The following is a 56,203-nucleotide window of genomic DNA, read 5'->3' as shown; positions in this document are numbered from 1 at the left end:
CACAAGCTGCTCGGCGGTTTCCACCGACTCCTGATCGAGGCACGCGGGCACCATCTGGGCAAGCAGCTGCTTATTTACGATGTGATACATCTCATAGAGCTGCATATTAGAGCTCGTCGGTGCGAGCACTGCCTCCTCGGCACATTGCTTTACGACCTCCGCATCGATCGGCTGGTCGGAATAGTGGCGCACTGCTCTTCTAAATTCTAATATTTCCTTTAAACTGTTCATCTTTTTATTAGTGGTTAGGGGTTAGTTGTTAGTTGTTAGAGAATTGCGTGCCGACAGCGGGGAACTATACATTATTTATTGTGCATTATACATTATACATTATGAACTATGCACTTAAATCCGTTTGTATAGTTTCTCACTTGGAATACGAACTCTCTCACCATAAAGCCCCCGTTCGGAACGGATACCACAACTTATCACCATATTGATTTCGGCACTATAAGGGAGTTTCAATAGCCTTTTTACCCGCAAACTGTCAATTCCTGTCATCGGACAGGTGTCGTAACCCTTTTCCGCCATCGAGAGCATAAAGGTCTCGGCTGCCAAAGCACAGTTCTTATGTACATCAATACGCATATCGTTTTCCGTCATCTGTCGATAGGTGGGTTTAAACAAGCCCGATACGGAACTTAGGAGATAACGGAAGGCTCCCATCAACCCAAAGAAGCGCATATAAAGGAGCGGAACAATCTTTTTGTAAACTTCTTCGTGGTATTTGATGTGACTTGCCTGTTTTTCAGCAGGACTATTACGCTTTACATTCTCCACTTGCTGTTTAAGAAGATACGCTGCACGCTCTTTGTAGAGATCTTGTCTTGTTACGAAAACCACAAACTGCTGAGCGGTAGTCGCAGAGGACTGATCAAGGCACGCGTGAGCCATTTTCTTTAAAAGGTCTTTATTAGTAATGTGATACATCTCATAAAGCTGTACCCCATAGGCTGTTGGGGCGAGCATTGCCTCCTCGGCGCATTGCTTTACGACCTCCGCATCAATCGGCTGGTCGGAAAACGAGCGCACTGCTCTTCTAAATTCTAATATTTCCTTTAAACTGTTCATCTTTTTATTAATGATTAGGGGTTAGTGGTTAGCGATTAGGGGTTAGTGGTTAATGATGAATGAACTGCGTACCGCCAGCGGGGTATCTCGCTCCCTCTGCTGGGGACTGCACCTGAAAGCTGCCATAAAATAGAAAGTCAGGAGCTCCTATTGTGTAGAAGTCTCCTGACTTCCTGCTATAAACCCTAAAACCTCTACTCTTCTAAGCGTACGTCCAAGCCCAATCCCTTGAGCTCGTGCAAGAGGACGTTGAACGACTCTGGCAATCCTGGTTCGGGCATTGCCTCACCTTTTACGATGGCTTCATACGTCTTCGCCCTACCGATTACGTCGTCGGACTTCACCGTTAAGATCTCGCGCAAGGTGCTCGATGCGCCGTAGGCTTCCAGAGCCCACACTTCCATCTCACCAAAACGCTGACCCCCGAACTGCGCCTTACCACCGAGCGGTTGCTGCGTGATGAGCGAGTACGGACCAATGGAACGCGCGTGCATCTTGTCGTCGATCATATGTCCGAGCTTGATCATATAGATCACCCCAACGGTAGCCTTCTGGTCAAAACGCTCGCCTGTGCCTCCATCGTAGAGGTAGGTGTGACCAAAACGCGGTACGCCCGCCTTATCGGTGAGCTCGTTGATTTGCTCAAGGCTCGCCCCGTCGAAAATAGGCGTTGCGTACTTCTGTCCGAGCTTTTGTCCTGCCCATCCGAGGACGGTCTCGTAGATCTGCCCAATGTTCATACGCGATGGCACCCCGAGCGGGTTCAGCACGATGTCCACAGGGGTTCCATCTTCGAGGAATGGCATATCCTCATCACGAACGATACGCGCTACGATACCTTTGTTACCGTGGCGACCCGCCATCTTGTCCCCTACCTTGAGTTTACGCTTCTTAGCGATGTATATCTTCGCCAGCTTCAAGATACCCGCAGGCAGCTCGTCCCCAACGGAGATGGTAAACTTCTCGCGGCGCATTGCCCCTTGCAGGTCGTTGAACTTAATCTTGTAGTTGTGAATCAAATCGTCGATAAGGTCGTTGCAATGCTTGTCGTCCGTCCAACCACCAGAGAGGAGGTGAGAGAAATCCTCGATGCTCTCCAATGTTTTGCGGCTGTACGAAGCTCCTTTGGCAACAATCTCCTCACCCAAGTCGTTGAAGACGCCCTCTGAGGTCTTGTCTTCCACCAAACTGTAAAGTTTGAAGAACAGACGCTCCTTGAGCTCCTCAAAACGCGCGTTGTAGTTTGCCTCCAACGCAGCGATGTCCTCCTTATCCTTGTTGCGTTTGCGTTTATCCTTCACTGCACGTGAGAAGAGTTTCTTATCGATCACTACCCCATAGAGTGACGGCGATGCTTTCAGCGATGCATCCTTTACATCGCCCGCTTTATCTCCAAAGATCGCGCGTAACAGCTTTTCTTCAGGCGTTGGATCTGATTCGCCCTTCGGTGTAATCTTACCTATTAATATATCCCCTGGTCGCACTTCTGCCCCGATGCGTATCATACCCTGTGCATCGAGTTCCTTAGTGGCTTCTTCCGATACGTTAGGGATGTCGTTAGTCAATTCTTCCGCGCCGAGCTTGGTGTCGCGCACTTCCAGCGCATACTCATCAATGTGAATCGATGTGAAAATATCTTCCCGCACTACGCGCTCAGAGATCACGATCGCATCCTCAAAGTTATATCCCTTCCAAGGCATAAACGCCACTTTCATATTGCGTCCAAGAGCGAGTTCCCCTTGCTCGGTAGCGTATCCTTCGCAGAGCACCTGTCCTTTTACCACGCGGTCGCCTTTTTCAACGATGGGCTTCAAGTTAATACAAGTGCCTTGGTTTGTTTTCTGGAATTTGATGAGTTTATACTCAGTATCGTCGGGTTCAAAACTCACGAGCTTCTCTTCCTCAGTTCTATCGTAAGTGATGATGATGCGCTCGGCATCTACGTATTGCACCACCCCGTCTCTTTCGGCATTCATAAGTACCCTCGAGTCGGACGCTACCCTTTGCTCCAATCCCGTACCTACGATAGGCGCTTCCGGCTTGAGCAATGGCACTGCCTGACGCATCATATTCGAGCCCATCAAGGCGCGGTTCGCGTCATCGTGCTCCAAGAACGGAATCAGTGATGCCGAAATAGAAGCTATCTGGTTCGGAGCCACGTCGATGTATTGCACTTGGCTTGGCTCGATCACAGGGAAGTCGCCATCTTCCTTCACTACTACGCGCTCTTCGGTGATTTTGCCATTCGCATCCAATGCGATGTTCGCCATACCGATCTTTAAGCCTTCCTCGTCTTCTGCGGTGAGGTACGTCATATCCTTGAGGTCTACCTTGCCTTTGGTTACCTTGTGATAAGGGGTCTCGATAAAGCCCATTCCGTTCACCTTTGAGAACACCGCCAATGAAGAGATAAGCCCGATGTTCGGACCTTCAGGCGTTTCAATCGGACAGAGGCGACCGTAGTGTGTATAGTGTACGTCGCGCACCTCAAAGCCCGCACGGTCGCGCGACAGACCTCCTGGACCTAATGCCGAAAGACGCCTCTTGTGGGTAATCTCTGCCAGTGGGTTCGTCTGGTCCATAAACTGCGAGAGCTGGTTGGTACCAAAGAACGAATTGATCACCGACGAGAGTGTTTTGGCGTTGATAAGGTCGATAGGCGTAAACACCTCATTGTCGCGGACGTTCATACGCTCGCGGATAGTGCGCGCCATACGCGATAGCCCTACCCCGAACTGCGCCGAGAGTTGCTCCCCAACGGTACGCACGCGGCGGTTGGAAAGGTGGTCAATATCGTCTACCTCCGCCTTGGAGTTGATCAACTCAATGAGGTGCTTCACAATGGTGATGATGTCCTCCTTGGTCAATACCTGTTTCTCCATAGGCGTATCCAAGCCCAACTTCTTATTGATGCGGTAACGCCCTACATCGCCGAGGTTGTAGCGTTGGTCTGAGAAGAACAACTTGTCGATAATGCCGCGTGCCGTTTCCTCATCGGGTGGTTCAGCATTACGCAACTGACGATAGATGTGCTCTACCGCTTCCTTCTCAGAGTTGGTAGGGTCTTTTTGTAAAGTATTATGGATAATCGTGTAGTCGGTAGTGTTGCTGTCTTCCTTGTGCAGGAGGATAGTCTTCACATCCGCTTCGATGATTTCTTCGATGTTGTCTTTGTCTAAAACCGTGTCGCGGTCGAGGATAATCTCGTTACGCTCAATAGATACTACTTCTCCTGTGTCCTCATCTACGAAGTCCTCGTGCCAAGTGTTGAGCACACGCGCTGCCAAACGGCGACCGATGTATTTCTTTAAGCCCGTTTTAGAGACTTTGATTTCCTCAGCGAGGTCAAAGATCTCCAAGATGTCCTTATCGCGCTCGAAACCGATCGCACGGAAAAGCGTGGTTACAGGGAGCTTCTTCTTACGGTCGATATAAGCGTACATCACGTTGTTGATGTCGGTAGCAAACTCAATCCACGAGCCCTTGAATGGGATAATACGCGCCGAGTAGAGCTTCGTACCATTCGCGTGGAACGATTGCCCAAAGAATACCCCTGGTGAGCGGTGCAACTGCGACACGATCACGCGCTCTGCCCCGTTGATCACGAACGTACCGCTGGAGGTCATATACGGGATAGTACCGAGGTAAACGTCTTGCACGATCGTCTCGAAATCCTCGTGCTCTGGGTCGGTGCAATAGAGTTTCAACCTTGCTTTGAGTGGCACGCTATACGTGAGTCCGCGCTCTATACACTCCGCGATGGAGTAACGAGGCGAATCAACGAAATAGTCAAGAAACTCAAGTACAAACTGGTTGCGTGTATCAGTTATCGGGAAGTTCTCCTTGAAGGTATTGTACAACCCTTCATTGCCCCTTTCATCCGACTTCGTCTCAATCTGAAAGAAGTCCTGAAATGACTTGATCTGAATATCCAAAAAGTCAGGATACTCAGGCGTGTGTTTCACGGAAGCAAAATTGACTCTTGCGGTTTGATTCATAAGTTATTTTATATTAATTATATTGCCAAAAGGCTTGGCGTATTTTAGTATATCGTAAGTTGTTTTCTTGTTGTTTTATGCTGCTCATACCTCACACCTTAAAAAAGGATATAATACACAAAATGGTATAGGTCTATTTCCGCTAAGAAAAGACCTATACCTTATGAGGTTTGCCTTAGTAAAATTACTTCAACTCTACTTCAGCACCAGCTCCTTCTAAAGATTTCTTCAAGCCTTCAGCTTCGTCCTTAGATACACCTTCTTTCACTTTTGAAGGAGCACCGTCTACTAATTCCTTAGCTTCTTTAAGTCCAAGACCTGTAAGTTCTTTTACTAACTTAACCACTGCCAACTTGTTAGCACCTGCTGACTTCAAGAATACGTCAAACTCGCTCTTTTCAGCTGCTGCCTCGCCAGCACCACCTGCTGCAGGTCCTGCTGCTACTGCTACTGCTGCCGCTGCTGGCTCAATGCCGTACTCATCTTTCAAAATCTGAGCAAGCTCATTTACTTCCTTAACGGTTAAGTTTACTAATTGTTCTGCGAAATTTTTTAAATCTGCCATTTTTTCTATCGTTTTTTAATTGTTTATTAATAAAATAAGTGTGTTTCTACTATTGCTTTTCTGATAAAGTCTTGATGATACCTGCCAGCTTGCCACCACCCGATTTGAGGGCTGAAATAACATTCTTCGCAGGCGATTGCAACAAGGTAATGATTTCGCCAATAACCTCGTCTTTCGACTTGATAGCAGAAAGCGCGTCCAATTGGTTATCACCGATAAATACCGCTGCATCGATATAAGCCCCTTTCAGTACAGGCTTTTCTGACTTCTTGCGGAACTCCTTGATGAGCTTTGCAGGCGCATTGCCTACCTCTGCATACATCAGCGAAGTATTGCCTTTCAGTACGTTTGGCAACTCGCCAAAATCTTTATCTGAAGCCTCCATTGCTTTGGCAAGCAAGGTGTTCTTCACAACTGCCAACTTGATATTTGCCTTAAAGCAAGCACGACGCAAAGCCGATGTTTGCTCAGCATTCAGTCCAGTTAGATCTGTTAAGTAAATAACATTGTTCTCAGCTAACTGTGCAGTTAAATTTTCTATTACTAATGATTTTTCTTCCTTTGTCATAATGTCTGTTTTTAACTACAAATTAAACTGCTTTTGGATCCACTGGCACACTTGGGCTCATCGTAGTCGAAAGGAATATCGACTTCATATATACCCCCTTAGCAGCCGTTGGCTTCATCTTTATTAAGGTCTGTATCAGCTCGCTGGCGTTGTCTACAATCTGCTCTGCGGTGAAAGAAATCTTTCCGATAGAAGCGTGTACAATACCCGTCTTATCTACGCGGAAGTCAATCTTACCCGATTTCACTTCTTGCACTGCCTTGCCGATTTCCATCGTTACGGTACCTGTCTTAGGGTTAGGCATCAACCCACGAGGACCTAATACGCGCCCAAGCGGACCAAGCTTACCCATTACCGCTGGCATCGTTACGATAACGTCTACATCTGTCCAGCCGTCTTTAATCTTCTGTAAGTACTCGTCCAGGCCTACGTAGTCCGCACCTGCTGCCTTAGCCTCAGCCTCCTTATCAGGAGTTACCAGCGCGAGCACACGCACGTCCTTACCCGTACCGTGAGGCAATGTTACCACCCCACGCACCATCTGGTTTGCCTTACGTGGGTCTACCCCCAAGCGCACTGCAATATCCACTGAAGCATCAAACTTAGTGTAAGTGATGTCCTTCAATAATGCCGAAGCCTCTTTCAAGTTGTATAACTTATTGTAATCAACCTTTGATAAAGCCTCTTTGTGTTTCTTTGTCAATTTTGCCATAATGCTTTACGATTAAAAAGGTTTCTCACCCGTTACTGTTATACCCATTGAGCGAGCTGTCCCCGCAATTATTGTCATTGCAGCCTCCAAAGTGAATGCACTGAGATCGGGCATTTTGTCTTCTGCAATTGCTTTTACTTGATCCCAAGTAACGCTACCTACTTTCTTACGGTTTGGCTCTCCTGAACCTCCTTTAATCTTTGCCATTTCCAACAGCTGAACAGCAGCAGGCGCTGATTTGACTACAAAGTCAAACGACTTGTCTTTGTAAACTGTGATAACCACAGGAAGAACCTTCCCTTGTTTGTCCTGCGTACGCGCGTTGAACTGCTTGCAGAACTCCATAATGTTAACACCGGCAGCACCTAATGCGGGTCCAATTGGTGGCGAAGGATTCGCTTGACCTCCCCGAGCTTGTACTTTAACTACTTTGCTAATTTCTTTTGCCATTGTTTGTTATTAATTAATTTCTATCTATATAATATAAGTACTATATATTCTCTACATTTTCTCTACCTGAGTGTAGCTCAGCTCCAGCGGCGTCTTCCTACCAAAGATCTTCACCATCACTTCCAGTTTGCGCTTCTCTTCATTCACGCGCTCTATCACACCATTAAAGCCATTGAACGCCCCATCGATGAGCTTCACAGTCTCACCCACTTCAAACGGAATCGCGATGGTTTCTATCGTTTCAGTAAGCTCATCCACCTGTCCGAGCATACGGCTCACATCGCTCTTGCGCATCGGCACAGGGTCGCCCCCTTTGGTCTCACTCAAAAAGCCTACGACGCCTGGAATAGATTTGATGATGTGCACTACCTCACCCGCCAAGTGTGCCTTCACCATTACGTAACCTGGCATATGCACCTTCTCTTTGATGGTCTTCTTATTATTGCGGATCTGCACTACCTTCTCAGTGGGCACAAGCACTTCCTCCATATAGTCAGCATACCCCAAGCGCGAGGTTTCGTTGTCTATATAGTTCTTAATCTTGTTCTCTTGTCCTGTAACGACCTTTACTACGTACCACTTCTTCTCTAATATTCCTGACATAGTGTAGGTTTTTATTTCATAAAGTTAAAATATGCAGCGATAAGCCATTCGAAGAACTTATCCATACCAAATATCACCAGCGAAAAGATAATAGAAAATATCACCACTATCACCATTTCGCGCTGTGCTTCAGCAATCGTTGGCCACGTTACGTGGTTGCGCAACTCGCTATAAGATTCCTTAATATACTGAATCATACTCTGTTTTAGTTTTATAAGTCAAGACTGTGCTCAACTCTCATTTGGGGCGCAAAAGTAGAAATAATATTTCAAACAGAAAAACTTTTTTGATATTATTTTTTTTACAAATACACTTCCTATCTGTAATTGAGCAAGTTAAAAGTTCATTCAAATTATAAAAACGTCACTTGACAAACAAAAAACTACCCCCTACTCACCACTACACTAATCGCATTACCTCCAAATCCTACCGCATTGATAAGCACATTATGAATCTTGCGCGGCTCCCACCTCTCACCATTGAGATAAGGCACTGCATAAAACTGCCCTTCACACAAACTGTGGATAGCCATTTCCAAATTCAATGCACCACTTGCCCCATAAGTATGCCCTATTTTCCACTTATTATTCGTAAGCAAAGGCATATCTGTCCCGAAAACCGCCCTTATCGCAGCCAATTCCGCCCTATCACCCTTCACTGTCCCCGTACAATGCGTAATAATCATATCAATTTCAGGATAAGAAGCGCTCTCAAGCGCCCTGCGCATCGATTCCTGCAAACAAAAACCCTCCTTCGAAAGTGAAACGCTATGTGTCAGCCTCTCAGTGGCAAAACCCAAACCCGTAATATAAGCCAAAGCCCCCGAACGCTCGCCGCGCTCCAAGCAGAACACCGCTGCCCCCTCACCCAGCACCATACTGTTCTGCCGCTTATCCTCATCCATCGCCCTACAAGGATAAGGCATTGGCAAAGTGCTGTATATCTTAAGCGCCTTCACCTGCGCAATCGTAAAAGGTGTCAGCGGCGCCTCACTACCGCCTACCACAAAGTGCTCTTCCATACCGCTCTTAAGCCACGCAACAGCATTCGCTACCCCGTGCAGAGCCGTCGAACAAGTGATTGAATGTGAGAGCTCAAAGCCCCCCGCACCCAAATCCTGAGCCACCCAAGTAGCAATATTACCCAACGTAGTGGTAGGAGAAGCCTGTGTCAAACAACTCCCCTCACTGAGAAAATGCTGATAATGAGCCTCAAAAAGCGACGTCGCCCCACGCGACGAACCGATATTCACCCCAAAACGCACCCCTTGCCAACCCGCCTGCCTTACCGCTTGGCGCGCCGCAAACATCGCATACAACACCGAAGGGTCTAACGGCGTAAAAAGAGGGTTCTCAGCCCGTAGTGCCGCTATGCACTCCTTGTCCACCTCAGCGATAACTCCCTGAGGCACATCGCCTACCATCCGCAATGCCGAAGCGTCATTCGCATACGCCTCCCCCACGGATGTATAACCACTCCCCAACGCCGAAACCGATCCCATCCCCGTAATAGCAATTTTCTCCATACTCAAATCTGTATATTAACTCAACTTGCTAATTCCTATATCTCAGTCCTGATTGACACTCTCTGAGGGCATTGGAGGCGTGGCTGAGATAGTCAAGCGAGGGCACACAGCTTGAGTATGTCACATAGGAACGAGCGTCGAAAATCTCTACTGTCTGAGCGACCGCAGGGAGCGAGTTTAGAGATTTTCAGCGAGAGACGTTGATTTTCTCGCCTAAGCATCCACAGCCTTGAATTTTTGGTTCTTTTGTTTCAAGACAAAAGAACAAAGAAATGACTAAATATAGGGTTAATTAATGTTATGAAACTAACTAGCAAATTGAGTTATATTAATAGGTATATCCCCTTTGAAAATGCAAAAGTACAAAAAAACCATATCCCACACAAACCCTACCCCAACCCCAACATCTGTGCTACCCGTACGATTCCTCTCACCACCACCCTCACCTACCGTCAGTAGCCCAAACGGAGCAACAACGGATCAACATCGAAGAAACCCTACATCCAAAAACCACGTTCACAAGTATCAAAATAGATTTTTAACAGAAAAACTATGAGAATATATTACCCTTGCTTTCAATCACTTACAAAATAAATGAGAAAAAAGTAGATATAAAGTATTGTTATTTAAAAAAAAAGTTATACCTTTGGGCTGAATTTTGTATGTGAAAGAAGTAATTTATGTTTAACAAAGAAAAAGATAATAAGAAAGTTATGGCAGAAAACACATCAGGCAGCAGCAACCGTATCGTTGCAGAAACAAAGTTTAAAGGTGAAATCAGCTCAAAATCTGACTTCAGAATCGACGGAGAAGTAGAAGGAAACTTCCAAACCTTAGGCAAGCTCGTGGTAGGCCGTACAGGGGTTATCAAGGGAACCGTAATCTGTGAGAACGCCGACATCGAAGGTAAAATCACAGGCACCCTTAGAGTTAGCAACATCCTGAGTCTTAAATCAACTGCTACGGTTGAAGGCGAAGTATACGTCGATAAACTCTCCATCGAACCAGGGGCTGTGTTCAACGTATCCTGCTCAATGAAAGGGGCTAAGGCACCCACTACCAACACCTTCGTAAATGAAAGACCTCAACCAGAGCAAAAACCAGCTAAATAAATGGGTTGAGTTCACACAAGTAGGGCTACAAATGGCTGTCACCATAGTCATTTGTAGCTATGCGGGTGTGTGGTTAGACGGCAAGTTTCCCAATCAGTACAGCCTATGCACTGTAATCTGCTCACTCTTCGGCGTTTTTGTCGCAATGTACACCGTGATCAAAAAAGCCCAAAAAATAGGAAATAACTCGTAAGTATGAAACTATTCACCCGTTATTTTCTGCTGCTTTGTGTCCTTATCGCAGCCATATACCTCACCTGCAAACATTATGCTCACTCCTACCCTCCTGAGTTTTACACTCTCGAGCAGTTGTGCAACTTCCATTTGGGGCTCTCAACGCTCCTCTTAACGGTCATAGCCATTGTAAACCAAAAGCGCCCCAAATACACAGGTTTTGCCTTTTTGGCAACTGCCATCCTGCGTTTTATAGGCGTAGGAGCATTCACCCTGCCCCTACGGTGGCACGAGCCTACTCCTCCCCTCAGTGATGCACTCTACATACTCCTACCCCTCCCTTTGCTGATCTTACTTGAAGCACTCTACACCCTACACCTTATTCGAAATGAGAATCATCGCCATTGATTACGGCACCAAACGCACAGGTATTGCAGTTACCGACCCTCTGCAACTTATCGCTTCGGGGCTCTGCACCGTGCCCACCGCTGAGTTAATTCCTTTTCTAAAGAAATACATCGCCAGCGAGCCCGTTGAGGCTTTCGTTATCGGGCAGCCTAAGCGTATGAATAATGAAGACTCTGAGGTAGAGGCTAACATACAGCAATGTATCAGATCCTTACAAAAAGAATTCCCTACTATTGCCATTCACCGTCAGGATGAGCGTTTTACCTCCAAGCTAGCCTTTCAGTCAATGCTTGAAGGTGGACTCAAAAAAAAGCAACGCCAGAACAAAGCCCTCATCGACGAAATCAGTGCAACGCTTATCCTACAAAGCTTTCTCGAATATCGGTAATCTAATCTCACTTACCTCTTTTAGCTATCTTCTATTTTTACAACTTTTTACTTGTTTACTTCAAATATTTGTCGTAACTTTGCAGCGCTATAAGAAATTATGCATTGTGCATTATTCATTAAAAAAGTACTACCTTTGCCCAAAAATAGAACCGTATGAATAAACTCCGTGCCTTTGGCGTACGGCATCTCTCGCCCAGTGCGGCGTACCACCTCTTGCAGTTCCTCGAGGAGCACAACCCTAAGTGTATCCTCATTGAGGGTCCTACCGATGCCACGCCGCTTATCAAAGAGATCGCCCATAAGGGGGTGCAGCCGCCTATTGCAATGTTGGGCTATACCACTGAGCTGCCCATAGAGACGGTGCTCTACCCCTTAGCGTCTTACTCCCCCGAGTATCAGGCGATCTGCTGGGGCGTACAGCACAAGCGTGAGGTGCGCTTTATCGACCTACCTTCCGACCGTATGCTCAAGTTGCGCCAAGAGCGCGGCGAACTCAGCGAGGAGGCAAAGGAGTTTTACGACTATCACAATGGGCTTTATAAGCAACTTGCTGAGCAGTGGGGCGAATCCGATTACGAGAACTATTGGGAGCGCACCTTTGAGCACAACCTCAGCAAAGATATGTTCCGCGAGGGGCTTAGTGTGCAGTCGAGGCAGATGCGCGAGCTGGTCATCGGGGCGGAATACGAGGCTGTGCCCGCCGACTTCTCCTACAACCTTATCCGTGAGAGCTTTATGAAGCGACAGATCGCCGAAGCCCTTAAGCAGTACCGCGAGGAGGAGATAGTCGTCATCGTAGGGGCGTACCACCTCTTGGGTATCCAAAGCGACCTGCCCCCAATGAGCGATGCCGACCTCAAGCTGTTGCCCCGCGCTGAGAGTCAGCTCACCCTGATGCCTTACTCCTACCTGCGCCTGAGCAGTCGCACGGGCTATGGCGCAGGCAACAAGGCTCCTTATTACTTCGAACTGATGTGGCAAGCGATGCAGGAGAACACGGAGGGCACAGGTATGGATAAGCTCGCCACCATTTACCTCACCAAAGTAGCGCAAATACTCCGTAGCGAGGGGCAAAACGCCTCCTCTGCCAGCGTAATCGAGGCAGTGCGCCTTGCCAATACGCTCTCAGCAATGAAAGGCGGTGCTTACCCTGTGCTCGAAGACCTTCACGATGCGGTGGTTACTTGCTTTGGCGGCGGCGGTCTCTCCGCAGTGGCTGAGGCAATCAACAAGGTGGACATCGGCACGGCGATAGGCACACTGCCCGAAGGCGTGAGTCAGACCCCCGTGCAGCAGGATATGTATGAGCAGTTGCGCCAACTGAAGCTCACCCAGTACAAGAGTGCCGTAGCCCAAGACCTCAGCTTAGACCTGCGCGAGAACCTCAAGGTAAAGAGCAAAGAGGCGGCTTTTATCGACCTCAACCGCTCTACCTTTCTACACCGCTTGCAGGTGCTGGGTATTCACTTTGCCGAAAAGCAGCACGTCAGTCAAGATGCCGCCTCGTGGGCAGAGCGTTGGGTGCTCAAATGGACGCCTGAGGTGGAAATAGAAATTGTAGAGGCAAACCTCAAAGGCGAGACCTTAGAGATTGCGGCGGCTTTTGTGCTGAAAGAGCGACTCGGTGAGTGCACCGACATAGCCCCTGTGGCGAAGATCATCCGCGAGGCGTGCGAGTGCAGTCTCACCAGTATGTTCGACAACGCCCTGAGCACCCTGCAACGCCTCTTGGTGGACTCCAATAGCTTTAACGAAGCCGCAGGGGCTGCCCACGAGCTATCGACCTTGATACAATACGGCAACCTCCGTCAGTTCAATTTAGAGCCGCTAAAGCCCATACTGCAACAGCTTTTCCTAAGGGCTGCCCTCTTGCTCACCGATGCTGCTACCTGCGATGACAAAGCCGCCACGGCAGTGATGCAGTCGATGAGCCTAATGGAGCTAATGGCAGAGCAGCATTACGACCTCTTAGACGTGGAGACCTGGCAGCGCGAACTCACCCACGTAGCTTGGCGAGACGACCTCAATACCAAGCTCTCAGGCACCGCCTTTGCTATCCTCTTAGAGCACAACTTAGCCACCGAAGAGGAGTGCGGGCGCGAGGTCTCGCGAAGGCTCTCAGCAGGCGTCCCCGCCGACTTAGGGGCGAGTTGGTTTGAAGGCTTTTCGGGGCGCAATCGCTACGCATTGCTCTCGCGCACGGTGATATGGCGCGAGCTCGATGCCTATGTACAGAGCTTAGACCAGGAGCAGTTTATGAGGGCAGTGGTGTTCTTGCGCCGCGCCTTCTCCACCTTTGAGCCGAACCAGAAGAATAGCATTGCCGAGCTCCTTGGCGACCTCTGGGGCAAAGATAGCGGCATCGTTGCCGAACTCCTACAAGAGGAACTCAGCAAGGCAGAGACCGAAAAGCTCGATGAACTCAACGACTTTGATTTTGATTTTTAACCCGTACGACAGGGGCGAGTTAGTGAATAGGGAATAAGGATTAAAAAAGGAGATAGATGGAAGATAATTGTTTGTATGGTAGGATTACCCAACTTGAAGGCAAAAAGGAAAATGCTCCTATGGTGATTACTTTAGAAAATAGTAGAGAGCTCCCTACACATTGGCAATTGAGTTTTGATGTGGACTTAGGCGATGAAGTGGAAGTGTCTATGGTATTGGGGCTTCCATTAGCACAAAAGGAGATAGAAAGTGGAACTTATAAATATAGACTAAAAGCAGTAGTTAATAAAAAGAAAGTGATTGATAACAAGTGGTATATCACACTTGATTTAGGCAATGAAGTGCTGTTTAGAACTTCTTTTCTACGAGAAGATAAACACATAAATAACTTAGAAATTGGGAAGGAGTATATATTTCAATATAAGATAGGGAGTATATTCAGAGTATAGCAATGTCTACTTATATGACGGGGCAAAATCAAAGTACGAAACATACCCTTTGGTAATAGATGTGTTATAAATACACAAGTAAAATTATTCATTGTAAATTATCCATTATCCATTAAAAAGTAGTACCTTTGCATTAAAATTCAATAACAATAACAATGATAACCAAAGAAGTTTTCACCTTGTACCGCAAGCTACGGGAGCGACAACTCTTGTTGCTCGATAGCTTTACCCCTGAGCAGTTGGCTGCTATTCCCAAGGGGTTTAAGAACAATATCCTGTGGAATATCGCCCACTGCATAGTAACTCAGCAGGCGTATTGTTATGGCAATAGCGATTTGCCGCTCTATATCAGTGAGGCGTTTCGGGCTGCCTATTGCAAAGGTTCTGTCCCCGATGGGCATATCCCCACAACGGCTGAGATAGAGGAGCTTCGAGGCTTAATGCTATCCACAGTTGATCGGCTTGAAGAGGACTATCACAAGGGCATTTTCACCCACTACAATCACTATGTTACGGGGATTGGCTACGAGCTGGATAGCATTGATGAGGCGATCTACTTTAACATCTCGCACGAAGGGGTACATCTGGGCAGCGTGCTGGCATTGAAAAACGCTATTAATCATTAAAAAAAGTGCTATGAAGAGATATATTTTAACTTTTACAGTATTGCTTGCGAGTATTGCACTTATGCAGGCACAGGACGTATTGCGCCCATCGGGCAAGAGAAGCGTGCGCACAGTGGAGGTGCCGCGTTATGAAAAACTGTTGTTGGACGATAGCAGTATCAAGATAGTGCTGGTAGACGGCACAAACAACAAGATTACCGTAGATGCCGACGATGCGATGCACCCCATCATAAAAACACAAGTGAAGGACGGTGTGCTCCGCGTATTCCTCGATGATGGCAGAGCCGTGAGTATGATAGAAACGGGCGGTATCAAGGTAAAAATACCAATGCGCAACGTTGAAGAGGTAGCCACGAAAGGGTTTATCACTCTGAGCTCTGAGGGCGTACTGCGATTGGATAATTGCAAGCTCTTGCTCGATAACACTTCCTCAACGAACTTAGACCTCGACGGCGAGGATTTGACACTGAAATACACTGTCGCAAAGGGTAAAGTGAATGTGCGTTGCCATCGTCTTACGTTGGAAATGACCATAGCAAGGGATTTTCAAATCAGTGGTCGCACAGATGAGTTGACACTTAAAACAGGCTCCGACCTCAAGGCTTATGACCTTCGCGTTGAAAAGGCGACCCTCGATGCCAGCGGTATTGGTAAGATTTACCTTAACGTAGAGGACGAAATCAAAGGCAAGGTAAGTGGCATTATGGAGGTGCACCTCAGGGGTGAGGCAACAAATCTGCTACAAACCGATGGTTCAAAAGCAGTAGTAATTAGAGAAAAATAAATAACAGAGAATGATGAAGTATATGTACACATTGATCGCATTGCTGCTATGCGTAGGCATAGGGCAGGCACAGACGAAGACCACTAAAACTACGAAGACCACCACTAAGGCTACAAAGGCGACAAACACACGCGAGAAGCGCACCGTGGAAGTAGCTCATTACACTAAGATAGTGCTCGATGACGCCAGCCTCAATGCAGTGCTCACGGGTGAGCCGCAGGGCAGAATAACCTTAGAAGCCGACAGCGAGGCATTGTCCTCAGTGAAGACCGAAGTGAGTGGCGGGGTGTTGCGCATCTACTTAGAGAATAAGAAAGGCGTGAGCTTCGTGCCCACAGGAGGCGTACAGGTGAGGCTGCCGATGCAGGGCGTGGAAAGCGTAGAGGTAAAGACCTTTGTAAAGCTCAGCAATGAGGGTACCTTGCAGCTGGGGCAATGTGCCATTACCACAAAAGGGGTATCGGAGTTCGACCTGAATATCCGTGCCGAGAAGCTCGCCCTGCGCTTGGGGGTTACCAATGGCAAACTGCGCGTAGATTGCAAGGACTTAGACTTAGAAGTGCGCTCGGTGATGAACCTAAAACTCAGTGGGGCAGTTGAAAATCTCAATTTCAGTACTAAGGGCGTGGCAAAACTCAAGGCGTACGACCTCATTGTACAAAATGCAGTGGTCAATGCAGGAGGCGTGGGCAGTCTGCACCTTACAGTTGAAAAAAGCCTCAAAGGCACTGCCAAAGGTGTTTTCGAACTGCACTACAAGGGCAACGCTACCGATGATTTTGAGCGCAATGGTTTGGTAAAAGTGGTAAAAGAGCCGTAGGACGGCAGCCAAAAAAAGAGCAGAGAGTAATGAGTAGCGAGTAATGAGTAATGAGTTCGGCGCGTTAGCAATTTACTCTCTGCTCTCTGCTCATTAATTAAGATGTTAAAAGACAGATCAAGCATTGGGCACGTGTGTATGCTCTCGGCTTCGGTGCTCTGGGGGCTGATGGCAATAATAGTAAGCCTTGCGATGGGTATCGGCGTTTTTGGACTGCGACAAGCCTTTGCCACTGCTTTGGTGTTTGTAGGGGTGTGGTTTATGGTAAGAAATAAAGAAGAAAATACTGTTTGATGAACTATCTGATAAACAAATCAAGCATTAAACGTGTTTAAACTTTTTTGAGGAACTTGGAGATAAACCCTAATAGGAGCATTCCAATCCAAGTCACATCAAGATACTCATATCTCATTATCAAACCTTTATATCCGTCAAGCCAACCATTTGCTTGTTCGATCTTAAACCTATTTTTGTACAATTCTTCATCAAAATAAACATCTGGTTGCTCTCCATTTCGGGGATTAGGTTTAATATTTGCTATAATTTCTTTGCTTTCTAAAAACTCTCTAAGAGACTTACTATCAAATCCTGCGTCAGCATTGAGAAACAGACCTTTATGTTCTATTCCTGCTTCTTCTAATAAAGCTAAGATTTCTTTTAGTACTTCTTCTATTTCGTATAAGTCATTGTGATTTCCTGCTTTAGGGCTTCCCATTGCTATCATTTGCCCTTTATTATCACACAAAAAAATACTATTTGTGGTTACGGCTTTTTTTCTTGCTTGATAACCTGCAGATTCTCCTTTTTGGCGACAACGTGTATGACTACCATCCAATTGAACGCAAGACATATCTAATTTTCTTTTCTTCTTGCTTAATAGATTCAACCATACTCGCTGAAAGCTACCATCTTTACTCCATTTATTGAAGTAGTAATAGACATTTTGCCAAGAGATTTCTCCTTTTTCAAAATAGCTCTCAATTGGAAGTTCTCTCCATTGCACCCCTGTTTTTAATCTCTTGAGAATCAATAAAAATATTGAAGCTAAATCAAAATTACTTTTAAATCCTCTTTTTCCTACACTTAAAAAAGGAATAATCCAATTATTTATTGTATCTTTGCACCGTGAAATTAATTAGTTTACATTTAGTAACCAAAAACCATACAAACAATGAGAAAGATTATTCTATCACTGCTTTTAGCAGTAACCGCCAATGGCTTTGCACAATCTTCTTTTAAAGGAACCTTGTTGAATACTGAAAAAAAGCCTGTGAGTACTGCCAATGTACTCCTAATGACCCTCCCGGACTCTACCCTCGTAAAAGGGGCAATAAGCAATCAGCGAGGTGTTTTTGAACTACCCAATGCCGCTGAGGGTAAAAAGGTGGTTATCAAAATTACGCATTTGGAATATCAAACGGTGGTATTCACGCCCTCGGGGAGCAACTTGGGCACCATTGTTTTGACTCCTGCTACCAATCAGTTAGGAGAAGTCGTGCTAACAGCTCATCGCCCGATATTAGAACAAAAGGGTACGCGCATCAGTACCAATGTGGCGCAATCGACCTTGCAGAACCTACCCAAAGCCGAAATGCTTATCAACTTCTTGCCTGGGGTGAGCACTTCCTATACCGGTGGAGGTTATGAGGTGTTTGGCAAAGGCAATCCTATCTTCTATATCGATAACCGCAGGGTGCGCAATTTAGATGAGGTGAATCAGTTATCGCCCAAAGATATTGAGAGCATAGAGCTGGAAACCCAACCTGGTGCAGAACACGACAATACGGTGGGTGCGGTAATCTATATCAAACTGAAAAAGAAACAAGGCGATGGACTGAGCGGGTCGGTTGAAAATGAAAATTATGTGTTAAAAAAAGGAGCCTTAATAACTACTTGGCTTAGTCTCAACTACCGCAAAGGCAAAACCGACTGGTTTACTACCATTGGCAACTTCAACAACTTCAACAAGAAAAATGCCGACCTCTATCAGGATTTGCAAGTACATACCCAAAGTAATGATTGGCGCGTGACAAGCAACGAAACTAACAGGAGTAATGCCAAAGGAATAAATGCTAAAATAGGGGTAGCTCACGAGATTTCCGACAAACACTCCATAGGCGCAAGTGTGAGAGGAAGTTTAGAGCCTTTTAGCGGACATCGGTTTAGCACCCAAGAGACTGCTACCTTCAAAAATAACCTCCTTACCGCCAAAGGGCTCAATGAATACGACCGCTTTAGCCAAGATAAAAAGTTAAGCATTAATGCTTATTACGAAGGTAAACTTACCGACAAACTGAAACTGCAAACCGATGTAGATTATATCGGTCAGCGTTCCGATAACACTTCCGATATTGTGGAGCGCAACCTTCTCACCGCTACCTCTCGCAATGTGCACACCCATTCCGATGCTGCTTCCGATTGGTGGGGACTCAAAACTACTTTCTTGCAAACCCTTGGCAAGGGCGCTATAAACTATGGCGTAGAAGCAAGCGACCTGCATCGCACTGAGGACTATACCGATAATGTGCTTTCGGCTTCGGATATTAAGAATACCGAAACACGCTCGGCTGGTTTTGTGAGCTTCTCTTACCCTATCAAAAAGGTAAATTTGAAACTCGGTACGCGTTACGAGTACGCCGACTTTGGTTATTACGAAAACGGACAAAAGAGCCCCGTAAAAAGCAAGACCTACCGCGATTGGTTACCCAATATTTCTATCGCATTCCCTTGGGATAAAACTCAACTGACCTTTAGTTATGCACGCAAAATTAAACGTCCGGCTTTTTATGAGCTCAGCGATTACAACACTTATAGTTCTCCTTTCTTGTACAATCGTGGAAACCCATATATTGTGCCTCAGCTTACTGATGAATGGAATGCCTTGGCTACTTATGGTCCTATTTCGGCTTCGGTAAGTTATTCGAATATTCACAAAGGTATCTATTCCGATTACCAACTCTCAAGCATCAATCCCGATGCCGTTGAGAAAACCATTCGCAATTACGATGATTTTAGCGTACTGAAATGCGTACTCAATGCGCAAACCCAAATAGGCAAATGGATGCCTAAGCTTACCCTTACTTACGGAAAGCCTTTTGCAAGTAATGTGTTTTACACCAATAAAGGTAGGTTTATGGTAGAATGGATGAACCAAATCACCCCTACTGAAAATTGGTTAATCTTAGCGATGTTTATTTATGCAAGCAAAGGTTCAAACCGAGAAGCCTACGCCTACAAAGATATGAGCGGAATAGTCGTAGGGGTAGCCCGTATGTTCTTCCACCAATCGCTTACGGTGTATGCTGTAGCTTTTGACCCCTATAACGGTCTCAATGAGCACACACGCGTACAAAATCCGTATATTAGCAATAGTACTGCTCAGAATTACGGCAATATAAGTTTTAAAGTAGGACTGAACTACAATTTCAACACCACCCAAAGCAAGTATAAAGGACAAGGAGCGGGAGAAGAAGAGAAGAACCGACTGTAATGAGGAAATGAGAAAATGAGAGAATGAGAAAATGGGGTGTGAGGTTGTATTAGAGGAATGAGGCTGTGCCTCAGAAATCAAACAAAATTTAAACAAAATCAAGGCTACGCCTTGTAAACCAGCAGAGGGATTGTTAGTTTATTCAACTTTGCCAAAGGTGCGAGTTGCACAGGCGGGGAAAAATTAGCAAATGAGAAAATTTGGAAATGAGAAAATGAGATGGAGGCGACAAGCTTGCACTAGCCGAGGAATTGTTAGTTTATTCAACATTGCCCAAGTTTGAAACTTGGGCAAAGTTTGAGATGAAAAAGCGATGTGTTGAGACTGTTAGGAGTGTTCGGAAGGAAACGGAGAAATTCAAAAGAGGGGAAGTAGGGTTTTTGATGAAAAAAGGGTGTAAGATGGGTGGGGTTAGCTTATAGAGAGCTTATAGGAAGCTTATACGAATCTTGGACGATTGGTATAGAAAGGGTATATAAGTGATTGACTCATAATATAATACAACAGAGCAAAAAATGTTAAAAACGGGGTTTCGAGGCGAAAGAAAGAGGAAGAAAAATTAGAGAATTAGCAAATTTGAAAACGAGAAAATGGGTGATACTCGGGCAACAACGCCTACCGCCCACGGTAGTAAGTATCTACAACTATGCCCAACCCGTAGTGGCTATCGTGGTAAGCCTTGTGATGGGCATCGGGGTTTTTGGCCTACGACAAGCCTTTGCTACTGCTTTGGTGTTTGTAGGGGTGTGGTTTGTAATGAGCAATGAGTAATGAGCAATGAGTAATGAGTAGCAAGCTCACTTCTCATCAATTGCTTCTAACCTTCTGCTTGGGGTTGGGTAGAGATTTCTAAGCCATAAGTAGCTCTATATCCATACTTTTTGTAGAGCTGCTGACTATTGAGAAGGGTATATTTTAAGGTTTTATCGTTGCGGAGGCGTTGTTTTGTCTCCTCTACCGCTTTATCTGTTACCAATTTTCCATTGAGGATAAACAATATCCCACACATTTCATTCTTTTCAAAATACATATTCTCTGAATAATCTTCCATCACAACATCAATTTTCTGTATTTGTGTATTCTCAATGATAGGGTTACAATTGGTATCAAGTTTCATATCTTTCACGGGACTTTCCCCATAATAGAGGAGGATATCCCATTGGTAGGCCTGTATCTTGTAGAATCCTTTTGCATTGGTACACACCACTTCCCTACCATTAGAGACAAAAATCCCTTCTAAAGGCTTCCCATTTCTCATTTCTCATTTCTCATTTCGTATTTCCAAAAAAGTCGTACCTTTGCACCCGAGTAATCCATATTGTTTGGTATATTGATTTTCAAACTACAAAAATACAAAAACTTTTGGATTACTCAATTTTTAAAAGTTTGAATGAATTAGTAATCTGGGATTTTCTTAACATTTCTAAGGTTATTTATTTTTATAGAATTATGCCTTGGTGTTTTGCCTTTTTGCAGCAATATAAAAACCGAAAAAGTCAAAAAGTGAACCCAGAGTGAACCCTATGTTCACCCTATCATCCCCCTAACAGAAAAATATTCTGCTGCGGTTATTACAGTAATCACCTAAGGGGTTAGCCCTAAAAGCTAAAAGCTAATCCCTAAAAACTATATACAATGGTATCACAGAAAGAAGATTTTTTAAAGTATCAGGCGGCGACTTCGCCGTATCCGCGCTTATTGGAAGTGGAGCGCGCTGAGGGTAGCTATATCTACACCACTGACGGCAAGCGTTATCTCGACTTTGTGGCAGGGGTATCGGCCTGTACACTCGGGCATTGCCACCCTGAGGTGGTACGCGCAATTCAGGAGCAGTGTGCGCGCTATATGCACGTGATGGTTTATGGGGAATACGTGCAAAAGCCGGCTGTGGACTTCTGTAAACTCTTGGCAGAGCACTTGCCACCGCAGCTGAACACTACCTACTTGGTAAACTCAGGTACGGAGGCGATTGAAGGCTCGGTGAAGCTCGCTAAGCGCGCTACGGGTCGCACCCAGATGATTGCCGCCAAGGACGCTTACCACGGCAATACGCAAGGCTCGATGAGCCTGATGGGCTACGAGGAACGCAAGCGTCCGTACCGACCGCTGATCCCTGATGTGGACTTTATCGAGTTTAACAACGAAGCGGACATACTGAAAATCACCGAACGCACGGCGGGGGTGGTGCTGGAGAGTATCCAAGGCGGGGCGGGCTTTATTGAACCTAAGAATGACTATCTGGCAAAGGTGAAACGCCGCTGCGAGGAGGTGGGGGCACTGCTGATCATCGATGAGATACAACCGGGCTTTGGGCGTACGGGTAAGCTCTTTGGCTTTGAGAACTACGGCTTTGTGCCGGACATCATCGCTATAGGCAAGGGGATGGCCAGCGGTATGCCTGTGGGGGCGTTCGTCTCGTCGGCTGAACTGATGCGGTTGCTCTCGCATAACCCTAAGATGGGGCATATTACTACCTTCGGAGGTAACCCCGTAATTGCGGCGGCCTCACTGGCGACCCTCAAACAGCTGCTGACTACTGACCTTATGGCACAGACCTTAGAGAAGGAAAAGCTCTTTAGGAAATACTTGCAACACCCACTGATTGAAAGCATCAACGGGCGCGGACTGATGTTGGCGGTCATCGTGAAGTCGCCTGAGATTTGCGACTATGTGGTGAACTACTGCCAAGAGCACGGCCTGATCGTCTATTGGTTGCTCTTTGAGAAGCGTGCCGTACGCCTCTCACCACCATTGACCCTGACGGAAGAGGAAATAAAGACGGGGTGTGAGATTATTCTGGAAGCGTTGGATATGGCACAAAGAGAGATCAATATTTTAAAGTAAACGGCTCGGAATTTTAGCCGCGTACATCCCGAAAGAGAACCTCTTAAAAATCAAATATTACGAGTAAGTGCTTGCTTACTCGTACTTTTTTTATACCTTTGCCGAAAATATAAGAAAATGACGATTAAACGGTATATTTATTTCTTCTTAATAGCACTCCTGCCGAGCATTATCTTTGCACAAGAGGAGGAGAAAAAAGAAGGCTCAGGGTTGAGCTTCAAATCACTGCGCCCTAAAAAGAAGAAAGATAGTATCACATTTACCGCTAACGATTATAAAATCATCTCTTATCTACGCGATACCACTGCCGTGGACACCTCGCTGACCATTGATAAGTACTATAAAAACAACGAGTGGTACAAGGATATGTTCGGCAAGATGCCCTTCTCAAATATGGCACAGCCGTATAACACAATGGCTTATGATTTCACTCATCGCGATTACCTGCCTTCGATGGGCGCAACGGCTAAGGCACAGCTTTATATGACCCCTGAGGAAGTGAAGTACTACCTCCTTCCCACGCCGCTGACGGAGTTTTCTTACAAAACAGGGATGGAACAAGGGCAGTCGCTCAACACCTTGTTTGCGGTGAATCTCACCCCCAATTTGAATATATTCATAGCCTATCGCGGACTGCGTTCATTGGGGAAATACCAGCGTATATTAGTGAGTAATGGCAACTTTAGGGCGGGCTTATCTTACGTTTCTAAAAATAAGAAATACACCGCTTTTGCACACTTTGCAAGTCACGATATCACCAGCCAAGAAAACGGTGGGATCTCAACTCCTGAGCAGTTTGAAAGTGGCGAACAGCAGTTTAAGAATCGTGCTATCATCGACGTAAATCTCTTAGATGCTGAGAACACACGTGAGAGTAAGCGCTACTTCTTGCAGCACGACTACGCCTTCTTGCGCAATCGCGATTCGCTCGCTTCCTATAAGCAGATACGCTTCAAGCACTTATTTATGTATGAAACCGAATATTACAGTTTCGACGAAACAGCTCAAAACAGCTACTTTGGCGAGGCGTATGTGCCTGCAAACCTTCACGATAAGATGCGCCTTCAGAAGATGATCAACAAAGCGGGGACTGAGCTTGAGTTGCCCTACCTCGGCAGAACCTTCATCTACGGTAGTGCTTACAACTATAACTACTATTTTAACAATGCCTACTTAGTATCAGGAGTCTTACAGCGGCGGCAGATAAAGGATACTGACCTGAGTTTAGGGGCTGAATGGCACAAAAAGATAGGCGGGTTGAGCATTAAGGCAGAAGGTGAGCAGACTTTTGTAGGAAAAATGACAGGTACCAAACTCAGCGGTAGCCTTTCGTATGCCTTCGACGAGCGCAATAGCCTCACTGCGGGGATAGACCTACACTCGGCAATGCCCAACTTTAACTATCTGCTCTACCAAAGCGATTACAAGAACTACAATTGGGATAACTACACCAGCTTCAATAAAGAAAACACTCAAACCCTCTATGGGGCACTCAAAACCCAGTGGGGTGAGGCAGCAGTGAGCGTGAGCAATCTGAACAATTACACCTACCTGAGGATGCAATCCTCAGGGCAAGCTATCCCTGAGCAATACAGCAGCAATATCCAATACTTACAGCTGAAACTGCGAAAAGAATTCCGCCTCGGAAAGTTTGCCTTAGATAACACTTTGCTCTACCAGAACGTAGTGCAGGACAGCAATGTGCTCAACGTGCCCGTCTTCATCACGCGTAATAGCCTCTACTTTTCGAGCTTTTTATTCAAAAAAGCGATGTACCTACAAACAGGCTTGGGCTTCAATTACTTCACTGAGTATTACGCCAATAGCTACAACCCGCTCTTGGCTGAGTTTCAAGTGCAAACTGCTGAGAAGACAGGCGGATTCCCAATGCTCGACTTCTTCTTCAATGCCAAAGTGCGCACGATGCGTATCTTCTTCTCCTTAGAACAGCTAAGTCCACTGATGTACAATGGCTTAAACTTAGGAAACCCTTATAATTACTATTCAGCACCACGGCAGCCCTATCGTGATTTCATCATAAGGCTCGGTGTAGTCTGGGATATATTCAGTTAGCCAATGCACGGAACCGTATACAAATCGACAGGCAGCTGGTACACCGTTAAAGATGAGGCAAGTAGTCATTTCTTTCAATGCCGCATCAAAGGAAAACTACGCCTAAAAGGCATCAAAAACACCAACCCCATAGCCGTCGGTGATAAGGTGCTCTTTGAGATAGAAAAGGCACACAATGGGCTCATTACAACCATTGAGCCTCGTAAAAACTACATTATCCGAAAATCAGTCAACCTCTCAAAGCAAACCCATATCATCGCCTCGAATATCGACTTAGCCTTCCTCCTAATCACACTGAACAACCCTCCAACCCTTACCACATTCATCGACCGCTTCTTAGTAACCGCTGAGGCTTACGGCATTGAGGTAGTGCTCTTATTCAACAAAATAGACACCTACAACCCTGATGAACTCGCCGAGGTAAAATACCTTGCATCCACATACCGAAACATTGGCTATCACTGCATTGGCATTTCAGCCTTAGAAGGGAAAAACATTGAAGAAGTAAAGCAACTAATGCACGGCAAAACCAGTGTAGTATCGGGGCATTCAGGCGTGGGAAAATCAACACTTATCAATGTAATAGCCCCCGAGTTCCATCTAAAAACCGCTGAGATATCCACCCAACACCTCCAAGGGCAGCACACCACTACCTTTGCCGAGATGTACGACCTGAGCTTCGGAGCGCGCATCATCGATACACCAGGCATCAAAGGCTTCGGTATGGTCGAAATTGAGAAAGAAGAACTCAGCGATTACTTCCCCGAGTTTTTCGCCCTCAAGCCCCATTGTAAATTCAACAACTGCCTTCATTTAGAAGAACCGAACTGCGCCGTAAAGCAAGCCCTAGAAGATGACAAGATCGCGTGGTCGCGCTACAAAAGCTACATCCAGATCCTCTCAGGCGACGATAGCACCTACCGCAAAGCCGACGAATCCTAAACGGATCGCTAACGGGTCGGTAACGGATACACCCCCTTTGAAATACAGATTTCACCCCCACACCTACAAGCGATACACCCCCTCCAATTTATTTTACAAACGAAATTTTTGTCATTTAACGAAAATGCCGTACCTTTGCCGCTATATTCATTCCCGCGGAAAGATTACCAGTTAAAAACTACCCGCTAAAAACAAAAATATATGTTACAGTTAAATACTATCAGAGAAGAAAAAGAACGTGTCCTCTCAGGACTTAAAAAGCGTAATTTTAAGGAAATAAACCTTATTGACCGCATCTTAGAATTAGATGAAAACCGTCGTGGCACTCAAACTCTTTTGGATGAGGCACTCGCCAAGTCAAACAGCCTATCAAAAGAAATAGGCAACCTCTTCAAAACAGGTGAAATAGCTAAAGCCAACGCCTTAAAAGACCAAACAGGTGAGCTCAAAGAGCAAAGTAAAGAACTCTCAGACAAGTTGGCAACCATCACCAATGAACTCACAGAGTTGCTCTATCGTGTGCCTAATATCCCCAACGAGATAGTGCCCTTTGGTACCTCTGAGGAGGATAATGAAGTGGTATTCAAGGCTGGCACAGTACCCGATCTTGGTAAAGAGGCACTACCACACTGGGAGCTGGCGAAGAAGTATGACATCATTGACTTTGAGCTCGGAGTGAAGATCACAGGAGCAGGCTTCCCTGTATATAAAGGGAAAGGGGCTAAGCTACAGCGCGCTCTGATCTGGTATTTCTTAGATAAAAATACCGAAGCAGGCTATCGTGAGTTCCAGGTGCCTCACTTAGTAAATGAAGCCTCTGGCTACGGCACAGGGCAGCTGCCCGATAAAGAAGGACAGATGTACCACGTAAACCTCGATGATCTCTACCTTATCCCTACCGCTGAGGTACCCGTCACTAACATCTTCCGCGATGTGCTCTTGCAAGAAAGCGAGTTGCCTATTTGCTGCACAGGCTACACCCCTTGTTTTCGTCGCGAAGCAGGTAGCTATGGAGCCCACGTGCGGGGGTTGAACCGTCTGCACCAGTTCGACAAGGTGGAAATCGTGCGTATTGAGCACCCCAATAACTCCTACAAAGCACTCGATATGATGGTAGAGCACGTAAAAGGTATTCTGAATGAGCTAAAACTCCCTTACCGCATCCTCCGCCTCTGTGGGGGTGACTTAGGTTTTACCTCAGCCATCACTTACGACTTTGAGGTATATTCCACCGCACAAGAAAAATGGCTCGAAATTAGCTCTGTATCCAACTTTGAGACCTTTCAAGCCAACCGCCTCAAATTGCGCTATAAAGACGCTGAGGGTAAAAACCGCTTAGTGCATACTCTCAATGGTAGCTCACTGGCATTGCCACGTGTGCTAGCAGGCATCTTAGAGAACTACCAAACCCCTGAGGGCATTGTAGTACCCGAGGTATTGAGAAAATATACAGGCTTTGATTTGATAAACTAATAAAAGAATTATTGGTAATTAGTTGATTAGAAGTATAGAATAAAAATGTTATCAGAACAAGAAGTAATACGAAGGGAGAAGTTAGCGCGCTTGCGCGAGATGGGTATTAACCCTTATCCAGCGAATTTGTTCCCTGTGAATTTTACAGCGGCTCAGGTAGAGACTGAGTATGAGGAAGGCAAGGCGGTGATAGTCGCAGGAAGATTGATGTCGATGCGCATACAAGGCAAGTCGTCTTTTGCCTCATTGCAGGACAGCACGGGGCGCGTGCAACTCTATTTTAAGCAAGAAGAAATATGCCCGACAGAGGATAAAACCCTTTATAACGAGGTATTTAAAAAGCTCTTAGACTTAGGCGACTTTATTGGGGTGGAGGGAACGCTCTTCATCACCAAGATGGGTGAGAAGACTATATTAGTAAAGAAATTCACCCTATTGGGCAAGGTGTTACGCCCGCTGCCTACGGCTAAGACAGACGCTGAGGGCAAGGTCTACGATGCCTTTACCGACCCAGAGCAGCGTTACCGTATGCGCTATGTCGATTTGGTGGTGAATCCACAGGTGAAAGAGGTGTTTGTAAAGCGCACTAAGCTCTTCAACGCTATGCGTCAGTTCTTTAATGATGCAGGCTATTTAGAGGTAGAAACGCCTATCCTGCAAGCGATACCTGGGGGAGCAGCCGCACGTCCGTTTATCACGCACCATAACGCGCTGGATATTCCGCTCTATATGCGTATCGCCAATGAGCTATACCTGAAAAGACTTATTGTAGGCGGCTTTGACGGGGTGTATGAGTTCTCTAAGAATTTCCGCAATGAGGGTATGGATAGAACTCACAACCCAGAGTTTACCGCAATGGAAATCTACGTGGCGTATAAGGACTACAATTGGATGATGGACTTCACTGAGCGACTTTTGGAGCATTGTGCGCTGGCGGTAAATGGTACTACTAAGGCAACTTTTGGCAAGCACGAGGTAGACTTTAAAGCCCCTTATGCGCGTGTAACGATGACCGATGCTATTAAGCAGTTTACGGGTTACGATATCACAGGGAAGAGTGAGGAAGAACTGCGCACTTTTGCCCTATCCATAGGTTTAGAAGTAGATGAGACGATGGGAAAAGGCAAGCTCATTGATGAGATATTTGGCGAGAAGTGCGAAGGCAACTTCATTCAGCCAACTTTCATCACCGATTACCCCAAAGAGATGTCGCCGCTGACCAAAGAGCACCGCAACGACCCTAACCTCACAGAGCGTTTTGAGCTGATGGTCTGCGGGAAGGAGATAGCTAATGCTTACTCAGAGCTCAACGACCCTATCGAACAGCGTGAACGCTTTGAAGAGCAATTGCGGCTCTCTGAAAAAGGCGATGATGAGGCGATGTTCATCGATCAAGACTTCCTCAGAGCTTTGGAATACGGTATGCCACCTACATCAGGCTTAGGTATCGGTATGGATAGGCTCATAATGTTCCTTACCAATAACGAGAGTATCCAAGAGGTGCTATTCTTCCCGCAAATGCGCCCTGAGAAGAAAGAAATAGAGCTTTCTGAGGACGAAAAGGCAGTATTTGAGCTCTTGAAGAAAGAAAATCCTGTGGCGTTAGAGGCTTTGAAGGCTGCCGCTGGGCTATCCAACAAGAAATGGGATAAGGCTATCAAAGGATTGACCGCTAAGAAAGTAGCCAAAGTAGAGAAAGAAGGCGAAACATTGAAAGTCGTTTTACAATAGGACAATACTTGGAATGAAAGATAAAAGCAAGAGCAGAGCTATAATGGTTCTGCTCTTTTTATATAGTGGCAGCACGTTTGTAAAAACCGTAAAACAAGATATAGGCATAGCAGACCACCAAAGCTAAGAAAGCCATCTTAAACCCTATTGCATCGGTAAAAAGACCAAACAGCAAAGGGATAATTCCCCCACCCACAATCACCGTACACAAGATGTTTGATGCCTCCGCTTTTGACTCTTTTGTTCCTTCAAGAGCAAGCGCAAAGATCGTAGGGAACAATATAGAATTAAACAATCCCACACTGAGTAGGCTCCACATCGAAACCAGTCCTCCTGTATTGATCGAAACAAGGATGAGCACTATTGCCATCATTGTAAAAACTATCAACACTTTGGCTGGAGCAAACGATCGCGTAAGATACGACCCCACAAAACGACCTATCATCGCACCTCCCCAGTAGAAACAAAGGAAAAACTCAGCAATCACTTTAGGCTCTCCTTGAGTTAAATCACAGTTTATTAGTGCCTTACCCATAACCTCCAACAGCCTATGCAAAGTGTCGTTTTCAAGAATATCGTGTGTGATATTAATATCTATAAAGAAATTTACCGCGTAGCAACCTATCGATACTTCAGCTCCTACGTATAGAAAGATGGCTATCGCTCCTAACATCAAAGACGGTTTTTTGAGCAGTTGCCTGTATTTATAGCGTGTATCTTCCTTATCAATCCTAATTCTCGGGAGTTTTATCACTGAAAAAACAAAAGCCAACACGACTGTCAGCAAAGCGATAATCATAAAAGGGATTTGTACCGTGAGGGCTTCCGAATTGAAGTAAACATCCCTCTCAAAGGCGCTCAGCAGGGCTATCTTCTCAGGCTGAAATGTCTCTTTCTTAAAGAGATAAAGCGCTGCGAGAATAGGCGCTATCGTCGTCCCCAAGGAATTAAAGGCTTGTAGCAGGGTCAAGCGACTTGGGACTGAGGCCTCATTGCCCCTTACCGTAGCAAATGGATTGAGCGCTACGTGCAGAAAAGTAATTCCACTGGCTAGTACAAAGATGGCGGCTAAATAACCTATGTATGAGCGACTTTCAGCTGCTGGGTAAAATAGCAGTGCTCCAAAAGTTACCAGCAAAAGTCCCAAGATAATCCCCCTTTGGTAGCCAATTCGTATCATAGCAAACCCCGCTGGAATTGAGAATACCACATAAGGAAGATAAAAAGCTGTTACCACCAATCCCACTTGGGCGTAACTTAGTTCAAAAATGTCACGCAAGTATGGCACGAAGAACTGTATAAACACCGTTACAGCCCCAAATAAGAAGAACAGTAATGTAATAAAAATGATACCCTTGGTATATCCTTTTAAAAGTTTCATTGTGTTTTTTATAGTATATTTTGTGTGATAACAGGCTACAAAAATACAACGAAAACTTAAAAGATGTTAAATTTTAACACTATTTTTTTGTTTCATTTATAACATAAATTTGGTAATAAACTAAAATACAAGTAGTTTAAGTTCTATTTTACCTCTCTTGTAAAACCTTAAAATAAATACCCAAAATGCTAAAATATGAAAAACGTCCTCTTTTCTTAAAGCTATGAGTATCGCTTGGCAGATAAAAATTTTTGCTATACAATACTATTTTCTTACTTTTGCAGTCTCAATACGCATTTATGAACACAATAGACTTTATTCTTATCCTTATCTTGGGTTTTGGCTTGGTAAAGGGCTTTATGCGAGGGCTCATTATTGAGTTAGCCTCCTTATTAGCAGTTGTAATAGGTATTTATGGAGCTATCCATTTCTCGTTATTCACAGCTCGTATTTTTAGCAAAGCTGTTGAAAACCAAGCTGCTTTAGCAATCGTATCCTTTACTATCACCCTTGTAGTTATTGTGCTGGCAGTGATGTTCTTAGCAAGAGTACTTACCAAAGTAGTTAAAGTAGCCGCCCTAGGGCTACCCAATCGCTTGGCAGGAGCACTCTTCGGAATGCTCAAAGTAGCCGTCATCATTGGTGCTTTATTCTTACTCTTAGAAAAAACCTTCCAAACAAAGAAGTGGTTCCCTGAGGAAACTCTTGCTAAATCAGTGCTTTACAAACCTGTAAAAGGCGTTGGTGCTTTGGTGTATGACAAAGTGTTTTAGGCAAAAAGAAGCCGCTTCCCATCTTCAGCTAAAATAACATTAGGGAACACTTCTTCTGCCTCCTTTTTGAAGAGGTTTACATCATTATACCGCGATGAGTAGTGCCCTAATATCAGCGCTTCAGCTCCTGCATTCTTTGCTGTAAGCCCCGCCTGATAGGCTGTTGAGTGCATCGTTTTCTTCGCCAAATCTTCCTTATCTTGCAAAAAAGTAGCCTCGTGGTACACTACCCTACACCCTTTGATGTAGTCAGCCAATGACTCAAAATAGAGCGTATCACTGCAATAGGCATAGCTCTGTAGGCGATGAGGGTCAAGAGTGAGTTCTCTGTTAGCGATCAGCCTACCATCAGCAAGTGTAATATCCTTACCATTTCTAATGTTTTGGTAATCACACACTTCAATAGGATATTGACTTATCATCTCCATATTGAGGCGCCTATCCCCTTCTTTCTCTTGAAAAAGGAATCCGTTAGTATACACCCGATGTCGCAGAGGAATATTCTTCACTGTAAGTTTCTCATCCTCAAAAAGCACCCCTTGTTCATCTGTCGTAAGTTCGTGAAAAAGCAATGGAAAGGGCGTCCACGCTCCTCCTAGTTTTAAGATGAGTAGTACAGCTTCTTTGATACCTTTAGGTCCGTAGATATGCAGTTCTGCCTCACGCCCTAAGAGCTGAAAAGTAGAGATGAGCCCGAATAGCCCGTAAAAGTGGTCACCGTGCAAATGTGATATAAAAATGTGCTTAATCCGTGCAAACTTAGCTCCTGCATTACGCAAAGCTATCTGCGTAGCCTCACCACAGTCAATGAGAAACAAATGGCCACGCATCTCCAACAACTGTGCCGAAGGACGGGCATTGGCACGAGGGGTAGCACTATGGCAACCGAGAATTGTTAAGTCCATAAGTCACGCTCTATATTTTCCATTTCAATAAGGTCGCGTGCCTCTTGCAGGGTCGGACATACATTGAGCCCTTCGCCAACCTCATCGTAAGTCAATGCAGTATTAACCAGCACAAACGACTTTTTCTCTTTCTGCAGCTTTCTGGCTACTTTTTTAAGCACACTAAGCTCAGCCTTGCTCATCTTCGCATCGCTTTGCAGCACTATGATAAGATGCCCCTCAGGCAAACTATTATTCTCCTGAAAACCCTTTATAAAGCTATCGAAATCCTCTTGTGTAAATTGATAAGTTGTAACTGTTTCTTCCATCTATGATTATTTATTCCTTATTCCCTAATTCTTACTTCTTAACCCCCAACAAATCCAGCATAAACGCATACTTCTTGCCTTCCTCATACTCGGGCTCCACCTGAGCTGCCGTAAAATTCACAGGGAACAAATCCGCTAGATAAGGGTTAATACCCATCTCGCGCAAGCGCGCTAACTTCTCCCTTCGTATTACTCCTTGTTCTGATAACATTTTTATTATATCTCTTATTTTTCTATAATTCTTTTATATACACATTCTTTCTCTCGCGAATCACCTTACTATTGCCTTGTTTGTCATACTCTTTTATGTCTATATTATAGCGATCCTCCGTCTCTTGATTGAATACATTATACTCCCATTTGTCGCAATAGTCCAGCCCTAAGACACGTAAACGTCTCGTTTTTCTATCAAAAAAGAAACATTCCTTTCTATCAGACAAACTATAACTGTCTATACATTCTGTTTTGCCTTGAAAGACGATCAACCAATTCTCCCACACTGCGGTAGAACCACAAGCACTCATATTTTTAACATTGAAAATACACACCCAACTGTCTCCCCCACTGAGCTTATAGCCTTTTATATGCTCAGGGTCATCTGAACTTATCCAAAAAAAATCATCTACATAACCCTCATTAGGATGCTTTATCTTAAACTTACCCTTTAAGCCTCTAATCTGCAATGCACCATCCTTAAAATAGGCAGTTACAGGCGTATACCGCGTATCTGTTTGCCGATACTGCTTTAGTATATCTGCAAAACGCTGCCCCCAAGAGACTTGGGAGATGAGCAGAAACAATAATAAGTACAGTAAACTTCTCATAACTATACACTATGCGTTATACATTATCCACTAATTCTTAACTCCCAACAAATCCAGCATAAACGCGTACTCTTTAGCCACCTCTTTCAGTGCCTCAAAACGCCCTGAAGCCCCGCCGTGTCCTGCATCCATATTGGTGTCTAAGTAGAGTTTATTATTGTCGGTTTTTACAGCGCGCAGTTTGGCTACCCACTTGGCGGGCTCCCAATACTGCACCTGCGAGTCGTGCAAGCCTGTGGAGACGTACATATTCGGATACGCTTGCGCCTTCACTTGGTCGTAGGGCGAGTACGACAGCATATAGTCGAAATATACCTTCTCATTAGGGTTGCCCCACTCGTCATATTCGCCTGTGGTCAGCGGGATACTCTCATCGAGCATCGTGGTTACCACATCTACAAAAGGCACTTGGGCAATCACCCCTTTGTAGAGCTGCGGAGCCATATTCACCACTGCCCCCATCAAGAGTCCGCCTGCTGAGCCGCCTTCTGCAAAAAGATACTCAGGTGAGGTATACTTTTGTGCAATCAGGTATTTCGAGCAGTCGATAAAGTCAGTAAACGTGTTCTTCTTTTTGAGCAACTTACCGTCCTCATACCACTGTCTCCCAAGGTATTCCCCACCGCGTATATGGGCAATTACATACACAAAGCCACGGTCTAAAAGGCTCAGTCGCGAGGTGGAAAAATACGGACTAATCGTCTCCCCGTACGACCCATAGCCGTACAAGAGCAACGGGTTCTTACCGTCTTTCTTCAAGCCCTTGCGATACACCACCGACATCGGCACTTTGGTGCCGTCCTGTGCGGTTGCCCATAGGCGTTCCTCTACGTAATTATCTTTATTGAACTTACCGCCGAGCACTTCCTGCTCTTTGAGCACTTTCTTTTCCTTGGTCGCCATATCAAACTCAATCACAGACGCAGGCGTTATCATTGATTGATAGCTATAGCGCAGTTTGTCAGTATCGAAGTCCACATTGCCTGTGGTATAGGCGGTGTAGGTTTCACTCTCAAAAGGCAGATAGTAGCCCTCGCCTCCACTCCACGGACGTATATGGATGCGATCCAGCCCTTGGTATGTCTCCTCAACCACCAAGTAGTTCTTAAATATCTCTATATCATTGAGCCTCACATCTTTGCGGTGCGGTATCACCTCCGTCCAATGGCTTTTGCCGGTTGCCGTCTCAGGGGTACGCATCAGCTTGAAGTTCGTAGCCCCATCCTTGTTGGTTACGATATAGAAATGATCGCCGTAATGTGAAATCTCATACTCCAAGCCGCGTTCGCGCTTTTGGAATACTTTAAACTTACCTTTGGGGTTGTCTGAGCGCAATATCTGACACTCAGTGGTCATCGTGCTCTCGGAGGTAATCACTATATACTTTTTGGATTTCTCACGGTAGACGTGCGCATAGAAAGTATCGTCCTTCTCATCAAATACGAGCACATCGCCCTTAGCTGCCGTGCCGCGCTCGTGGCGATACACCTTGTCCGACCGCAGCGTTTGCGGGTTCTTTTGGGTGTAGAAAATCGTCTTATTGTCAGCTGCCCACACCCCGCTGCCTGTCGTGTTCTTTATGGCATCGGCGAGTATCTCACCCGTCTGCAAGTCCTTCACCCTCAGCGTATATTGCCTACGTGATACGGTGTCCACACCAAATACTGCCCACCTATTGTCATCGCTGATAGCAAAGCCGCCCAAGTCGAAATAAGCGTGCCCCTCAGCCATAGTATTGCAGTCGAAAAGTACCTCCTCAGCTCCCTCCATCGTGCCCTTGCGACGAGTGAAGATCGGGTAATCTTTGTCCTGCTCCATACGGGTGATATACCAATAGCCGTTGTAGAAATAGGGCACCGAGCTGTCGTCCTCCTTAATGCGTGCCTTCATTTCCTTAAAGAGAGCGTCCTGCAAGCCCTTTGTATGAGCAGTTTCCGCCTCATAATACGCATTTTCTGCCTCGAGGTAGGCGATCACCGCTGGATCTTCCCTATTGTTGAGCCAAAAATAGTCGTCTACGCGCTTAGTGCCAAACTTCTCAAGAGTATGCGGCACGCGCTTTGCCACTGGGGGCTGTATATTTGTGTTTTCCATAGTCTTTTTACCTTCATTGCGGCACGCCAGCACTGCCAAAGCACCGATTGCCACTACTGCTAATACTTTTATTGTGTTCATATTGATACGGATTTAAGAGTGTTTTTAAAGTGCAAAAGTAAGGAGAATATCCCAAACTGCAAAGCTAAAACTTGTAAATAGCTTGTAAAAGTAGTAATCCACTAATTATCATCGGATAATAATCCGTATTTACGCCTTTTAGGAGCCTCACTCACTGCCAACTTTCGCATAAGGTAAACCACTCCTATAATGCCAGTTAAAATATACACAAATGTCCCTACGAACAGCACTGGAACCATCACAATCGCCTCAATACCAGTAATATAGCCTACCAATCTGTATAATTCATAGAAAACTATCGAAAGCAAAATCACCACCAGCACTACCCCCAATAGTATTCCAATACGCCAAAGCATCTCACGCCTGCGCGCTACCGTATTTCTCTGTTCTATCGGTGGGAAAAAAGGGCGTTCCTTCCTTTCAATCAGCACTTTACCTCTGTAGATTTGCACCCATAGCCATAGCAACCACAGCGCTAACAAACTCAAAAGTACGATGGCTACAATACCCAAGATCAAAGCCAAGCCGTAGGCAAACCCCACCCAAGCGAGCATTATCAATTGTAATACATCACCAGCCCAGCACACCACACCTACCAGTGAACCGAACAAAAACAACAGTAGCACGGATAGCCCTACAAGCAGCAAAGTCTTTCTATATCTCTCATTCATAGGTTATTAAACTATTTTTCTTCTGATGAAGAATGACCCTCCCAAGGCTCTTTTTGCACTTGTTTCTTCTTGCTATATTGCTGAATTTTAAAAGTGATAAACACCACTATAGATGATCCCAGCCATATCAACCCTGCAAGTATAGCCTGCCCAAAGGCGACGATCAACACAGGAAGCATCAGGAAAAACAATAGCCAAAAGATTCCTCCATAGCCTTTACCGATAACCAATGCAACAAAAGTCACCAGCAACAAAAAAATCACAAGGAATGTTAAGAGTATGATATATAGCTGTTTACGATTCATAGCACTTAGCGTATTGCGCTCCTCAAAAGCGAAAAGCAATATTCACACCGCAAAAATACACATTTATCCTAAACCCACAACCCTTCCCTTGAGAAAAACATACCTCACCCTCTGAATGGCACTTCAAACATCACCTATATACAATTCATACCAACCCTATACAGAACACAAAACGACATCGAAGCGCAAACGGTTCCATAACGGACAGCTCTCAGTAATTTTGCACAACAATTGTGGAGAATTTGGCGGAAAAACACTATCTTTGCCAAAAATTACTACAATGAAAACACCCTTACAAAGAATAGGAACGACACTTATAGCCCTGTTGCTCACTGCTCAGGGGGTTGCACAAGTCACAAAATTTAGAGACGAGGATAAGCCTGTCAATGGCATCTATACCCTTTATTACCTTGATAAAAATGGCAAGAACACCGCTATTTTTGCTACGGGGCAGTATAAAAATAGAAAGCTCAATGGCGCCGTGAAAGCGTTCTATCGTGATGGCACACTGATGTTTGAGGAGTTCTATAAGGATGATAAGTTAGAAGGGGTGCGCAAGTTCTATAACGAGGATGGCGGTCTGATGAATATAAAGCATTACGCCAATGGCAAAATGAACGGAGTTTATGAGGAATACTACTCCAATGGGCAGTTGCAAAAAACCGTCACATACAAGGATGATGTGCCCAATGGTCAGGTAAAGGAGTATTACCGTGATGGGAGACCGATGTATACATACACGCTCCTGAATGATAAGAGGGAAGGTGTCTCAACGTGGTATGAAGACAATGGTGAGAAGCACATTACAGAGTACCACAACGGGATGATGGGTAAATGTGAGGTCTACAGTGCGAACGGGGTACTTTTAAGTCGTATCCATTACCTCAATAACCAGAAAGAGGGCTTCGAGGAACACTACAATGAAAAGGGTGTCTTACTTGAAAAGCTACATTATGCACGTGGAAAGCGGAGTGGAGGGTAGCAAACTTTCTATGAGAATGGCAAGCTGGAAACAAGTGTTTCCTACAAAAATGGTATCTTCGAAGGAGAATCAAAAGTGTATTACCCCAGCGGGGTGTTGCATTCCGTTGCCCATTATAAAAATGGCGCTTTTGAGAGAGAAGAAGAGTACGACATAAATGGGAAGTTAATAAAGACAAGGTTCTTCAAAGATGGGGCATTGATAGAGAAAACTGACAAAGACAAACCATAAGCCTCACCTTTTAACTCGAAATATTGTAAAAAACACTTCTTATTCAAAAAATTATTTGTACTTTTGCCCCCGCAAAACGTTTTCGTATGGCTAAGAATATAGTGATAGTAGAGTCGCCCGCAAAGGCGAAGACCATTGAGAAATTCCTCGGTAAGGACTACAAAGTAGTGTCGAGCTACGGGCATATTGTCGATCTCCCTTCGAAGGAACTCGGCGTTGATGTAGCGCACGGTTTTAAGCCTCGTTATCAGGTTTCTTCGGATAAGAAGAAGTTGGTAAGCGACTTGAAGGCACTCGCCTCCACTGCCGAAGTGGTGTGGCTCGCGAGTGATGAGGACCGCGAGGGGGAAGCCATCGCCTGGCATTTGGCTGAGAACTTGAAACTCGACCCGAAGAAGACCAAGCGTATCGTCTTTAACTCTATCACTAAAAGTGCCATCGAGCGGGCTATACAGAACCCCCGTGGCATTGACTACAACTTAGTGAACGCTCAGCAAGCGCGCCGCGTGCTCGATCGCCTTGTGGGCTATGAGCTTTCGCCCGTGTTGTGGAAGAAGATCAAGAGTGGGCTCTCGGCAGGGCGTGTGCAGTCGGTAGCTGTACGCTTGATCGTGGAGCGCGAACGCGAGATACAAGAGTTTAAGTCGCAGAGCGTTTATAAGGTAGCAGCGGAGTTCGTAACCGCAGAAGGCAAGGTAGTGAAAGCTACCCTCGGCAAGACCTTTGCCAGTGCCACAGAGGCAGAGGCATTTTTACAGCAGAACATAGGGGCGCGCTACAGGGTGCAGTCGCTTGAGACCAAGCCTGCGAAGAAGTCGCCCGCACCGCCGTTTACCACTTCCACCCTGCAACAAGAGGCATCGCGCAAGTTGCGATTCTCAGTGAGCAAGACGATGACCGTAGCCCAACGGCTGTATGAGTCGGGGCTCATCACCTATATGCGTACCGACAGCACCAACCTCTCAGGCGAGGCACTGAGCACGGCTAAGGACACCATCACAGCACTATTCGGGACACAATATAGCCAGACGCGCAACTTTGCTACCAAAGCCAAAGGGGCACAAGAGGCACACGAGGCTATCCGCCCAACGGATATGAGTCGCCCACAGATACAAGCAGAAAGCGACCAAATGCGCCTTTACGAGTTGATATGGAAGCGCACCATCGCCTCGCAGATGGCTGATGCACAGCTTGAGCGCACCAATGTGAAGATAGAAGCCAATAAGCATAAAGAACTCTTTGCTGCCAGCGGAGAGGTGATCCGCTTTGACGGCTTTTTGAAAGTATATTTGGAAAGCAGCGATGACGAGGAGGAAGAACAGAGCGGAATGTTGCCCCACTTGCAGCTACAAGAGATGCTTACCAATAAGCACATCACTGCCACACAGAGCTTTTCGCGCCCTGCGCCTCGCTATACGGAGGCGTCATTAGTGAAGAAGCTCGAGGAGTTGGGCATCGGTCGCCCTTCGACGTACGCGCCGACTATCTCCACTATACAGCAACGCGGTTATGTAGGGCGCAGTGCCTTAGAAGGTGAAGTGCGTCCGTATGAGCAGTTGGTCCTCACAGGCGATAGCATCAAGCACCACAACCTCAGCGAGCGTGTGGGTGCCGATAAGGGGAAGCTCATCCCTACGGACATCGGTATGGTAGTCAATGACTTTTTGGTAGCGAACTTCAACACGATTATGGACTATAACTTCACCGCTACGGTGGAGAACAGCTTTGACCATATCGCTGAGGGCAAGGAGGATTGGACGAAAATGCTCACGGACTTCTACGGGCATTTCCACCCTGTGGTGGAGGACGTGGAGCAACATACAGGGCGTGAGACAGGTGAACGCATTCTCGGCACAGACCCTAAGACGGGCAAGACGGTGCTGGTGCGCCTCGGACGCTTTGGAGCGATGGCACAGCTCGGCAAGACCGAAGGCACAGAGAAAGCACAGTACGCCAGCTTGATGGCAGGCACCACTATGGAGACCATCACCCTTGAGGAGGCGTTGCAGCTCTTTGAACTGCCGCGTAAGCTCGGCATCGTTGATGGTAAAGAAGTGGAAGCCAATGTGGGAAGATTTGGTCCGTATGTGCGCTATGGCACGGAGTTTATCTCGTTGGACAAAGGAGAGGACGTCTTTACGGTAACCCTCGACCGCGCTAAGGAGGTGATTGCTGCCAAGAAGCAAGCCGATGCGCCTATCGCTACTTACCAAGGCAAAGAGGTGAGCAAGGGCGTGGGTAGGTTTGGTCCTTTCATCAAGTGGGATAATCTCTTCATCAGTGTGAGCAAGAAGTACGACTTTGACCACCTTACCCAAAAGGACGTAGAGGAGCTCATAGAGAGCAAGTTGCAGAAAGAGTCGGAGAAGGTAGTGCGCGAATGGGCAGAGAGCGGCATACGCATAGAGAAAGCACGCTGGGGTCGTTATAACCTCATAAAAGGCAATCAGAAGGTAGAGTTAGCAAAAGATACTGACATAGCAGCCCTCACTGAGGCACAAGCATTGGCACTCATTGCGGAGAAGTATCCTGCAAAGAAGTCAGCAGCGGGCGGAAAGAAACCAGCGTCTAAAAAGGCTACAACTAAGAAGAGCAGCACTAAGAAGTAATACATTTCGTATTGGCACGATTCTTGATAGAAGTGTTTTATAAACAAAACATAGCATACTATGAAAAAGATATTTGTAACCCTACTTGTATTAGCCACAATGGCTGCCTCAGCGCAAGAGGTAGGCAGTGCAGGCAAGCTATTGCGCAATGAACTGAAAAAGAGCAACACAAACGTCAACGTAAATATCAATATTGATTACCGCTGGGAGCAAGATTACCGCGGCGGCTACTCGGAAGTGTTTATCCGTATTCCTGAGATGGGGCGCTTTACGGTGCAACTCGGCGATCAGGAAATCACCAATAGCAATGGTATGTTCCGTTTCTTCGATGTGAGGTCAGGAGCGCAACCATTGAGTATTTACGGTGATGGGCTGCTGCTTTACCGCGTAACCCTCCGCCCTCGCAATGAGATGCGCTTAGTGCTCGATTTCTTCTCGCGTCAGGGGTTATTCTTGCTTGAAGAGGTAAACCTCGGCAATGCTCACGATGGCTATTATGGACGCCAATGGAACGATGTGTGGAACCGCTCATATGGAGGTGCCCCAATGATGCGTGGTGGTGAGTTTGCTCGTTTTTATGATATGTATAAGAAGCAGAGTTTTGACAATGACAAGATCAACTTCTTTCGTATGCAGAAGAACGCCGTTTCTTTTACTACAGAACAAGTAAGCCTACTGATGAAGGAAATGAGCTTTGACGACAACAAACTCATCATTGCTAAAGAAGCCTATCCTAATGTGGTAGACCCCAAGAACTATTACCTACTACACGATAGTTTCGACTTCTCTTTAGCACAGAAACGCTTTGCGGACTTCTTACAAAGTGTTCGTAGATAATGACTTTATAATAGTATAACAAAAAATGATAATACTTTTAGATGTAGAGTGGAATATTATTCATACTTTTGCAACAGAAAGACAATAACATTAAAACAGTTTTAGAAATGGCATTAGAAATCACAGACGGAAATTTTGAAGATTTAGTATTAAAGAGCGACAAGCCTGTGCTTGTAGACTTTTGGGCAACTTGGTGTGGACCTTGCCGTATGCTGGGACCTGTCATCGAAGAAATCTCTAAGGAGTATGAAGGTAAGGTAACTGTCGGTAAAGTAGACGTAGACAACAATCAGGACTTTGCTGGCAAATACGGTATCCGCAATATCCCTACCGTATTGGTATTCCAAAACGGGGAAGTAGTAGGTCGCCAAGTGGGCGTAGCTCCTAAGAAGACTTACACTGACGCATTGGATAGCTTGTTGTAAGAAGATCAGAGACCCCAGAGGTCAGCGATTAGAAAAGGCGCTAAGCAATATCGTTTTATTGCTTAACGCCTTTTTTATTTATTCAGAGAACGTACCCTACCCTTTTCAGGTTACGCTTGAAAGCGCTCACCTACTGCTTTGGCGAGGGCTTTAAACTCCTCATCGGTCATTTGCACCTTGTGCTCAAAGGTCATCTCTTTCATCTCGCTGATGGGAATGAGGTGTACGTGGGTATGGGGCACTTCCAAGCCTACTACTGCCATCCCTACACGCTTGCAAGGCACCACCTTTGCTAAGGCTTCGGCTACGCGCTTTGAGAAAAGCATCAGGTCAAGATAGTGCTTGTCGTCCATCTCGAAGATTTTATTTACTTCCTTCTTAGGAACGCAAAGGGTGTGCCCCTTCGCATTAGGGTTAATGTCAAAGAAAGCAATAAAATCATCATTTTCAGCTACCTTATAACAAGGTATTTCGCCGTTGATAATCTTTGTGAATATACTTGCCATTGTTTTATCGGGTTTTAAAATGTTTTACTTAGTCACGGGTGATTTCCAATACCTCCATCTTCAGCACTCCATTGGGCACTTGTATCTCTGCAATATCACCTACTTGCTTGCCAAGCAGTCCCTTTCCGATGGGTGAAGTTACTGATATTTTCCCTGCCTTGAGGTCTGCTTCACTCTCTGCTACAAGGGTATAGGTGATCTCCATCTTATTGGCAAGGTTGCGCAATTTGACGGTGGAAAGCACTAGCACCTTGCTCAGATCGAGTTGCGACTCGTCGATGAGGCGTGCATTGGCTACGAGTTCTTCGAGCTTAGCGATCTTCATTTCCAGCAAGCCCTGTGCCTCTTTGGCAGCGTCGTACTCTGCATTTTCGGAGAGGTCGCCTTTGTCGCGCGCCTCAGCAATCGCCTGCGAAGCTCGCGGGCGCTCTACGTCTTTTAACTGATTGAGTTCGTCTCTTAGTTTCTTTAGCCCTTCGGCTGTATAGTATGATACCTTTTTCATCTTCCTTGTTTTTTAGAAAAATAAAAAATCCTCAAGTCTTACACCTCTGAGGATTTCGGGGGCAAAGATACAAACTTTTTTTGAACTGACAAAATTTTCATCCTTTCTTTTTTCTTTTCAGGGAAAAAGAAGAATGGAAACCTTAGCTGTTCGTTACTGGTTCGTTATCGCTCCGTTCTGTGTTTACTTTTTTATATTAGAGAGTTCAAACCGAATAGTATGTGCTTTCTTTAGCTCGTCGTGGGTGATGAAGTAGCTCTTATGTTCTTTACCGTCAATGGTAATCTTCTTGATGTAGATATTCTCAGGTGAGGCGTTGCTCTCGATGATAAGCTGCCCATTGGGGTAGTACTTCTTATCCAATTGCAGCACTATCTTCTCAAAGCGCGGCGCGGTGAGCGTATAGATAGGCTCGGCTGGGGTGATAGGGTACAGCCCCATCATTCCGTAGACTACCCACGCGGACATCACCCCTGTGTCGTCATTGCCAGGCAAGCCTGCGGGCTTATTTTGGAAGTACTCGTTGATGAGGCTATGCACACGCTGCTGGGTCTTCCATTCGCGACCTTTCAGATAGTTGTAGAGGTAAGGATAGGCAATATCAGGCTCGTTAGCCATATCGTATTGCTTGCTATTGAATATGTGGTCGAGCTGTTGCTCAAAAGCCTTCTCACCGCCCATTAGCTTGATAGTACCTTTCATATCGTGGGTGAGCATAAATACGTATTGCCAAGCATTCCCCTCGATGTAGCCGACATTCTCCTCGAAGTTTGCCCCACTATTAGGGTCGAAGGGCGCATACCAACTGCCGTTGGCGTGCTTAGGGCGCAAGAGCTTGGTCTGCTTATCAAAGAGCTTGTGATAGCTCAGAGACTGCTTGCCAAACTTTGCCGCATCGGCTTTCTTGCCGAGCTTTTTAGCGATCTGTGCAATGGCAAAGTCGGCTGCATTATACTCCTGTGTGGTGGATACGGGGCCTCTAACGCCACCATCTACACTGAGGTAACCCAATCGCCAATACTCTTCTACCCCTGGCCGTATGGGGTTATTTTTAAGCGTATTCGCCCCTTTGAGCATCGCCTCATACGCAGTGTTAATATCAAAGTCGGTAAGTCCGCGTAAATAAGTATCAGCAATAACAATACTCGCAGGGTCGCCCACCATTGTGAAGGTCTCGGTGGAGTTGAGCTCCCACTTAGGTAGCCAGCCGCTTTCTTTGTAAATATCGAGCATCGTACGCACCATACCAAGCTGATCCTCAGGATAGAGCAGGCTCATCAGCTGGTGATAGTTGCGATAGGTATCCCACAGCGAGAACACCGTAAACCGCTTGGTGTTCTTGCCTATCTTGTTGGTAGTGCTCTCAGGGTAATCGCCGTTGTGGTCGTTGAGCAGATTGGGGTGAATGAGCGCGTGGTAAAGGGCGGTGTAGAAGACAGTCTTCTCGTCCTCAGTGCCGCCCGTTACTTGTGCCTTGAGCTGCTCATTCCAAGCAGTGCGGGTAGCCGCATATACCTCATCAAAGGTCTTATTGCCGATCTCCTTCTCTAAGTTCTCACGCGCATTGGCGATACTCACATACGAGACGCCCACACGAAGCTCTACCACTTCCTCTTTGTCAAAATTATAGCGGAAGTAAGCCCCCAAGCTGTCGCCTACGACCTCGCGCATAAAGCCTTCTTTAAAGCGCGTTTTACCGTTGTAGGTCATCCATTTGGCTTCTACACCCTCATACGTGGCAGGGTGTTGCCATACGCCGTAATGCTTAGCGGGCTTGTTCACCTTTGCTACAAAGTAAACAGGGTAAGCCAGTTCGGGACTGTTATAGCAGAAACTGCCCACCATTCGCATCCCCTCAACTTCTGTGGGCGATACGAACTTGAGCATTGCACCTTGTTCATTGGTCAAACCCAGCCCTAAGTTGATAAGCAGATTGCCCTCACCCTTAGGAAAGTGATAGCGGCTAATGCCTGCACGTTGCCTTGCGGTAGCCTCTGCCTTGATGCCGTATTTGGTGAGGAAAGTGCTGTAATAGCCTGCCTTTGCCACCTCATCTTTATAGGGCGACCCGTATTTGAGGTGCTCCACCTCCAAGGCTCCTGTGGTGGGCATCGCAAGGATTACCCCCAGCTCTGGGCACCCTACCCCACTCATATTCACGTGTGTAAACCCTGTGAAGAACTTATTTTCGTTCACATAAGGGTTAGAGAGCCAGCGACTGTCCTTTTCTAACGGAGCCTCGACTCCCTTGGTGTCAAACGCCACATTAAAAGGCGAGATGCTGAGCATTCCTCGCGGTGCTATTGCACCAGGGTGCGTAGCCCCAAAGTTAGACGTCCCAATAAAGGGATTGATGTAATCCACTGCCTGCTTTTGGGCGTACATACCCCCCCATAGCAAGCTCATTGCTAATATTATTAATCTTTTCATACGTATTTAGTAATTAGTAGTCAGTAGTCAGAGCTGACCGCTGATCACTGACTTCTGACCTCTATTTTTTATTTTATAGTACAACTTCTGCCAGAAATTCATCTGCTTATAAGCGAGTTTCTCACTGCCCATACGCTCAGGATTGTAGGCTGCCGAGAGTCGCACTAATTCCTCAAAAGGCTTGCCTTCGTTCTCTTGCAAGAAGGCGTTAATCACCGCACGAAACTCTTTAAAATACCAATAATGATGGATATGAGGCTCAGCAGCATAGATCGCCCCTTGGCGGGCAAGCACCACGCTGAAGGCAAACTGCTCGCTCACGTGGGTAGGAGCCTCGGGGTGCAGTAGGTCGGTGATGGCAAGCACCTCGCTGAGCAATGGTGCCCAATCAGCCCTAATGCCAAGTACCCCTGCATTATACATCGATTGTCCTTGAGGAACTACCACAGGTGGCCCAGTGCCAATCGTGTTGTTGTGCGCCTTTAGGTAGACTTCTATCTTTTTGAAATGCCTTAGCTTACTGCCAAAGACACTCCCTTCGTCTAAACTCATCACAGGAGTGCCCTGTACGATTTTATCACCCAAAAAGGAGATATTCTCCTTAAAGTAGACATCGCTATCGAGGTATAACACATTGCGATCGGGGAAGCGCGTAAAAGCATCGCGTATCATCTCTATCTTCACGCGGTGCACAAAGTCGATTGCTCCTCGCCACTCACGCACCTTAGCAGCATCTACGGCTACATAAGTAACCTCCTCAGGCAGCCATTGCCTAAAGTACGCCTCATTGTCGGTGTAAATCACCACTTGGTGCTCCCCTACCCTATGATGCTGATAGTAAGAAAGCACGGCAAATATCACCTCATTGAGAAACTCCTTCGCTCCGTGTGCAAAAAATAATATAACCATTATCAATTATACATTGTTCATTATCCAATCTTTGATATGCCGCTTTGCTTTCCAGCCCAAAGCCTCTGTCTTCTCGGTGATGACCTCTGACCACATACGGTTGCCTTTGCGTTCAGGCAATAGCTGTATCTCCCCACCAAACATTTCGGCAATCTCCATCACGGTGTACGTCTCGGGGCTACCGATGCCATATTCATCACCTTTACCCTTTTCGCCTACCAAGAGCAAGCCCTCAACGATGTCGTCCACGTGGGTGAAATTACGCTGCTGTGTGCCCGGTGCCACTACGGTCAGTGGCAACCCCTGTCGCTTGCGTTCCGCAAAGAGCGCGATGAGGGTAGCATACTTCCCGCTCTTGATCTCTCGCTTGCCATAGACGTTGTAGAAGTAGACAATAGCATAGTCCAACCCGTACCACGTGCCGTAGTCCTTGATGAGGTCGGTATTCGACGACTTCGACCACGCATATGGACTCTGGTCTTTACCAATACCGCCCTCGCCAAACTTGGTGCTGCTGCCGGCATAAATGAGCCTACAGCCTCTCCTGCGGCAGAACTCCAATACCTTTGAGGTGCCTACCTTATTGAAGAGCAACACCTTGTCGATGTCCTCAAAACTCTGCTCTACCCGTGAGTATTCCCCGAGGTGAAACACCCTATCGGGGGTGAAGTCCACCAGCTCAAAGATATACTCCGTGCTCCCCTCAATGTAGGTAACGCCCTCAACGTGGTTATCACGACTGCCCGTAAAGTAATTGTCTAAGGAATACACCTCATTGCGAGGGTCTTTGGCGAGTGCCTCACATAGGTTAGAGCCTACAAAGCCCGCCCCTCCTGTTACTAATATCTTCATTGTGTAGCTTTTAGCAATTTATCCTTAGTGTGTAGCTCAGCCTCCTTCAACCAAAAGAACTACCTTAAAAGCCACACCCTAAATCGGCGGCAAAGGTACGACTATTTACCTTATTATACAATAAAACGACAAATAAAATCCTAAACGGACAAACAACGGACACGTAACGAACCTACCCCCTTTCTCGAACCCTCCCCTACCCCTTCCCATCTACTATTTCATAACTCACTGGCTATCTTCACTATGAATGCCCACTGTATCTATTCTTTAAAAAAATGCGCAACAAATGCTTGTTATTTAAAAAAAACATCTTACTTTTGCTCAATTTTTAAAGGTATCGCTATGCCTACCCATCAATTTAAAAACTTATAGAGAATGAATACCAAGAAAAGAAACCCAATTACTTGGGTACCAACCGTCTACTTCGCAATGGGATTGCCCTTTATATTTCTGTCGTTTGTTTCTTCCCTACTCTACAGAGATATGGGGATAAGCAAAGAAGAGACAACCTTTTGGACATCACTGCTCATCTTACCTTGGTCGCTAAAGCCCTTACTGAGCATTGTAATGGAAGTATTTGGCACCAAACGGATATATGTAATCCTTACGGAGATTATAACCGCTACATTCTTTGGCTTGATAGTATTTTCGTTGCCCTTGCCTAACTCTTTTACCATTTCGTTAGCTTTGATGGGAGTAATAGCCCTAAGCGGTTCTACACACGACATTGCAGGTGATGGTGTTTATATGGAACAACTCGACAATGCCACACAAAGCCTCTATTCAGGCTGGCAAGGAGCTTTTTACAACTTAGCCAAAGTGCTAACTAATGGCGGGTTAGTCTTCTTAGTAGGCTACTTGAAGTGCCCCACAGGAGATTGTGCAAAGGCTGTAATACCTCAAGAGCAAGTTATAGGAGCGTGGCAGGTAGTTCTCGGCATAAGTGCGCTGCTGATGCTCTGCATCGGTTTGTACCACTTCTTTGTATTGCCTAAAGACAAACAGCAGCAAAAAGACGGGAGTGTAAAAGAAAAAATAGTAGAATTATGGCAGATATTTGTCCAATTTTTTGAGAAAAAACATATTTGGTATTATCTCTTATTCATTTTTCTATACCGTTTTGCAGAAGGTTTGACCGTAAAGATACTACCTTTTTTCCTTACAGATACCAGAGAGGCAGGCGGTATAGCCCTAAGCGACCAGCATTACGGGCTCATATATGGTACAGCGGGAGCAGCAGCCTATATGATTGGCTCTATATTAGCAGGCTACTATGTCTCATCAGTAGGGCTGAAGAAAGCTATCCGTGTGTTGGCATTATCCTTTAATGTACCCTTTGCTGTATATTTAATTTTTGCCATTTTCTTACCTACAAATCTTACGCAAATAGCCGTAGGAATTATCTTTGAGTACTTTGGGTATGGCTTTGGCTTTGTAGCACTTACCCTATTTATGATGCAGCAGATAGCCCCAGGGAAGTACCAGATGGCACACTACGCCTTTGCCAATAGCTTGATGAACCTCGGGTTAATGGTGCCAGGGATAATCAGCGGCTACCTGAGCAAGTTCCTCGGCTACCAAACCTTCTTCATCTTGGTAATGCTTTGCACCATACCCGCCCTCATTATCACTTGGAAAGTACCTTTCACCTACGATAGCACTCCAAAAAAAGAAAAATAGCAAATAACTGAAAAACAAAAGGGAGCAGCTTGTATTACAGCTATTTAAGGGTTGGTATACGTCTATTAAAAAACAGTACTTACCTCCCTCACAAAACATTTTTTTAAAGAATTTCTTTCAGATATAAATAAAAGTCGTAACTTTGCGCGACTTTTTAAGAATAAGAATTTATGGCAGTTTATAAAAAAAGAAACGAGAGACCGAACAGAAATAGAAAAACTGACAACTTAGATGAGGCTCAAGTAGAGCACCTACACAAAGAAAGTAGAACCGCTGAGGTATTCGATGCCCTCGACGCAGGTGCTAACAAAACCGAAGATTTCGTACACCGCCACCAGCGCACTATTATCGGCGTACTGATTGGCTTGGCTGTGATCGGTTTGGGTTATCTGCTTTACCAACAGTTCATCAAAGCCCCTAAAGAAAAGGATGCAATGAGCCAATACTTCTTTGCACAGCTCGCTTTCGACGCTGCCGTGCAAGATACCCTTCCCAAAGTGCAGGATTCCCTCTTTGACGTTTCTCTCAAAGGCGGTAAAGGCAAATACGGCTTCTTAGAGATCATTGATAAGTATAGCGGTACTAAAGCAGCCAACCTCTCCCACTACTCTGCTGGGATGGCTTATATGCGCAAAGGCAACTTCGACAAAGCCATTGAGCACCTCAAAAAGTACGACGCTACGGATAATGTCTTAGGCGCTTTAGCCTTAGGTAATATCGGCGATGCTTACTCCGAACTGAAAAACTACAGTGAGGCACTTAACTATTATAAGAAAGCCTTTGACTACAAAACTAACGACTTTACAACACCTCTATACCTAAAGAAAGCAGGTGTGATGGCTTCCCTTTTAGGAAAAAACGCCGATGCTCTCCAATACTTCGAGCGCATTAAGGATGAGTACCCTAATTCAGGTGCTGCACAGAATATTGAGGTTTGGATCGGGAAAGTAAGTCAGTAACCCATTCATCAATGGCAACAGAGAACAAAAACTTATCCCAATACGATAAAAAGACAATCCCAAACGCGAAGCCTTTTCGCTTTGGGATTATTACTTCACAGTGGAATGAGCGTGTAACCCACGGAATGCAGCAAGGAGCTATTGACACCCTATTGAATTGTGGTGCCGTAAAGGAAAATCTTGTTTGTTGGGAAGTGCCAGGCACCTTTGAGTTGGTGAACGCCAGCAAAAGAATGCTCACCCGTGAGGTAATCGATGCTATCATCGTCATAGGTTGTGTCATTCAAGGCGAGACCCGCCATTTTGACTTTGTATGTCAAGGTGTCACCCAAGGTATTGCCTATTTGAATGCCACCCAGTCGGTGCCTATTATCTTCTGTGTACTGACCGACAACAATCTCCAACAATCCTTAGAACGCAGCGGTGGGAAGCACGGTAACAAGGGTGTCGAGGCTGCAATTACTGCCATAAAGATGGTCACTTTATAATAAAAAAGCGAGGATAAATATCCTCGCTTTTCATTTTCACATCACACTTATTACAACTCTCTAATGTCTTTTCCTTGGAGGAGTTGCTGTACGTAATCGTAATACGTCAGCCCTCGGTCTTCCAAATAACCGTTGAAGTAGCGTTCACTCACCTCTAAGCCATTGGCTTGTTCTATCTTCAAAAGCCTTTCGTAGAGCGGGGCGATATGCTCCTCAACAATATGGTTGTCAATCGCTTTGCGGTAGGAAACGAACGCCACAATCTCGTCCTTCTCATCGCGGATGATGTCAAAGTCGGTAATCACCCAATAGTAACGCCCACTCTTCGCTAAGTTCTTGATAATTGCGTGGAAGTTACGCTGCACCTTGAGATTGTCCCACAAGATCTTGAACACCACTTTGGGCATATCAGGGTGCCGAATGATACTGTGCGGCTGATCGTACAGCTCCTCTGCACTATAGCCCGACACAAGCTGAAAAACCTCATTTGTCTCCATAATATGGCCAAAGGCATTGGTACGGCTCATCAGCACCTGTGTCTTATCCCACAGCACCTCTTCATCAATAGGCGTAGGGCGCACGATCTTCAATTCTGTATAATTGCTCATTGCTCTCTGCTCTCTATAACTTAGTGAGCCAATTCCTCACGTCTACCGCCTTAGCTACTGCTGCACGCAGTTCACTGATCGGTATACGCACTTGCTCCATCGTGTCGCGGTGGCGTAGGGTTACGGTGTTGTCCTCCTTAGTCTGGTGGTCTACCGTTACGCAGAAAGGCGTCCCTGCAGCATCTTGACGGCGATAGCGCCTGCCCACGGCATCCTTCTCGTCATAAGCGACGTTGAAGTCGAACTTCAGGTCAGCGACGATCTCCTCAGCAATCTCTGGCAGTCCGTCCTTCTTCAGCAGAGGTAATACTGCCACTTTCGTAGGGGCAAGCACAAAAGGCAATCGCAACACGGTGCGTGTGTCGCCACCTTCCAAAGCCTCTTCTTGTAAAGCATTAGAAAAGACTGCAAGAAACATACGGTCGAGCCCAATAGAGGTTTCAAGCACGTAAGGCACATAGCTGCGATTTTCTTCGGGGTCAAAGTATTGGAGCTTCTTACCTGAGTATTTCTCGTGATTGCCAAGGTCGAAGTCAGTACGTGAGTGAATCCCCTCAAGCTCTTTAAAGCCAAACGGAAAGCGGAATTCAATGTCGCAAGCCGCATCGGCATAGTGGGCAAGCTTCTCGTGGTCGTGAAAACGGTAGTTATCTTCGCCCATCCCAAGCGATAAGTGCCATTTGAGGCGTTTTACTTTCCAATGCTCATACCACTCTTTCTGGGTGCCTGGCTTGATGAAGAACTGCATCTCCATCTGCTCAAACTCACGCATACGGAAGATAAATTGGCGTGCTACAATCTCATTGCGGAAGGCTTTCCCTGTCTGGGCAATCCCAAAAGGAATCTTCATACGACCTGTCTTCTGCACATTGGCGAAGTTTACGAATATACCTTGTGCGGTCTCTGGGCGTAGGTAGAGGTCTACACTTGCCTCAGCAGTAGCCCCGATCTTAGTGCCAAACATCAGGTTGAACTGCTTTACGTCTGTCCAATTGCGCGAACCCGTCTCAGGGTCAGCTATTTCAAGCTCTTCAATGAGGGCTTTCACATCTGCCAAGTCATTCTTTTCTAAGGATTTGCCCAAGCGATGCAGTATTGCCTCGCCACGCTCTTTGAGTTCTATCACACGGGCGTTTGTTGCCATAAACTGCGCCTTGTCGAAAGCGTTACCGAACCGTTTGGCAGCCTTAGCTACTTCCTTTTCTATCTTATCGTCGAGCTTGGCTACATAGTCCTCCACGAGTACATCTGCGCGATAGCGTTTCTTGCTATCTTTGTTGTCAATCAGCGGGTCGTTAAAAGCATCTACGTGCCCTGACGCCTTCCAAGTGGTGGGGTGCATAAAGATAGCGGCATCAATACCCACGATGTTCTCGTTGAGCTGCACCATCGCCTTCCACCAATATTCGCGGATGTTCTTCTTGAGTTCCACCCCATTCTGACCGTAATCGTAAACAGCCCCTAAGCCGTCATAAATCTCACTCGACGGGAAGATGTACCCGTATTCCTTTGCGTGTGAAATAACCTTCTTAAAAAAATCTTCTGTATTTGCCATATAGTATCTAACTGACTTTCAATAGTTAATATTAATAACTTACCCTATCTGGGTAAAATAGAGCACAAAAGTACAACTTTTTTACAAAAAAGAAGTATCTTTGCAAAAAAATAATTCAATACAGCAGAAAGTTAAACCCTCTGAGCCGTATGCTTTTCTCGGATATAATTTCAGTTTTGGTGCCCTCCTATTGTGCTGCTTGTGGCAAGGTTCTCAATAAAACAGAGCGCTTTTTGTGCCACGCGTGCAAAGCAAAACTCATTGAAACGAACTTCCATCTGAAAAAGGAGAATATGATCACTGAGAGGTTCTTCGGTCAGTGTGATTTATGCTGTGCAACCTCTTTATTATTTTTTGAGAAAGAAAGTGTGGCACAATATTTGCTACATAGTTTAAAGTACAGAGGAGAGAAACGGATAGGCAAATGGTTAGGCGCTTGGCTTGGTGAGAAAATAGCTGCTATTGAGGCCTTCCAGCAGGTAGAAGTGGTAATCCCAGTGCCTTTGCACAAAAAGAAACTCAAGCTAAGAGGTTATAACCAAGTAGCGCTTTTCGGTAAGGAACTGTCCCGCTACTTACAAGCCACTTATATGGATGATGTATTGGTGAAAGTAAGAGCCAATACGAGCCAAACTACCAAAGGACGCGCACAACGACTGAAGGATAGCCAGGATACTTTCACCTTGCAGAACGCTCACAAGATAGAGGGCAAAAAGGTGCTCTTAGTAGATGATATCATCACCACAGGGGCGACTATTGAGAGTTGTTATCGCGAGCTTATCAAAGCCAAAGGCGTCAGTGTAGGTGTTGCCTCAATGGCTTACACCCTCCAACTGTAAGAATAAATATGTAATAACTAAATGTAATTTTATATGAAAAACACTTTTAAAATCATCGCAGCAGTAATGCTAATGGTGGCTTTCAGCGTTAATGTAAACGCAGCTACCCTCAAAACTTTTAAAGCTCAATCAAGCTTTGTAAACGACCAAGATGGCAAAGGTGCTAACCAAGATGGCGGTACAAAGGTAAAGAAATCTTGTTGCAAGAAAGACGGCGATAAAAAGCAATGCAGCAAGAAGGATGGAGCAAAGAAATGTTGCAAGAAAGATGGCGACAAGAAATCTTGCCACAAAGATGGAGTAAAAACTGAAACTGTTGAAACAGTAGAAGTTGCTAAATAGATTCCATTACATTAAAGTTTTAATTGTTAGAAAACCTTAGCTCAAGGGCTGAGGTTTTTTATTACTTTCACACTATTTCTGAGATGAAAAAGATAATCTACACTACGTTAATCCTTACAGCAGGGCTGATGATAGGCTGTGGCACTGAAAGCACCCCAAAACCCAAAGGCGTCCTCCGTTTAGAGTACCCCAAGGCTACCTATGCCAAAGTAACTGAGCTACCCTACTGCCCTTTTACCTTCGAGGCAAACACCCTCTCTGAACTCAAACACAAAAGCCATTCTTGTGACATCAACATTGAGTATCCCAAGATGCGTGCTACCATCTATCTTACTTATAAAGAGGTGCATAATGATATTAAAAAGCTCCTAAGCGACGCCCAGAAGTTCACTTACGACCATACCATCAAGGCAGATAACATCATCTCAAATCGTTTTGAGAACGACACTACTAAGGTCTACGGGATGTTCTATCAAGTATCGGGCAATGCTGCTTCGCAAGCGCAGTTCTACGCTACGGATAGCACTTCGCATTTCATCTCAGGCTCTATCTATTTTAAAGTAGTGCCTAACTACGACTCCATACAGCCCGCCAGTGCCTACTTAGAGAAGGATGTGCGCAAAATAATGGAGAGCCTTCGTTGGAAGTAAAAAACTTTCCTAAAAATTTTTGTAGAATAAAAATATAGTCGTAATTTTGCGGCACCAATAAAGAAATTATGAGTTTACAAACCAAAGTAATGGACGCTCTCAAAGAGGCAATGAAGGCTAAGGATACCGTAGCTATGGAGTCGCTGAGAGCTATCAAGTCAGCTATATTATTAGCGCGTACAGAGTCAGGAGCTACTGAGGAACTCTCAGAGGCTGAAGAGGCTAAGCTATTGCAAAAGCTCGTAAAGCAACGCAAGGACAGTGCTGAGCTCTACGCTTCGCAAGGGCGTAACGACTTGGCAGAGCCTGAGCTCAAGCAGCTTGCCATCATTGAGCAATTCCTACCCAAACAGCTTTCAGAAGCCGAAGTAGCCGCTCAGGTATCGGCTATCATCAGTGAGGTAGGTGCTACAAGTATGAAGGATATGGGTAAAGTAATGGGTGTTGCCACAAAGCAGTTAGCTGGCAAAACCGATAGCAAGCTCATCTCAGAAGTAGTAAAGAAATTACTATCATAATTACTAAAGGCCGCATAGTTCAACTGGATAGAATATCAGATTTCGGCTCTGAGGGTTGAGGGTTCGAATCCTTCTGCGGTCACAATATAGAATGTAAAAAAGCGCAAAGGCAGCAGTGTCTTTGCGCTTTTTTTATGGTTTCTCAGTACATTCCCATTGAAAATCTTCTACTTTGCTCTGCATCTCAGGGCGATATTCATAGTGCCACCATTCGGAGTAAATCGACTTGAAGTTGTGCTTCGCCAAAATCTCCTTCAAGAGCCTGCGGTTGGCGAGTACCTCCTTGGGCAAATCGGTGTAGGTGTGGTGAGCTTTCTTCCCGAAATAGTCAAAGCCTGTGCCCATATTCAGTTCCTTGCCGTTCTTATCCACTAAGGTGAGGTCTACTGCTGCCCCTCGGTTGTGCTTAGAGCCTTTGGCTGGATTTGCCACGTAGTCCGTGCCTGGGAGTATCTTCCACATCTTTTTCTGCACCGATAGCGGTCGGTAGCAGTCGAAAAGCTTGATGCGATAGCCGTGCTGCTTAAACTCCTCTTGCGCTTTTACAAGTGCCTTAGCCGTGGCTTTCCGTAGGTAACACTCGCCGCAATCGTACACTTGCTGCTTTAAGAAGTTATTCGCCGTAGCATAGCGCATATCGAGCACAAAATCCTCACTGAGGTCTTTAAGGCGTACGAAATCGCTCTGCTGCGCCTGCACTATTAGCCCGAGAATCATCGCATATATTGTCAATATTTTTTGCATATATCACTAATTATTAAGTGCTTAACACTAAGCCAACATCCTCTTTGCTTTCTTTACCCCCTCAATCAAAAGGTCGATTTCCTCAAAAGTATTGTAGACGGCAAAGCTCGCGCGGATAGTGCCAGGTATATGGTAGCAATCCATCACGGGTTGAGCGCAATGATGCCCCGTGCGCACCGCAATGCCCATCTGGTCTAAGAGGGTGCCCACATCGTAAGGGTGAATACCTTTCAGGTTAAAGGAAATCACCGCTGTGCGCTCATTGAGGTTGGGATTGCCGTAGAGCTCTATCCCCTCAATGCTTTGAAGCCCTTCGAGGGCGTGCTGCAAAAGGGCGTGCTCGTGGGCTGCCATCGCCTCTAAACCAATGAAATGCATATAGTCAATGGCTGTGCCGAAAGCGATTGCTCCACAGATATTGGGTGTCCCTGCCTCAAACTTATAAGGCAAATCGGCATAAGTGGACGCCTGAAAATGCACTTCCTTAATCATCTCCCCTCCCCCCTGATACGGCGGCAGCGTGTTGAGTAGTTCTTCCTTACCATAGAGTGCCCCAATGCCCGTAGGTCCATACATCTTATGTGCTGAAACGGCGTAAAAATCAACATCAAGTGCCTGTACATCCACCTGAATATGGGGTGCCGATTGCGCTCCGTCGATCACTACCACGGCACCTACCTGATGTGCCAGCTCGGTAATGCGGGCGATAGGGTGAATATTGCCCATCGCATTCGATACGTGCTGCACACTCACCACGCGCGTACGCTCATTGAGCATCGCTGTATATGCCTGCATATCAAGCACTCCGTGGGCGTCCATAGGGATCACCCGCAACACTGCCCCACTGTGCGCTGCCGCCAATTGCCAAGGCACGATGTTGCTGTGGTGCTCCGATGCCGAGATAACGATTTCATCACCTGCCTTGAGCAGTTGTCC

60 protein-coding genes and 1 tRNA gene (2 of these 61 running past the window's edge) are annotated in these 56,203 nt (G+C 45.8%); 32 read left to right on the top strand and 29 right to left on the bottom strand.

Going from position 1 to position 56,203, the window contains the following annotated elements; translation table 11 throughout:
* The 10 genes from AXF12_RS03375 to AXF12_RS03330 form a co-directional block, all read right to left on the bottom strand.
* Positions 1-231, bottom strand: the 5' end (the start) of a protein-coding gene (locus tag AXF12_RS03375) for a nitroreductase family protein (RefSeq protein WP_066428324.1). The gene continues 495 nt to the left of window position 1, outside the view; only the first 231 of its 726 coding nucleotides appear in the window; the start codon lies at positions 229-231; its stop codon lies off the left edge, out of view.
* A gap of 114 nt (positions 232-345) precedes the next feature.
* Entirely contained in the window at positions 346-1,071 is a 726-nt protein-coding gene (locus tag AXF12_RS03370; RefSeq protein WP_066428319.1) for a nitroreductase family protein, read from the bottom strand.
* A gap of 194 nt (positions 1,072-1,265) precedes the next feature.
* Entirely contained in the window at positions 1,266-5,069 is a 3,804-nt protein-coding gene (gene rpoB, locus AXF12_RS03365; RefSeq protein WP_066428317.1) for a DNA-directed RNA polymerase subunit beta, read from the bottom strand.
* Positions 5,070-5,253: 184 nt separating this feature from the next.
* Positions 5,254-5,634 carry a 50S ribosomal protein L7/L12 gene (gene rplL / locus AXF12_RS03360; RefSeq protein WP_066428315.1) on the bottom strand — a complete coding sequence of 127 codons (381 nt, stop codon included), beginning with the start codon at positions 5,632-5,634 and terminating at the stop codon, positions 5,254-5,256.
* A 49-nt stretch (positions 5,635-5,683) separates the two neighbouring features.
* Complete coding sequence (gene rplJ, locus AXF12_RS03355; protein WP_066428313.1) at positions 5,684-6,202, bottom strand: 50S ribosomal protein L10; 519 nt, start codon at positions 6,200-6,202, stop codon at positions 5,684-5,686.
* A 22-nt stretch (positions 6,203-6,224) separates the two neighbouring features.
* Entirely contained in the window at positions 6,225-6,914 is a 690-nt protein-coding gene (gene rplA / locus AXF12_RS03350; protein ID WP_066428310.1) for a 50S ribosomal protein L1, read from the bottom strand.
* Between the two features lie 12 nt (positions 6,915-6,926).
* Positions 6,927-7,364: a 50S ribosomal protein L11 gene (gene rplK / locus AXF12_RS03345; RefSeq protein ID WP_066428309.1), complete on the bottom strand. Its 438-nt coding sequence runs from the start codon at positions 7,362-7,364 to the stop codon at positions 6,927-6,929.
* A 51-nt stretch (positions 7,365-7,415) separates the two neighbouring features.
* On the bottom strand, positions 7,416-7,967 hold the full coding sequence (gene nusG / locus AXF12_RS03340; protein WP_066428308.1) for a transcription termination/antitermination protein NusG: 552 nt from the start codon (positions 7,965-7,967) through the stop codon (positions 7,416-7,418).
* Positions 7,968-7,978: 11 nt separating this feature from the next.
* On the bottom strand, positions 7,979-8,164 hold the full coding sequence (secE, locus tag AXF12_RS03335; RefSeq protein ID WP_066428307.1) for a preprotein translocase subunit SecE: 186 nt from the start codon (positions 8,162-8,164) through the stop codon (positions 7,979-7,981).
* Positions 8,165-8,349: 185 nt separating this feature from the next.
* Positions 8,350-9,390 (bottom strand): beta-ketoacyl synthase N-terminal-like domain-containing protein, encoded by a 1,041-nt coding sequence (locus AXF12_RS03330; RefSeq protein WP_066431730.1) that lies wholly within the window; start codon positions 9,388-9,390, stop codon positions 8,350-8,352.
* A 420-nt stretch (positions 9,391-9,810) separates the two neighbouring features.
* On the opposite strand from AXF12_RS03330, the gene AXF12_RS12240 reads away from it, so the two are divergent.
* The 11 genes from AXF12_RS12240 (at position 9,811) to AXF12_RS03285 (ending at position 16,997) form a co-directional block, all read left to right on the top strand.
* Entirely contained in the window at positions 9,811-9,951 is a 141-nt protein-coding gene (locus AXF12_RS12240; RefSeq protein ID WP_159429722.1) for a hypothetical protein, read from the top strand.
* Between the two features lie 221 nt (positions 9,952-10,172).
* Positions 10,173-10,604, top strand: a complete 432-nt coding sequence (locus AXF12_RS03325) for a bactofilin family protein (protein WP_066428306.1) — start codon at positions 10,173-10,175, stop codon at positions 10,602-10,604.
* Positions 10,567-10,797, top strand: coding sequence for an AtpZ/AtpI family protein (locus AXF12_RS11875; protein ID WP_074861011.1), 231 nt, complete (start codon positions 10,567-10,569; stop codon positions 10,795-10,797). Before AXF12_RS03325 ends, AXF12_RS11875 begins: the two co-directional genes overlap by 38 nt.
* A gap of 2 nt (positions 10,798-10,799) precedes the next feature.
* A complete protein-coding gene (locus AXF12_RS03320) occupies positions 10,800-11,186 on the top strand; it encodes a hypothetical protein (RefSeq protein WP_143325061.1) in 387 nt (128 codons plus the stop codon).
* Positions 11,167-11,574, top strand: a complete 408-nt coding sequence (ruvX, locus tag AXF12_RS03315; protein WP_066428302.1) for a Holliday junction resolvase RuvX — start codon at positions 11,167-11,169, stop codon at positions 11,572-11,574. The genes AXF12_RS03320 and ruvX overlap by 20 nt, the downstream gene beginning before the upstream one ends.
* Before the next feature lie 155 nt (positions 11,575-11,729).
* The gene (locus AXF12_RS03310; protein ID WP_066428300.1) at positions 11,730-14,024 is read left to right on the top strand and encodes a DUF5682 family protein; all 2,295 of its coding nucleotides are present in this window, start codon (positions 11,730-11,732) and stop codon (positions 14,022-14,024) included.
* Between the two features lie 56 nt (positions 14,025-14,080).
* Positions 14,081-14,473, top strand: coding sequence for a hypothetical protein (locus AXF12_RS03305; protein WP_066428299.1), 393 nt, complete (start codon positions 14,081-14,083; stop codon positions 14,471-14,473).
* 155 nt (positions 14,474-14,628) lie between these two features.
* The gene (locus tag AXF12_RS03300; protein ID WP_066428297.1) at positions 14,629-15,099 is read left to right on the top strand and encodes a DinB family protein; all 471 of its coding nucleotides are present in this window, start codon (positions 14,629-14,631) and stop codon (positions 15,097-15,099) included.
* Positions 15,100-15,109: 10 nt separating this feature from the next.
* Positions 15,110-15,883 (top strand): GIN domain-containing protein, encoded by a 774-nt coding sequence (locus tag AXF12_RS03295; protein WP_066428296.1) that lies wholly within the window; start codon positions 15,110-15,112, stop codon positions 15,881-15,883.
* Between the two features lie 10 nt (positions 15,884-15,893).
* Positions 15,894-16,703, top strand: a complete 810-nt coding sequence (locus AXF12_RS03290; RefSeq protein ID WP_074861014.1) for a GIN domain-containing protein — start codon at positions 15,894-15,896, stop codon at positions 16,701-16,703.
* A 102-nt stretch (positions 16,704-16,805) separates the two neighbouring features.
* Positions 16,806-16,997, top strand: a complete 192-nt coding sequence (locus tag AXF12_RS03285) for a hypothetical protein (RefSeq protein WP_066428292.1) — start codon at positions 16,806-16,808, stop codon at positions 16,995-16,997.
* Positions 16,998-17,034: 37 nt separating this feature from the next.
* Here AXF12_RS03285 and AXF12_RS03280 read toward each other — a convergent pair whose 3' ends face one another.
* A complete protein-coding gene (locus AXF12_RS03280; RefSeq protein WP_236853739.1) occupies positions 17,035-17,799 on the bottom strand; it encodes an IS5 family transposase in 765 nt (254 codons plus the stop codon).
* Between the two features lie 75 nt (positions 17,800-17,874).
* Here AXF12_RS03280 and AXF12_RS03275 point away from each other — a divergent pair, with 75 nt between their 5' ends.
* Together AXF12_RS03275 and AXF12_RS12060 are read left to right on the top strand one after the other, a co-directional pair.
* Positions 17,875-20,193, top strand: a complete 2,319-nt coding sequence (locus AXF12_RS03275; protein WP_066428286.1) for an outer membrane beta-barrel protein — start codon at positions 17,875-17,877, stop codon at positions 20,191-20,193.
* Positions 20,194-20,769: 576 nt separating this feature from the next.
* Complete coding sequence (locus tag AXF12_RS12060; protein ID WP_143325034.1) at positions 20,770-20,964, top strand: hypothetical protein; 195 nt, start codon at positions 20,770-20,772, stop codon at positions 20,962-20,964.
* A gap of 46 nt (positions 20,965-21,010) precedes the next feature.
* Here the strand turns inward: AXF12_RS12060 and AXF12_RS03265 are convergent, their stop codons facing one another.
* Positions 21,011-21,451 (bottom strand): peptidase associated/transthyretin-like domain-containing protein, encoded by a 441-nt coding sequence (locus AXF12_RS03265; RefSeq protein WP_066428282.1) that lies wholly within the window; start codon positions 21,449-21,451, stop codon positions 21,011-21,013.
* A 377-nt stretch (positions 21,452-21,828) separates the two neighbouring features.
* Here AXF12_RS03265 and AXF12_RS03260 point away from each other — a divergent pair, with 377 nt between their 5' ends.
* From AXF12_RS03260 to lysS, 5 genes are all read left to right on the top strand, one after another.
* A complete protein-coding gene (locus AXF12_RS03260) occupies positions 21,829-23,037 on the top strand; it encodes an aspartate aminotransferase family protein (RefSeq protein WP_066428280.1) in 1,209 nt (402 codons plus the stop codon).
* Between the two features lie 117 nt (positions 23,038-23,154).
* Complete coding sequence (locus AXF12_RS03255; RefSeq protein WP_066428278.1) at positions 23,155-25,110, top strand: putative porin; 1,956 nt, start codon at positions 23,155-23,157, stop codon at positions 25,108-25,110.
* Between the two features lie 3 nt (positions 25,111-25,113).
* A complete protein-coding gene (rsgA, locus tag AXF12_RS03250; RefSeq protein ID WP_066428273.1) occupies positions 25,114-26,052 on the top strand; it encodes a ribosome small subunit-dependent GTPase A in 939 nt (312 codons plus the stop codon).
* A gap of 201 nt (positions 26,053-26,253) precedes the next feature.
* Entirely contained in the window at positions 26,254-27,525 is a 1,272-nt protein-coding gene (gene serS, locus AXF12_RS03245) for a serine--tRNA ligase (protein ID WP_066428271.1), read from the top strand.
* Between the two features lie 45 nt (positions 27,526-27,570).
* Positions 27,571-29,256, top strand: a complete 1,686-nt coding sequence (gene lysS / locus AXF12_RS03240; RefSeq protein ID WP_066428269.1) for a lysine--tRNA ligase — start codon at positions 27,571-27,573, stop codon at positions 29,254-29,256.
* 58 nt (positions 29,257-29,314) lie between these two features.
* Here lysS and AXF12_RS03235 read toward each other — a convergent pair whose 3' ends face one another.
* The gene (locus AXF12_RS03235; RefSeq protein ID WP_066428267.1) at positions 29,315-30,637 is read right to left on the bottom strand and encodes a sugar MFS transporter; all 1,323 of its coding nucleotides are present in this window, start codon (positions 30,635-30,637) and stop codon (positions 29,315-29,317) included.
* Positions 30,638-30,936: 299 nt separating this feature from the next.
* On the opposite strand from AXF12_RS03235, the gene AXF12_RS03230 reads away from it, so the two are divergent.
* Entirely contained in the window at positions 30,937-31,410 is a 474-nt protein-coding gene (locus AXF12_RS03230) for a CvpA family protein (protein ID WP_066428266.1), read from the top strand.
* Here the strand turns inward: AXF12_RS03230 and AXF12_RS03225 are convergent.
* The 7 genes from AXF12_RS03225 to AXF12_RS03195 form a co-directional block, all read right to left on the bottom strand.
* Positions 31,407-32,315 carry a ribonuclease Z gene (locus tag AXF12_RS03225; protein WP_066428264.1) on the bottom strand — a complete coding sequence of 303 codons (909 nt, stop codon included), beginning with the start codon at positions 32,313-32,315 and terminating at the stop codon, positions 31,407-31,409. The two genes, AXF12_RS03230 and AXF12_RS03225, sit on opposite strands and share 4 nt — an antisense overlap.
* Positions 32,306-32,623 (bottom strand): hypothetical protein, encoded by a 318-nt coding sequence (locus tag AXF12_RS03220; RefSeq protein ID WP_066428261.1) that lies wholly within the window; start codon positions 32,621-32,623, stop codon positions 32,306-32,308. Before AXF12_RS03220 ends, AXF12_RS03225 begins: the two co-directional genes overlap by 10 nt.
* 31 nt (positions 32,624-32,654) lie before the next feature.
* On the bottom strand, positions 32,655-32,834 hold the full coding sequence (locus tag AXF12_RS03215; protein ID WP_066428259.1) for a hypothetical protein: 180 nt from the start codon (positions 32,832-32,834) through the stop codon (positions 32,655-32,657).
* A gap of 22 nt (positions 32,835-32,856) precedes the next feature.
* Positions 32,857-33,447, bottom strand: a complete 591-nt coding sequence (locus tag AXF12_RS03210) for a hypothetical protein (protein ID WP_066428257.1) — start codon at positions 33,445-33,447, stop codon at positions 32,857-32,859.
* Positions 33,448-33,477: 30 nt separating this feature from the next.
* On the bottom strand, positions 33,478-35,541 hold the full coding sequence (locus AXF12_RS03205) for a S9 family peptidase (protein WP_231909951.1): 2,064 nt from the start codon (positions 35,539-35,541) through the stop codon (positions 33,478-33,480).
* 182 nt (positions 35,542-35,723) lie between these two features.
* Positions 35,724-36,293, bottom strand: coding sequence for a hypothetical protein (locus tag AXF12_RS03200; protein WP_143325033.1), 570 nt, complete (start codon positions 36,291-36,293; stop codon positions 35,724-35,726).
* Between the two features lie 11 nt (positions 36,294-36,304).
* Positions 36,305-36,598: a hypothetical protein gene (locus tag AXF12_RS03195; protein ID WP_143325032.1), complete on the bottom strand. Its 294-nt coding sequence runs from the start codon at positions 36,596-36,598 to the stop codon at positions 36,305-36,307.
* A gap of 280 nt (positions 36,599-36,878) precedes the next feature.
* Here AXF12_RS03195 and AXF12_RS03190 point away from each other — a divergent pair, with 280 nt between their 5' ends.
* The 5 genes from AXF12_RS03190 (at position 36,879) to trxA (ending at position 41,682) form a co-directional block, all read left to right on the top strand.
* Positions 36,879-37,580, top strand: coding sequence for a toxin-antitoxin system YwqK family antitoxin (locus AXF12_RS03190; protein WP_066428244.1), 702 nt, complete (start codon positions 36,879-36,881; stop codon positions 37,578-37,580).
* A gap of 75 nt (positions 37,581-37,655) precedes the next feature.
* Positions 37,656-37,811 carry a toxin-antitoxin system YwqK family antitoxin gene (locus tag AXF12_RS11870; protein WP_159429714.1) on the top strand — a complete coding sequence of 52 codons (156 nt, stop codon included), beginning with the start codon at positions 37,656-37,658 and terminating at the stop codon, positions 37,809-37,811.
* 86 nt (positions 37,812-37,897) lie between these two features.
* On the top strand, positions 37,898-40,420 hold the full coding sequence (gene topA / locus AXF12_RS03185) for a type I DNA topoisomerase (RefSeq protein WP_066428243.1): 2,523 nt from the start codon (positions 37,898-37,900) through the stop codon (positions 40,418-40,420).
* Positions 40,421-40,480: 60 nt separating this feature from the next.
* Positions 40,481-41,257, top strand: a complete 777-nt coding sequence (locus AXF12_RS03180) for a DUF4476 domain-containing protein (RefSeq protein ID WP_066428241.1) — start codon at positions 40,481-40,483, stop codon at positions 41,255-41,257.
* A gap of 107 nt (positions 41,258-41,364) precedes the next feature.
* Positions 41,365-41,682: a thioredoxin gene (trxA, locus tag AXF12_RS03175; RefSeq protein WP_066428239.1), complete on the top strand. Its 318-nt coding sequence runs from the start codon at positions 41,365-41,367 to the stop codon at positions 41,680-41,682.
* Positions 41,683-41,792: 110 nt separating this feature from the next.
* Here trxA and AXF12_RS03170 read toward each other — a convergent pair whose 3' ends face one another.
* From AXF12_RS03170 to AXF12_RS03150, 5 genes are all read right to left on the bottom strand, one after another.
* On the bottom strand, positions 41,793-42,188 hold the full coding sequence (locus AXF12_RS03170; protein WP_066428237.1) for an HIT family protein: 396 nt from the start codon (positions 42,186-42,188) through the stop codon (positions 41,793-41,795).
* A 28-nt stretch (positions 42,189-42,216) separates the two neighbouring features.
* Positions 42,217-42,693 carry a transcription elongation factor GreA gene (gene greA, locus AXF12_RS03165; protein WP_066428236.1) on the bottom strand — a complete coding sequence of 159 codons (477 nt, stop codon included), beginning with the start codon at positions 42,691-42,693 and terminating at the stop codon, positions 42,217-42,219.
* A gap of 183 nt (positions 42,694-42,876) precedes the next feature.
* Positions 42,877-45,123 (bottom strand): GH92 family glycosyl hydrolase, encoded by a 2,247-nt coding sequence (locus tag AXF12_RS03160; protein WP_066428234.1) that lies wholly within the window; start codon positions 45,121-45,123, stop codon positions 42,877-42,879.
* Positions 45,124-45,150: 27 nt separating this feature from the next.
* Positions 45,151-46,032, bottom strand: a complete 882-nt coding sequence (locus AXF12_RS03155; RefSeq protein WP_066428232.1) for a hypothetical protein — start codon at positions 46,030-46,032, stop codon at positions 45,151-45,153.
* Positions 46,033-46,038: 6 nt separating this feature from the next.
* Positions 46,039-46,884, bottom strand: coding sequence for an NAD-dependent epimerase/dehydratase family protein (locus AXF12_RS03150; protein ID WP_066428230.1), 846 nt, complete (start codon positions 46,882-46,884; stop codon positions 46,039-46,041).
* A gap of 375 nt (positions 46,885-47,259) precedes the next feature.
* On the opposite strand from AXF12_RS03150, the gene AXF12_RS03145 reads away from it, so the two are divergent.
* The 3 genes from AXF12_RS03145 (at position 47,260) to ribH (ending at position 50,011) form a co-directional block, all read left to right on the top strand.
* Positions 47,260-48,564 (top strand): MFS transporter, encoded by a 1,305-nt coding sequence (locus tag AXF12_RS03145; RefSeq protein WP_066428228.1) that lies wholly within the window; start codon positions 47,260-47,262, stop codon positions 48,562-48,564.
* A 170-nt stretch (positions 48,565-48,734) separates the two neighbouring features.
* On the top strand, positions 48,735-49,523 hold the full coding sequence (locus AXF12_RS03140) for a tetratricopeptide repeat protein (protein WP_066428226.1): 789 nt from the start codon (positions 48,735-48,737) through the stop codon (positions 49,521-49,523).
* 11 nt (positions 49,524-49,534) lie between these two features.
* On the top strand, positions 49,535-50,011 hold the full coding sequence (gene ribH / locus AXF12_RS03135; protein ID WP_066428225.1) for a 6,7-dimethyl-8-ribityllumazine synthase: 477 nt from the start codon (positions 49,535-49,537) through the stop codon (positions 50,009-50,011).
* A gap of 50 nt (positions 50,012-50,061) precedes the next feature.
* On the opposite strand, the gene AXF12_RS03130 is transcribed toward ribH, so the two are convergent.
* Both AXF12_RS03130 and AXF12_RS03125 read right to left on the bottom strand, forming a co-directional pair.
* Positions 50,062-50,619, bottom strand: coding sequence for a PAS domain-containing protein (locus tag AXF12_RS03130; protein ID WP_066428223.1), 558 nt, complete (start codon positions 50,617-50,619; stop codon positions 50,062-50,064).
* Between the two features lie 13 nt (positions 50,620-50,632).
* Positions 50,633-52,174, bottom strand: a complete 1,542-nt coding sequence (locus AXF12_RS03125; protein ID WP_066428221.1) for a glycine--tRNA ligase — start codon at positions 52,172-52,174, stop codon at positions 50,633-50,635.
* Between the two features lie 149 nt (positions 52,175-52,323).
* Here AXF12_RS03125 and AXF12_RS03120 point away from each other — a divergent pair, with 149 nt between their 5' ends.
* From AXF12_RS03120 to AXF12_RS03100, 5 genes are all read left to right on the top strand, one after another.
* On the top strand, positions 52,324-53,013 hold the full coding sequence (locus AXF12_RS03120) for a ComF family protein (RefSeq protein ID WP_066428219.1): 690 nt from the start codon (positions 52,324-52,326) through the stop codon (positions 53,011-53,013).
* Between the two features lie 33 nt (positions 53,014-53,046).
* The gene (locus tag AXF12_RS03115) at positions 53,047-53,355 is read left to right on the top strand and encodes a hypothetical protein (RefSeq protein WP_066428217.1); all 309 of its coding nucleotides are present in this window, start codon (positions 53,047-53,049) and stop codon (positions 53,353-53,355) included.
* Positions 53,356-53,438: 83 nt separating this feature from the next.
* Entirely contained in the window at positions 53,439-54,005 is a 567-nt protein-coding gene (gldD, locus tag AXF12_RS03110; RefSeq protein ID WP_066428216.1) for a gliding motility lipoprotein GldD, read from the top strand.
* Positions 54,006-54,073: 68 nt separating this feature from the next.
* Complete coding sequence (locus tag AXF12_RS03105) at positions 54,074-54,523, top strand: GatB/YqeY domain-containing protein (protein ID WP_066428214.1); 450 nt, start codon at positions 54,074-54,076, stop codon at positions 54,521-54,523.
* 8 nt (positions 54,524-54,531) lie between these two features.
* Positions 54,532-54,605 (top strand) — tRNA-Arg (locus AXF12_RS03100).
* Positions 54,606-54,655: 50 nt separating this feature from the next.
* On the opposite strand, the gene AXF12_RS03095 is transcribed toward AXF12_RS03100, so the two are convergent.
* Both AXF12_RS03095 and AXF12_RS03090 read right to left on the bottom strand, forming a co-directional pair.
* A complete protein-coding gene (locus AXF12_RS03095) occupies positions 54,656-55,267 on the bottom strand; it encodes a M15 family metallopeptidase (protein WP_066428212.1) in 612 nt (203 codons plus the stop codon).
* Positions 55,268-55,294: 27 nt separating this feature from the next.
* Positions 55,295-56,203, bottom strand: the 3' portion of a protein-coding gene (locus AXF12_RS03090; protein WP_066428210.1) for an aminotransferase class V-fold PLP-dependent enzyme. 312 nt of this gene lie beyond the right edge of the window; the window shows 909 of its 1,221 coding nt (coding positions 313-1,221); the start codon falls outside the window, past its right edge — the gene reads right to left on this strand; its stop codon occupies positions 55,295-55,297.

Source organism: Capnocytophaga haemolytica (genome assembly GCF_001553545.1).
Lineage (GTDB): Bacteria > Bacteroidota > Bacteroidia > Flavobacteriales > Flavobacteriaceae > Capnocytophaga > Capnocytophaga haemolytica.
Note: the sequence above shows the minus strand (reverse complement) of the source record. Positions and strands in the feature narration are given on the sequence as shown.

What these genes read in the sequence shown, in the direction of transcription:
- AXF12_RS03235 (WP_066428267.1), bottom strand. Translation starts at nt 30,637, where the DNA reads ATGAAACTTTTAAAAGGATATACCAAGGGTATCATTTTTATTACATTA.
- AXF12_RS03105 (WP_066428214.1), top strand. Translation starts at nt 54,074, where the DNA reads ATGAGTTTACAAACCAAAGTAATGGACGCTCTCAAAGAGGCAATGAAG.
- rpoB (WP_066428317.1), bottom strand. Translation starts at nt 5,069, where the DNA reads ATGAATCAAACCGCAAGAGTCAATTTTGCTTCCGTGAAACACACGCCT.
- AXF12_RS03260 (WP_066428280.1), top strand. Translation starts at nt 21,829, where the DNA reads ATGGTATCACAGAAAGAAGATTTTTTAAAGTATCAGGCGGCGACTTCG.
- rplJ (WP_066428313.1), bottom strand. Translation starts at nt 6,202, where the DNA reads ATGACAAAGGAAGAAAAATCATTAGTAATAGAAAATTTAACTGCACAG.
- AXF12_RS03120 (WP_066428219.1), top strand. Translation starts at nt 52,324, where the DNA reads ATGCTTTTCTCGGATATAATTTCAGTTTTGGTGCCCTCCTATTGTGCT.
- AXF12_RS03125 (WP_066428221.1), bottom strand. Translation starts at nt 52,174, where the DNA reads ATGGCAAATACAGAAGATTTTTTTAAGAAGGTTATTTCACACGCAAAG.
- AXF12_RS11875 (WP_074861011.1), top strand. Translation starts at nt 10,567, where the DNA reads ATGAAAGACCTCAACCAGAGCAAAAACCAGCTAAATAAATGGGTTGAG.
- rplA (WP_066428310.1), bottom strand. Translation starts at nt 6,914, where the DNA reads ATGGCAAAATTGACAAAGAAACACAAAGAGGCTTTATCAAAGGTTGAT.
- AXF12_RS03115 (WP_066428217.1), top strand. Translation starts at nt 53,047, where the DNA reads ATGAAAAACACTTTTAAAATCATCGCAGCAGTAATGCTAATGGTGGCT.
- AXF12_RS03145 (WP_066428228.1), top strand. Translation starts at nt 47,260, where the DNA reads ATGAATACCAAGAAAAGAAACCCAATTACTTGGGTACCAACCGTCTAC.
- AXF12_RS03230 (WP_066428266.1), top strand. Translation starts at nt 30,937, where the DNA reads ATGAACACAATAGACTTTATTCTTATCCTTATCTTGGGTTTTGGCTTG.
- AXF12_RS03265 (WP_066428282.1), bottom strand. Translation starts at nt 21,451, where the DNA reads ATGAGAAATGGGAAGCCTTTAGAAGGGATTTTTGTCTCTAATGGTAGG.
- AXF12_RS03095 (WP_066428212.1), bottom strand. Translation starts at nt 55,267, where the DNA reads ATGCAAAAAATATTGACAATATATGCGATGATTCTCGGGCTAATAGTG.
- topA (WP_066428243.1), top strand. Translation starts at nt 37,898, where the DNA reads ATGGCTAAGAATATAGTGATAGTAGAGTCGCCCGCAAAGGCGAAGACC.
- gldD (WP_066428216.1), top strand. Translation starts at nt 53,439, where the DNA reads ATGAAAAAGATAATCTACACTACGTTAATCCTTACAGCAGGGCTGATG.
- AXF12_RS03170 (WP_066428237.1), bottom strand. Translation starts at nt 42,188, where the DNA reads ATGGCAAGTATATTCACAAAGATTATCAACGGCGAAATACCTTGTTAT.
- AXF12_RS03275 (WP_066428286.1), top strand. Translation starts at nt 17,875, where the DNA reads ATGAGAAAGATTATTCTATCACTGCTTTTAGCAGTAACCGCCAATGGC.
- AXF12_RS03305 (WP_066428299.1), top strand. Translation starts at nt 14,081, where the DNA reads ATGGAAGATAATTGTTTGTATGGTAGGATTACCCAACTTGAAGGCAAA.
- ruvX (WP_066428302.1), top strand. Translation starts at nt 11,167, where the DNA reads ATGAGAATCATCGCCATTGATTACGGCACCAAACGCACAGGTATTGCA.
- rplK (WP_066428309.1), bottom strand. Translation starts at nt 7,364, where the DNA reads ATGGCAAAAGAAATTAGCAAAGTAGTTAAAGTACAAGCTCGGGGAGGT.
- AXF12_RS03155 (WP_066428232.1), bottom strand. Translation starts at nt 46,032, where the DNA reads ATGGTTATATTATTTTTTGCACACGGAGCGAAGGAGTTTCTCAATGAG.
- ribH (WP_066428225.1), top strand. Translation starts at nt 49,535, where the DNA reads ATGGCAACAGAGAACAAAAACTTATCCCAATACGATAAAAAGACAATC.
- AXF12_RS03205 (WP_231909951.1), bottom strand. Translation starts at nt 35,541, where the DNA reads ATGGAAAACACAAATATACAGCCCCCAGTGGCAAAGCGCGTGCCGCAT.
- AXF12_RS03225 (WP_066428264.1), bottom strand. Translation starts at nt 32,315, where the DNA reads ATGGACTTAACAATTCTCGGTTGCCATAGTGCTACCCCTCGTGCCAAT.
- lysS (WP_066428269.1), top strand. Translation starts at nt 27,571, where the DNA reads ATGTTATCAGAACAAGAAGTAATACGAAGGGAGAAGTTAGCGCGCTTG.
- AXF12_RS03210 (WP_066428257.1), bottom strand. Translation starts at nt 33,447, where the DNA reads ATGAGAAGTTTACTGTACTTATTATTGTTTCTGCTCATCTCCCAAGTC.
- AXF12_RS03320 (WP_143325061.1), top strand. Translation starts at nt 10,800, where the DNA reads ATGAAACTATTCACCCGTTATTTTCTGCTGCTTTGTGTCCTTATCGCA.
- AXF12_RS03300 (WP_066428297.1), top strand. Translation starts at nt 14,629, where the DNA reads ATGATAACCAAAGAAGTTTTCACCTTGTACCGCAAGCTACGGGAGCGA.
- AXF12_RS03130 (WP_066428223.1), bottom strand. Translation starts at nt 50,619, where the DNA reads ATGAGCAATTATACAGAATTGAAGATCGTGCGCCCTACGCCTATTGAT.
- AXF12_RS03285 (WP_066428292.1), top strand. Translation starts at nt 16,806, where the DNA reads ATGTTAAAAGACAGATCAAGCATTGGGCACGTGTGTATGCTCTCGGCT.
- rplL (WP_066428315.1), bottom strand. Translation starts at nt 5,634, where the DNA reads ATGGCAGATTTAAAAAATTTCGCAGAACAATTAGTAAACTTAACCGTT.
- AXF12_RS03160 (WP_066428234.1), bottom strand. Translation starts at nt 45,123, where the DNA reads ATGAAAAGATTAATAATATTAGCAATGAGCTTGCTATGGGGGGGTATG.
- greA (WP_066428236.1), bottom strand. Translation starts at nt 42,693, where the DNA reads ATGAAAAAGGTATCATACTATACAGCCGAAGGGCTAAAGAAACTAAGA.
- rsgA (WP_066428273.1), top strand. Translation starts at nt 25,114, where the DNA reads ATGCACGGAACCGTATACAAATCGACAGGCAGCTGGTACACCGTTAAA.
- AXF12_RS03370 (WP_066428319.1), bottom strand. Translation starts at nt 1,071, where the DNA reads ATGAACAGTTTAAAGGAAATATTAGAATTTAGAAGAGCAGTGCGCTCG.
- AXF12_RS03310 (WP_066428300.1), top strand. Translation starts at nt 11,730, where the DNA reads ATGAATAAACTCCGTGCCTTTGGCGTACGGCATCTCTCGCCCAGTGCG.
- trxA (WP_066428239.1), top strand. Translation starts at nt 41,365, where the DNA reads ATGGCATTAGAAATCACAGACGGAAATTTTGAAGATTTAGTATTAAAG.
- AXF12_RS03220 (WP_066428261.1), bottom strand. Translation starts at nt 32,623, where the DNA reads ATGGAAGAAACAGTTACAACTTATCAATTTACACAAGAGGATTTCGAT.
- secE (WP_066428307.1), bottom strand. Translation starts at nt 8,164, where the DNA reads ATGATTCAGTATATTAAGGAATCTTATAGCGAGTTGCGCAACCACGTA.
- AXF12_RS03295 (WP_066428296.1), top strand. Translation starts at nt 15,110, where the DNA reads ATGAAGAGATATATTTTAACTTTTACAGTATTGCTTGCGAGTATTGCA.
- serS (WP_066428271.1), top strand. Translation starts at nt 26,254, where the DNA reads ATGTTACAGTTAAATACTATCAGAGAAGAAAAAGAACGTGTCCTCTCA.
- AXF12_RS03215 (WP_066428259.1), bottom strand. Translation starts at nt 32,834, where the DNA reads ATGTTATCAGAACAAGGAGTAATACGAAGGGAGAAGTTAGCGCGCTTG.
- AXF12_RS03140 (WP_066428226.1), top strand. Translation starts at nt 48,735, where the DNA reads ATGGCAGTTTATAAAAAAAGAAACGAGAGACCGAACAGAAATAGAAAA.
- AXF12_RS03180 (WP_066428241.1), top strand. Translation starts at nt 40,481, where the DNA reads ATGAAAAAGATATTTGTAACCCTACTTGTATTAGCCACAATGGCTGCC.
- AXF12_RS03330 (WP_066431730.1), bottom strand. Translation starts at nt 9,390, where the DNA reads ATGGTAGGCGATGTGCCTCAGGGAGTTATCGCTGAGGTGGACAAGGAG.
- AXF12_RS03190 (WP_066428244.1), top strand. Translation starts at nt 36,879, where the DNA reads ATGAAAACACCCTTACAAAGAATAGGAACGACACTTATAGCCCTGTTG.
- AXF12_RS03325 (WP_066428306.1), top strand. Translation starts at nt 10,173, where the DNA reads ATGTTTAACAAAGAAAAAGATAATAAGAAAGTTATGGCAGAAAACACA.
- AXF12_RS03290 (WP_074861014.1), top strand. Translation starts at nt 15,894, where the DNA reads ATGATGAAGTATATGTACACATTGATCGCATTGCTGCTATGCGTAGGC.
- AXF12_RS03150 (WP_066428230.1), bottom strand. Translation starts at nt 46,884, where the DNA reads ATGAAGATATTAGTAACAGGAGGGGCGGGCTTTGTAGGCTCTAACCTA.
- AXF12_RS03255 (WP_066428278.1), top strand. Translation starts at nt 23,155, where the DNA reads ATGACGATTAAACGGTATATTTATTTCTTCTTAATAGCACTCCTGCCG.
- AXF12_RS03195 (WP_143325032.1), bottom strand. Translation starts at nt 36,598, where the DNA reads ATGAATCGTAAACAGCTATATATCATACTCTTAACATTCCTTGTGATT.
- nusG (WP_066428308.1), bottom strand. Translation starts at nt 7,967, where the DNA reads ATGTCAGGAATATTAGAGAAGAAGTGGTACGTAGTAAAGGTCGTTACA.
- AXF12_RS03200 (WP_143325033.1), bottom strand. Translation starts at nt 36,293, where the DNA reads ATGAATGAGAGATATAGAAAGACTTTGCTGCTTGTAGGGCTATCCGTG.